The sequence below is a fragment of the Nocardia sp. CDC153 genome, assembly GCF_035818515.1.
Lineage (GTDB): Bacteria > Actinomycetota > Actinomycetes > Mycobacteriales > Mycobacteriaceae > Nocardia.
This window is the reverse complement of record NZ_JAYKYU010000010.1, coordinates 57,541-113,998: the sequence shown is the minus strand read 5'-3', so window position 1 is coordinate 113,998 and position 56,458 is coordinate 57,541. Positions and strand designations below refer to the sequence as shown.

52 protein-coding genes, 2 tRNA genes and 1 pseudogene (1 of these 55 cut by a window edge) are annotated in these 56,458 nt (G+C 66.8%); 32 read left to right on the top strand and 23 right to left on the bottom strand.

The window, feature by feature from the left end:
* Positions 1–62: 62 nt before the first annotated feature.
* From VMT65_RS37560 to VMT65_RS37550, 3 genes are all read right to left on the bottom strand, one after another.
* Entirely contained in the window at positions 63–752 is a 690-nt protein-coding gene (locus tag VMT65_RS37560) for an arsenate reductase/protein-tyrosine-phosphatase family protein (RefSeq protein WP_326313509.1), read from the bottom strand.
* Positions 753–895: 143 nt separating this feature from the next.
* Positions 896–1,468: a monooxygenase family protein gene (locus tag VMT65_RS37555; protein ID WP_326313508.1), complete on the bottom strand. Its 573-nt coding sequence runs from the start codon at positions 1,466–1,468 to the stop codon at positions 896–898.
* 146 nt (positions 1,469–1,614) lie between these two features.
* Entirely contained in the window at positions 1,615–1,932 is a 318-nt protein-coding gene (locus VMT65_RS37550; protein ID WP_326313507.1) for a hypothetical protein, read from the bottom strand.
* Positions 1,933–2,257: 325 nt separating this feature from the next.
* Between VMT65_RS37550 and VMT65_RS37545 the strand changes: the two genes are divergently transcribed.
* Positions 2,258–3,709 carry an MFS transporter gene (locus VMT65_RS37545; protein ID WP_326313506.1) on the top strand — a complete coding sequence of 484 codons (1,452 nt, stop codon included), beginning with the start codon at positions 2,258–2,260 and terminating at the stop codon, positions 3,707–3,709.
* A gap of 130 nt (positions 3,710–3,839) precedes the next feature.
* Positions 3,840–4,586, top strand: coding sequence for a ferritin-like domain-containing protein (locus tag VMT65_RS37540; RefSeq protein WP_326313505.1), 747 nt, complete (start codon positions 3,840–3,842; stop codon positions 4,584–4,586).
* Positions 4,587–4,637: 51 nt separating this feature from the next.
* Here VMT65_RS37540 and VMT65_RS37535 read toward each other — a convergent pair whose 3' ends face one another.
* Positions 4,638–5,567, bottom strand: coding sequence for a serine/threonine-protein kinase (locus tag VMT65_RS37535; RefSeq protein ID WP_326313504.1), 930 nt, complete (start codon positions 5,565–5,567; stop codon positions 4,638–4,640).
* A gap of 25 nt (positions 5,568–5,592) precedes the next feature.
* Positions 5,593–6,855, bottom strand: a complete 1,263-nt coding sequence (locus VMT65_RS37530; protein ID WP_326313503.1) for an MFS transporter — start codon at positions 6,853–6,855, stop codon at positions 5,593–5,595.
* A 166-nt stretch (positions 6,856–7,021) separates the two neighbouring features.
* On the opposite strand from VMT65_RS37530, the gene VMT65_RS37525 reads away from it, so the two are divergent.
* Positions 7,022–7,735: a GntR family transcriptional regulator gene (locus tag VMT65_RS37525; RefSeq protein WP_326313502.1), complete on the top strand. Its 714-nt coding sequence runs from the start codon at positions 7,022–7,024 to the stop codon at positions 7,733–7,735.
* A 139-nt stretch (positions 7,736–7,874) separates the two neighbouring features.
* Here the strand turns inward: VMT65_RS37525 and VMT65_RS37520 are convergent, their stop codons facing one another.
* Positions 7,875–8,477 (bottom strand): HAD family hydrolase, encoded by a 603-nt coding sequence (locus VMT65_RS37520; protein ID WP_326313501.1) that lies wholly within the window; start codon positions 8,475–8,477, stop codon positions 7,875–7,877.
* Positions 8,478–8,542: 65 nt separating this feature from the next.
* Positions 8,543–8,629: transfer RNA gene (locus VMT65_RS37515), tRNA-Leu, on the bottom strand.
* Positions 8,630–8,851: 222 nt separating this feature from the next.
* On the opposite strand from VMT65_RS37515, the gene VMT65_RS37510 reads away from it, so the two are divergent.
* From VMT65_RS37510 to VMT65_RS37485, 6 genes and pseudogenes are all read left to right on the top strand, one after another.
* On the top strand, positions 8,852–9,475 hold the full coding sequence (locus VMT65_RS37510) for an ANTAR domain-containing response regulator (RefSeq protein WP_326313500.1): 624 nt from the start codon (positions 8,852–8,854) through the stop codon (positions 9,473–9,475).
* 224 nt (positions 9,476–9,699) lie between these two features.
* Positions 9,700–10,932 (top strand): branched-chain amino acid ABC transporter substrate-binding protein, encoded by a 1,233-nt coding sequence (locus VMT65_RS37505; RefSeq protein WP_326313499.1) that lies wholly within the window; start codon positions 9,700–9,702, stop codon positions 10,930–10,932.
* Positions 10,933–11,010: 78 nt separating this feature from the next.
* Positions 11,011–12,051: a branched-chain amino acid ABC transporter permease gene (locus VMT65_RS37500; RefSeq protein ID WP_326313498.1), complete on the top strand. Its 1,041-nt coding sequence runs from the start codon at positions 11,011–11,013 to the stop codon at positions 12,049–12,051.
* A complete protein-coding gene (locus VMT65_RS37495) occupies positions 12,048–13,274 on the top strand; it encodes a branched-chain amino acid ABC transporter permease (RefSeq protein ID WP_326313497.1) in 1,227 nt (408 codons plus the stop codon). Before VMT65_RS37500 ends, VMT65_RS37495 begins: the two co-directional genes overlap by 4 nt.
* 35 nt (positions 13,275–13,309) lie before the next feature.
* Positions 13,310–14,212: pseudogene (locus tag VMT65_RS37490) on the top strand (ABC transporter ATP-binding protein); the annotation flags it as partial.
* 78 nt (positions 14,213–14,290) lie between these two features.
* Positions 14,291–15,046, top strand: coding sequence for an ABC transporter ATP-binding protein (locus VMT65_RS37485; RefSeq protein ID WP_326313570.1), 756 nt, complete (start codon positions 14,291–14,293; stop codon positions 15,044–15,046).
* A gap of 64 nt (positions 15,047–15,110) precedes the next feature.
* On the opposite strand, the gene VMT65_RS37480 is transcribed toward VMT65_RS37485, so the two are convergent.
* Positions 15,111–15,183, bottom strand: a tRNA-Trp gene (locus tag VMT65_RS37480).
* Between the two features lie 122 nt (positions 15,184–15,305).
* Between VMT65_RS37480 and polA the strand changes: the two genes are divergently transcribed.
* From polA to VMT65_RS37465, 3 genes are all read left to right on the top strand, one after another.
* A complete protein-coding gene (gene polA, locus VMT65_RS37475) occupies positions 15,306–18,041 on the top strand; it encodes a DNA polymerase I (protein ID WP_326313496.1) in 2,736 nt (911 codons plus the stop codon).
* 4 nt (positions 18,042–18,045) lie between these two features.
* Positions 18,046–18,594 carry a hypothetical protein gene (locus VMT65_RS37470; RefSeq protein ID WP_326313495.1) on the top strand — a complete coding sequence of 183 codons (549 nt, stop codon included), beginning with the start codon at positions 18,046–18,048 and terminating at the stop codon, positions 18,592–18,594.
* Between the two features lie 447 nt (positions 18,595–19,041).
* The gene (locus VMT65_RS37465) at positions 19,042–19,473 is read left to right on the top strand and encodes a 2-keto-3-deoxygluconate kinase (RefSeq protein WP_326313494.1); all 432 of its coding nucleotides are present in this window, start codon (positions 19,042–19,044) and stop codon (positions 19,471–19,473) included.
* Positions 19,474–19,543: 70 nt separating this feature from the next.
* Here the strand turns inward: VMT65_RS37465 and trxA are convergent, their stop codons facing one another.
* Complete coding sequence (gene trxA / locus VMT65_RS37460; RefSeq protein WP_326313493.1) at positions 19,544–19,909, bottom strand: thioredoxin; 366 nt, start codon at positions 19,907–19,909, stop codon at positions 19,544–19,546.
* Between the two features lie 78 nt (positions 19,910–19,987).
* Positions 19,988–20,494 carry a 2'-5' RNA ligase family protein gene (locus VMT65_RS37455; RefSeq protein WP_326313492.1) on the bottom strand — a complete coding sequence of 169 codons (507 nt, stop codon included), beginning with the start codon at positions 20,492–20,494 and terminating at the stop codon, positions 19,988–19,990.
* Between the two features lie 81 nt (positions 20,495–20,575).
* On the opposite strand from VMT65_RS37455, the gene VMT65_RS37450 reads away from it, so the two are divergent.
* The 4 genes from VMT65_RS37450 to VMT65_RS37435 all read left to right on the top strand — a co-directional run bounded on the left by VMT65_RS37450 (position 20,576) and on the right by VMT65_RS37435 (position 24,549).
* Entirely contained in the window at positions 20,576–21,670 is a 1,095-nt protein-coding gene (locus VMT65_RS37450; protein ID WP_442790391.1) for an isocitrate/isopropylmalate dehydrogenase family protein, read from the top strand.
* Between the two features lie 173 nt (positions 21,671–21,843).
* A complete protein-coding gene (locus VMT65_RS37445; protein ID WP_326313490.1) occupies positions 21,844–22,755 on the top strand; it encodes an ABC transporter substrate-binding protein in 912 nt (303 codons plus the stop codon).
* A 6-nt stretch (positions 22,756–22,761) separates the two neighbouring features.
* Entirely contained in the window at positions 22,762–23,703 is a 942-nt protein-coding gene (locus tag VMT65_RS37440) for an amino acid ABC transporter permease (protein ID WP_326313489.1), read from the top strand.
* A gap of 93 nt (positions 23,704–23,796) precedes the next feature.
* Positions 23,797–24,549, top strand: a complete 753-nt coding sequence (locus tag VMT65_RS37435) for an amino acid ABC transporter ATP-binding protein (RefSeq protein WP_326313569.1) — start codon at positions 23,797–23,799, stop codon at positions 24,547–24,549.
* Positions 24,550–24,622: 73 nt separating this feature from the next.
* On the opposite strand, the gene VMT65_RS37430 is transcribed toward VMT65_RS37435, so the two are convergent.
* Positions 24,623–25,465 (bottom strand): alpha/beta fold hydrolase, encoded by an 843-nt coding sequence (locus VMT65_RS37430; RefSeq protein ID WP_326313488.1) that lies wholly within the window; start codon positions 25,463–25,465, stop codon positions 24,623–24,625.
* Complete coding sequence (locus VMT65_RS37425; RefSeq protein ID WP_326313487.1) at positions 25,462–25,893, bottom strand: helix-turn-helix domain-containing protein; 432 nt, start codon at positions 25,891–25,893, stop codon at positions 25,462–25,464. Before VMT65_RS37425 ends, VMT65_RS37430 begins: the two co-directional genes overlap by 4 nt.
* Before the next feature lie 136 nt (positions 25,894–26,029).
* Between VMT65_RS37425 and VMT65_RS37420 the strand changes: the two genes are divergently transcribed.
* Positions 26,030–26,488, top strand: coding sequence for a DUF4383 domain-containing protein (locus VMT65_RS37420; protein WP_326313486.1), 459 nt, complete (start codon positions 26,030–26,032; stop codon positions 26,486–26,488).
* On the opposite strand, the gene VMT65_RS37415 is transcribed toward VMT65_RS37420, so the two are convergent.
* On the bottom strand, positions 26,443–27,396 hold the full coding sequence (locus VMT65_RS37415; protein ID WP_326313485.1) for a LysR family transcriptional regulator: 954 nt from the start codon (positions 27,394–27,396) through the stop codon (positions 26,443–26,445). The two genes, VMT65_RS37420 and VMT65_RS37415, sit on opposite strands and share 46 nt — an antisense overlap.
* Positions 27,397–27,467: 71 nt before the next feature.
* Here VMT65_RS37415 and VMT65_RS37410 point away from each other — a divergent pair, with 71 nt between their 5' ends.
* The 3 genes from VMT65_RS37410 to VMT65_RS37400 all read left to right on the top strand — a co-directional run bounded on the left by VMT65_RS37410 (position 27,468) and on the right by VMT65_RS37400 (position 29,946).
* Positions 27,468–28,826, top strand: a complete 1,359-nt coding sequence (locus VMT65_RS37410) for an FAD-binding oxidoreductase (RefSeq protein WP_326313484.1) — start codon at positions 27,468–27,470, stop codon at positions 28,824–28,826.
* Between the two features lie 80 nt (positions 28,827–28,906).
* Positions 28,907–29,788: an SPFH domain-containing protein gene (locus VMT65_RS37405; protein WP_326313483.1), complete on the top strand. Its 882-nt coding sequence runs from the start codon at positions 28,907–28,909 to the stop codon at positions 29,786–29,788.
* Entirely contained in the window at positions 29,788–29,946 is a 159-nt protein-coding gene (locus tag VMT65_RS37400) for a hypothetical protein (protein WP_326313480.1), read from the top strand. The genes VMT65_RS37405 and VMT65_RS37400 overlap by 1 nt, the downstream gene beginning before the upstream one ends.
* A 62-nt stretch (positions 29,947–30,008) precedes the next feature.
* Here the strand turns inward: VMT65_RS37400 and VMT65_RS37395 are convergent, their stop codons facing one another.
* Positions 30,009–30,881 (bottom strand): class I SAM-dependent methyltransferase, encoded by an 873-nt coding sequence (locus VMT65_RS37395; protein WP_326313479.1) that lies wholly within the window; start codon positions 30,879–30,881, stop codon positions 30,009–30,011.
* 302 nt (positions 30,882–31,183) lie between these two features.
* Here VMT65_RS37395 and rpsA point away from each other — a divergent pair, with 302 nt between their 5' ends.
* Both rpsA and VMT65_RS37385 read left to right on the top strand, forming a co-directional pair.
* A complete protein-coding gene (gene rpsA / locus VMT65_RS37390; RefSeq protein WP_326313568.1) occupies positions 31,184–32,647 on the top strand; it encodes a 30S ribosomal protein S1 in 1,464 nt (487 codons plus the stop codon).
* Between the two features lie 99 nt (positions 32,648–32,746).
* Complete coding sequence (locus VMT65_RS37385; protein ID WP_326313478.1) at positions 32,747–33,379, top strand: TetR/AcrR family transcriptional regulator; 633 nt, start codon at positions 32,747–32,749, stop codon at positions 33,377–33,379.
* On the opposite strand, the gene VMT65_RS37380 is transcribed toward VMT65_RS37385, so the two are convergent.
* Complete coding sequence (locus tag VMT65_RS37380) at positions 33,325–35,598, bottom strand: MMPL family transporter (protein WP_326313476.1); 2,274 nt, start codon at positions 35,596–35,598, stop codon at positions 33,325–33,327. The genes VMT65_RS37385 and VMT65_RS37380 overlap by 55 nt on opposite strands.
* 234 nt (positions 35,599–35,832) lie before the next feature.
* On the opposite strand from VMT65_RS37380, the gene VMT65_RS37375 reads away from it, so the two are divergent.
* Positions 35,833–37,362: a phospholipase C gene (locus VMT65_RS37375; RefSeq protein ID WP_326313475.1), complete on the top strand. Its 1,530-nt coding sequence runs from the start codon at positions 35,833–35,835 to the stop codon at positions 37,360–37,362.
* Positions 37,363–37,431: 69 nt separating this feature from the next.
* Here VMT65_RS37375 and VMT65_RS37370 read toward each other — a convergent pair whose 3' ends face one another.
* Complete coding sequence (locus tag VMT65_RS37370; protein WP_326313473.1) at positions 37,432–37,650, bottom strand: hypothetical protein; 219 nt, start codon at positions 37,648–37,650, stop codon at positions 37,432–37,434.
* Between the two features lie 289 nt (positions 37,651–37,939).
* Between VMT65_RS37370 and coaE the strand changes: the two genes are divergently transcribed.
* Positions 37,940–39,115 (top strand): dephospho-CoA kinase, encoded by a 1,176-nt coding sequence (gene coaE / locus VMT65_RS37365; protein ID WP_326313471.1) that lies wholly within the window; start codon positions 37,940–37,942, stop codon positions 39,113–39,115.
* Here the strand turns inward: coaE and VMT65_RS37360 are convergent.
* Positions 39,102–39,626: a DUF402 domain-containing protein gene (locus VMT65_RS37360; protein WP_326313469.1), complete on the bottom strand. Its 525-nt coding sequence runs from the start codon at positions 39,624–39,626 to the stop codon at positions 39,102–39,104. The two genes, coaE and VMT65_RS37360, sit on opposite strands and share 14 nt — an antisense overlap.
* A 207-nt stretch (positions 39,627–39,833) precedes the next feature.
* On the opposite strand from VMT65_RS37360, the gene VMT65_RS37355 reads away from it, so the two are divergent.
* On the top strand, positions 39,834–40,289 hold the full coding sequence (locus tag VMT65_RS37355; protein ID WP_326313467.1) for a hypothetical protein: 456 nt from the start codon (positions 39,834–39,836) through the stop codon (positions 40,287–40,289).
* A 63-nt stretch (positions 40,290–40,352) separates the two neighbouring features.
* Here VMT65_RS37355 and VMT65_RS37350 read toward each other — a convergent pair whose 3' ends face one another.
* Positions 40,353–40,778, bottom strand: coding sequence for a DUF402 domain-containing protein (locus tag VMT65_RS37350; RefSeq protein ID WP_326313465.1), 426 nt, complete (start codon positions 40,776–40,778; stop codon positions 40,353–40,355).
* A 532-nt stretch (positions 40,779–41,310) separates the two neighbouring features.
* Between VMT65_RS37350 and uvrB the strand changes: the two genes are divergently transcribed.
* Entirely contained in the window at positions 41,311–43,476 is a 2,166-nt protein-coding gene (gene uvrB / locus VMT65_RS37345) for an excinuclease ABC subunit UvrB (RefSeq protein ID WP_326313463.1), read from the top strand.
* 371 nt (positions 43,477–43,847) lie between these two features.
* Here uvrB and VMT65_RS37340 read toward each other — a convergent pair whose 3' ends face one another.
* Positions 43,848–44,318 carry a VOC family protein gene (locus tag VMT65_RS37340; protein ID WP_326313461.1) on the bottom strand — a complete coding sequence of 157 codons (471 nt, stop codon included), beginning with the start codon at positions 44,316–44,318 and terminating at the stop codon, positions 43,848–43,850.
* Between the two features lie 56 nt (positions 44,319–44,374).
* Here VMT65_RS37340 and VMT65_RS37335 point away from each other — a divergent pair, with 56 nt between their 5' ends.
* The 3 genes from VMT65_RS37335 to VMT65_RS37325 all read left to right on the top strand — a co-directional run bounded on the left by VMT65_RS37335 (position 44,375) and on the right by VMT65_RS37325 (position 46,685).
* A complete protein-coding gene (locus tag VMT65_RS37335) occupies positions 44,375–45,238 on the top strand; it encodes an AraC family transcriptional regulator (protein ID WP_326313459.1) in 864 nt (287 codons plus the stop codon).
* A gap of 103 nt (positions 45,239–45,341) precedes the next feature.
* Positions 45,342–45,758 carry a DoxX family protein gene (locus tag VMT65_RS37330; protein ID WP_326313457.1) on the top strand — a complete coding sequence of 139 codons (417 nt, stop codon included), beginning with the start codon at positions 45,342–45,344 and terminating at the stop codon, positions 45,756–45,758.
* A 474-nt stretch (positions 45,759–46,232) separates the two neighbouring features.
* On the top strand, positions 46,233–46,685 hold the full coding sequence (locus VMT65_RS37325) for a universal stress protein (RefSeq protein ID WP_326313455.1): 453 nt from the start codon (positions 46,233–46,235) through the stop codon (positions 46,683–46,685).
* 129 nt (positions 46,686–46,814) lie between these two features.
* On the opposite strand, the gene VMT65_RS37320 is transcribed toward VMT65_RS37325, so the two are convergent.
* A complete protein-coding gene (locus tag VMT65_RS37320; RefSeq protein WP_326313567.1) occupies positions 46,815–49,076 on the bottom strand; it encodes a HelD family protein in 2,262 nt (753 codons plus the stop codon).
* Between the two features lie 186 nt (positions 49,077–49,262).
* Positions 49,263–50,597, bottom strand: a complete 1,335-nt coding sequence (locus VMT65_RS37315) for a diguanylate cyclase domain-containing protein (protein WP_326313453.1) — start codon at positions 50,595–50,597, stop codon at positions 49,263–49,265.
* Between the two features lie 173 nt (positions 50,598–50,770).
* Between VMT65_RS37315 and VMT65_RS37310 the strand changes: the two genes are divergently transcribed.
* A complete protein-coding gene (locus VMT65_RS37310; protein WP_326313451.1) occupies positions 50,771–51,967 on the top strand; it encodes a beta-ketoacyl synthase N-terminal-like domain-containing protein in 1,197 nt (398 codons plus the stop codon).
* Here VMT65_RS37310 and VMT65_RS37305 read toward each other — a convergent pair.
* Both VMT65_RS37305 and VMT65_RS37300 read right to left on the bottom strand, forming a co-directional pair.
* Entirely contained in the window at positions 51,964–53,697 is a 1,734-nt protein-coding gene (locus VMT65_RS37305) for a GAF domain-containing sensor histidine kinase (protein ID WP_326313449.1), read from the bottom strand. The genes VMT65_RS37310 and VMT65_RS37305 overlap by 4 nt on opposite strands.
* Before the next feature lie 90 nt (positions 53,698–53,787).
* Positions 53,788–54,435: a response regulator transcription factor gene (locus VMT65_RS37300; RefSeq protein ID WP_326313447.1), complete on the bottom strand. Its 648-nt coding sequence runs from the start codon at positions 54,433–54,435 to the stop codon at positions 53,788–53,790.
* A 262-nt stretch (positions 54,436–54,697) separates the two neighbouring features.
* On the opposite strand from VMT65_RS37300, the gene VMT65_RS37295 reads away from it, so the two are divergent.
* On the top strand, positions 54,698–55,540 hold the full coding sequence (locus VMT65_RS37295; RefSeq protein ID WP_326313445.1) for a sigma 54 modulation/S30EA ribosomal C-terminal domain-containing protein: 843 nt from the start codon (positions 54,698–54,700) through the stop codon (positions 55,538–55,540).
* Between the two features lie 137 nt (positions 55,541–55,677).
* Positions 55,678–56,458, top strand: partial view of an excinuclease ABC subunit UvrA gene (gene uvrA, locus VMT65_RS37290; protein ID WP_326313444.1) — the start only. 2,222 nt of this gene lie beyond the right edge of the window; the window shows 781 of its 3,003 coding nt (coding positions 1–781); the start codon lies at positions 55,678–55,680; the stop codon falls past the right edge of the window.

Below are 56,458 nucleotides of genomic sequence, written 5' to 3'. Positions count from 1 at the left end.
CGGCAGCAAGGTGTATTGACACGCGGGAGTTCGGACCGATCGGGTGCTCCCGGGATCGCCTGCTATCCGGCGGATTCCGCCGGGCGGCGGGTCGGTTCGCCTGCCTGACGGTGTGATTCGACCGACTTGGGGTATTCGCCCCGTCGGCTCGGTTCGGCGCGACCGCCGTCGATCACCAGCAGCGGCTGCTGGCCGGTCGCGGCGTCGCGGGGGCGCAGGGTGGCCTGCGGATGCTGATGCGCGTGCAGCGCCAGCAGCAGGGGGACCAGTGCCTCGGCGATCCGGTCGCCGACATCGCAATACTGTTGCGGCGACAGACCGACCGGGTCGGCGATGTTCTCGCGGCCGACATAGGCGAGATCGTCGCGGGCGGCATGCAATCCGAGCACCGTGCGCGCGCCGCTGACCTTCGCGATGCGGTACGCCTCGAGCAGGGTGAAGGTGCGGGGGAGGGCCTCGGGCACGAGATCGCGCACCTGGTCGCGAATCTTGTCGGTCATGGTGAGCACCAGGTCGGCGCGGTGCACCATGTCCGCCTTGAGGCGGCGGGCCTTGAAGTTGTCGGCGTTTCCGCCGAGTCCCACAATCGTCTGTGCGGCAAGGGGTTCCACCGGGAATCCGACCAAGGCTCGAACACCGGCACTCTCGGCGGATAGCTCCTGTAGTCCGTGTTCAGCGGCCACCGCCAGGGTCAGGCGTTCGGCAATGACGGATCGGCAAACATTTCCGCTGCACACGAACAGCACATGCATGCGGATAACTTATGCTCGCCGTTGTCGCTTCGAAACACTTCCGTGACCGAATCACAGGTTTGGGAGGAAATGTTCATCGCCCGGCCGAATGTCGCTCACCTGTTGTTGGTTCGCGTTCACCGGAGCGTTCGATCCGCTACCCGTCAATGGGCCTGGAATGGAGCATGCCCGTCCGCTTCCGGGAAATCAATAGCCGAATCGGTATTCGTATCCGTCACCCCGTACAACGCGGATTCCGTTACCACGGGCGCGATTTCGGGATCGGCGGCGCGCACCCGCCCCCGGGTCGAGAACAACCGCCCCCGAGCTGGGACGGTGCGGGCGAACCGGGCCAGCCCGGTCGGCGCGGCCATATCGTCGTACACGGAATCGATTCCACCCCTGGCGAAATAGGCCTCGTGCCAGAAACCGGTGCCGCCGGAGTCCTTGAGAAACTGCTGCCACCAGATCCGGTGCGGCTCGGATCGAGTCCACCGTTCGAGGCTTTCGAGATCGCGCCAATACTGTCGCGCGCCCCAATGCGGCGGCCACAGCGACCACACCACATCCTCGTGCGACAAAAGCCCGTCCGGCCGATCTCGATGCGACCGGTACAGCTTGGGTCCGACCCCGAGCAGCCGCAGAATTCCCCGCGGCGTGCGCACCCGCATCCCGAGCAATATCACGACCAGATCCGGATACTCCGACAGATCGGCGGTAACTCTCCGCACCCGCATCCATGACCTCCGCACATCGCGCAATCTCGTGCGGACCTACGTCCCACCCCCGGATCCGGTTCGAAGGCCCACACCTCGGCCTTGTTCTCCAGCCTATGCCCGATGCTCGCTATCGTCCCGCGACCGGGTCTCGAATGTTCGATGGCTTACGTGCTCAAGCGGAGAACGGCCGAGCTGCCCTGGACCGCAACCACCTTCACCGACAGGCCGTTGAGCGAGATCGTTCCGCCGACGCCGGTGGTTCCGGAGACCGGGAAGCCGAACAGGCTCGAGGTGGCGGTGACCGAGCCGGGGGCGATCTGGCCGATCTTCACCGGGCCGCCGAGCCGGGAGTAGCCGGGGATCGGGATGGTGGTGGGGCCGTCGACGCGGATCTCGCAGTTGCCATTGGCGCAGGCGTCGAGATTGGTGCCGTCGGCCGCGGTGGGGAGGCCGGATTTCGTGTCCTTCGGGGCTGTCGTCATGGCCGTTGTCCGCTGTGCCGCCGTGGTTTCCGTGGGTGCGGCGGTGTCCGATGTCTGTGATCCGCATCCGGCGCACAGGGCCGCGATCGTCGCGGCGGCGCACAGCGCGGTCGGCGCGTTCCTCGCCCACGTGCTCATCGGGTTCCGCATGCGACCTCCACCGTGCTCTCGGACTGCGGCCCACCGATCATGCTCGACCGGCCGCCGCCCCGCATTGAAACGTCGATATTTACGACTGACCGTCGGGGGAGATGGGGCCTTGAGAAAAGTGTGCATACGACCGTATGCTTTCTCTGCAACCCCGACAAGTGAAGAGGTTCTCATCGTGGCAACCAGCCATCAGTCGGTCAGTCCTCGGGCGGCGGCGATCGCCGAACCCATTCCGTGGGTGACGATTTCGATCGTCCTGACCGCGCTTTTCATCGCGATTCTCGACTCGTTCATCGTCGTGGTCGCCGATCCGGCGATCGTGGCGGATCTGCACGCCTCCGACGGCGACGTCCAATGGGTGCTCGCCGGTTATCAATTGAGCTATGCGGTCTTCATCATCACCGCCACCCGGCTCGCGGACCTCTACGGCCGCAAACGGATCTTCCTGCTCGGGGTGGCCGTGTTCACGCTGTCCTCGATCGCGTGCGCGGTGTCGCCGAGCGCGGGAATTCTCATCGCCGCCCGCGTCATTCAGGGCTTCGGTGCCGCGCTGATGGTGCCGCAGGTCTTCGCCTACGTCACCGTGCTGGTTCCGGCGGCTCGGCGGCACAGCGTGTACGGCGTGCTCGGTGTCGTCATGGGTATGGCCACGATCGGCGGGCAGGTGATCGGCGGATTGCTGATCGGTGCCAACCTGTTCGACTCCGGTTGGCGTTTGGTGTTCTGGGTGAACGTCCCCATCGGTGTCGTGATGTTCGCGCTGGCGCTGCGGTACGTCCCGAAGACCGCGTCCGCCGCCACCCGCACACTCGACCTACCCGGCGTTCTGGTGTTGAGTGCCGCCCTGTTCTTCCTGGTGCTGCCCTTGATCCAAGGCCAGCAAGCGGGTTGGCCCACCTGGATCTGGCTCTGCTTCGCCGCCAGCGCAATAGCTTTCGGCGTGTTCGTGCTCATCGAACGAAATCTGGAACGCCGAGGCCGCGACCCTCTCCTACCCCTGACCCTCTTCCATCAACGTTCCTTCTCCCTCGGAATCGTTCTGGTGCTGGCCCTCTACGCCCTCATCTACTCCTACTACTTGGTCCTGTCGGTCACCATGCAGCAGGGCCTGGGCCTTTCCGCGCTGGGCGCGGGCCTGGTCTACACCCCCGCCGCCACCGCCTTCTTCATTTTCAGCCAGGTCGCCAGCCGAACCATCCCCCGCTACGGTCGCCGAGTCCTCGAAATCGGCGCGATCATCATGGCTCTCGGCTACCTCTCCACCGCGATCCTGCTGTTCTCCGGCCCCCGAATCACACCGCTGCTCGTGATCCCCACCCTCGTCCTGCAAAGCGTCGGCGGCGGTCTGGTCATCACCCCCGCGCTCAACACCGTCCTCAGCCGCGTCGCACCCGAATCGGCGGGCGTGGCCTCCGGTGCGCTCTCCACCGCTCAACAATGCGGAGGGGCCCTGGGCGTAGCCGTAATCGGCGCAATCTATTTCGCCACCTACCACCCCGACAGCACCGACCCAGCCCCCGCCTCCGCCCACGCCTTCGCGACCGCCTCTCTCGCCACCTTCGTCATCGCCGTCGTAGCCGGAGCCGTCGTCTTCCTACTCCCGAAACAGCCCGCAACCCAACCCTGACGAGGATTCGAGCCCACGCGTCCCCGGATGCGTGGGCTCCACACGATCTCCACATCGCGTCCGCCCGAATCGCACATCGCGTTCCTAGAGTCGAGTTCCGGAACCCATCCGCAACCAGATCGGAACCCTCGTGCGCGAAATCCACGAATTCACGCGGTGGACAACCGAATTCGAAGCCAAGGCCCAAGCCCGCACCCGTGCCGGCGACCCCGACTGGTCCCGCGGCGTCACCCTGCACCCCGCCATCCTCCGCAGCATCCAACGCTTCCAGGTGGGCGAATCCGGCGACGGCGCGAACCTGATGGCCAAGGCCGACCGCGCCGGCGACCCCACCTACGCCGCCGCCGTCCGCCTCTTCATCGCCGAGGAACAAAACCACGCCCGCCTGCTCCTGAACCTCCTCCACGCCGCGGGTCGACAACCCTTGTCCCGCCACTGGACCGACGCGGTCTTCGTCCACCTCCGCCGAGCCCTCGGCCTGCGTCTCGAACTCATGGTCCTCGCGGTAGCCGAGGTCATCGCCGTCCCCTACTACCGATCCCTCCGCGACGGCACCCCCGACGACCTGACCACCCGCACCGCAGCCCTCATCGTCGCCGACGAACAACGCCACATCCCCTTCCACACCGAGCGCCTCCGCCAGGCCTTCGCCCCAACCCCCACCCTGGTACGCCCGCTCGTCCGCGCGGCCTGGTGGACCATCCTCTGCGGCGCGATCACCGTAGTCCTCCTCGACCACGGCCCTGCCCTGCGTCAATTAGGTGTAACCCGAACCGATTTCGCCCGCTCCGCCATTTCTCTGTTTGTCCCGATCTGCGCCACGGTCCTCCCGTGGCGGGGCTGTTCCGGTACGCACCGGAGCAGCCCGGCTCACTAGTAGCAGATGGTGAAGCGGCGCTGGGCGAATCGGGGGAGTCGGCCTGGAAACCTAGCGCGGTCGGAGGGGAATCGTGGCGGCCGCGATCAGGTTGGCGCGCACCGCCGCCGCGGCGGGTACGCCAGCTGTCGCCAGGACGGGAGCGCCCGCCAGCGCATCGGCTGCGGCCCGGGCCAGTTCGCCGCAGGTGGCGAAGCGGTTTCGCGGATGCTTCGCCAGCGCTGTCCGGGTGACATCGTCGAAGGCCGGCGGGAGTTGGTGATTTCGGTCGGTGGGCTTGGGGATCGGGCTGCGCATGTGGGCGAGGACGAGGGCGGGGATGCCGTCGACCGGGTAGGGCAGCTCACCGGTGAGCATGCAGTACAGCATGCAACCGAGTGAGTAGACGTCGGCGCGCCGGCCGACGGTCTCGGGGGACAGGAACCGTTCGGGGGCGACGTATTCGAGCGTGGCCAGGACCTGTTCGGTGTCGGCCGAGGTCCTGATGCCCCACCGGGATTTCGCGATGCCGAAGTCGGTGAGCAGGGCGCGTTCGCGCGGTCGGGTCGCGAGAATCGTGTTCGCGGGCTTCACATCTCGGTGCAGGACCCCGGTGTCGTGGGCGAAGTCGAGGGCGTCGGCTATTTCCAGGGTGATGCGCACGGCGCGTTCGGGTTCGAGCGCGCCGCGGCGCAGCGTGGCGGACAGGTCGGTGCCCTCGATGTAGACCATGGCGATCCACATGCGCCCCGCGTCCTGTCCGCGGGCGTGAATGGGGACGATATTCGGGTGCACCAGCTGTGCGACGAGATTCGCCTCCCGCCAGAAGCGTTCGCGCAGACCCTTGTCCTTGCTGGCCCGGGCATTGAGCACCTTCAGCGCGACCTGCCGCGGCAGGTTGGGGTCCTTCGCCTGGTAGACCTCGCCCATGCCGCCGCGGCCCAGCAGTCTCACGATGCGGTAGCCGGCGAAGATCTCACCGGGCCGGAGCACGGTTCCCATGCCGGGTGTCCTTCGCGGGGTCGATTCAGCGCAGCGGCTTGCCGAGCGTTTCGGGCAGGCCGAACAGCGCCAGCACCGCGAGCGCGTAGCCGAGCGCGCCGAAGAGCATCGCGCCCGCCAGGCCGAGGGTCGTCGAGGCCAGATAGCCCACGGCCGTGGGGAATACGGCGCCCACGCCGCGGCCGAAGTTGTAGACGAATCCCTGGCCGGTGCCGCGCTGCGGGGTCGGGAACAGCTCGGCGAGATAGGAGCCGAAGCCGGAGAAAATGGCCGAGGTCGAGAATCCCAGCGGCACACCGAGCAACAGCACCAGTGTGTTCGCGCCGTGGGGGACCTGGATGTAGCCGACCATGAAGATCACCGACAGCAGGGCGAAGAGCTGGATATTGCGCTTGCGGCCGATGCGATCGGTGAGCACGCTGCCGGTGAGGTAGCCGAGGAAGGCGCCACCGATCAGCAGAAACAGATAGCCGCCGGTGCCCACCACGGTGAGATGACGGCTCTTCTTCAGATAGGTGGGCAGCCAGGTCGCCAGGGTGTAGTAGCCGCCCTGCACCCCGGTGGCCATGATCGCCGCGAAAACGGTTGTGCGCCAGAGTTCCCGGCCGAACAGCGATTGAATGCGGCCGCGCTCGCCGACGGTCCGTTGCACCGTGGCGATCTCGGCGTCGCCGACATTGCGGCGCACCCAGATGATCAGCAGTGCGGGCATGGCACCGGTGATGAACAGCGCCCGCCACGCGGTCGCCGGATCGAACACCTGGAACAGGACGGTGTACACGCACACCGCCAGTCCCCAACCGACCGCCCACGCGCTCTGCACGAAACCCACGGTCCGGCCGCGGTATTCGGGGCGGGAGTACTCCGCCACCAGGACCGCACCGGCCGCCCATTCACCGCCGAACCCGAGGCCCTGCAGCGCCCGGAAGACGAGCAATGACGGGTAATCCCAGGCGAATCCGCAGGCGACGGTGAACAACGCGTAGACCGCGATGGTGATTTGCAGGGTGCGGACCCGGCCGATGCGATCGGCGAGCACGCCCGCCGCCGCGCCCCCGACCGCCGACAGCACCAGCGTCACGGTGGTGAGCAGACCGGCCTGACCGGTGCTGATGGCGAAATAGGATGTGATCGCCGCCAGCGCCAGTGGCAGCACTTGAAAGTCGTAGGAATCCATGCCGTAGCCACCGAACGCGCCGAAGAAGGCACGCTTGCCGGTGGCGCTCAGAGAGCGGAACCATTCGAAAGGTCGCCCGGAAACCTCGGCGGCAGTTGATATTTCGGTCATGATGACCCCCCTCGGGTGCATCACAGGGCGGGTGTGATAGGCATCTCATTCTAGGAATCGTTGAACGATCCTGCAATACGGCGATCCAATCGTCGTCCGATCCGGCGCGAGGGGCGTAATCTTGACGGGTACCCAGGTGAGTCGTGGACTCGAGGAGGATGCGTCGATGACGTCGGCGAACGCCGCAACCGTCGAGCCGTACGCGGCACTGGCCGTCCACCGCGACACCCTCGATCGCGCCAGCCGCAGCGCCCAGGTGGCCACGATCATCCGCAACAACATCCTGGCCGGCCACTTCCGCCCCGGCGCGCGCCTGTCCGAACCGGATATCTGTGAGGCACTGAAGGTTTCACGCAACACCGTGCGCGAGGCCTTCCGAACCCTCATCGAGGAGCGCCTGGTCACCCACGAACTGAACCGCGGCGTCTTCGTCCGCGTCCCCGCCATCACCGACATCGCCGAGGTCTACAAATGCCGCCGCATCGTCGAATGCGCGGCGTTGCGCGATTACCCCCGAACCACCCCCGACCTCACCGAGGTCGCGGCGGCCCTCGAATGCGCCGACCGCTACGCCGCCGAAAACGACTGGGCAGGCGTAGGAACCGCCGATGTCGACTTCCACCGAGCCATCACCGCCCTCAACAACAGCAGTCTGCTCGACTCCCTCATGGCAGGCGTCTGGAACGAACTCCGCCTAATCTTCCACGTAGTAGAAGACGCCAACGCCTTCCACCTCCCCTACCTCCACCGCAACCACGAAATCCTCACCACCCTCACCCGCGGCGACTCCACCACCGCCGCCACCATGCTCGCCGACTACCTGGCCGACGCCGAATCCCAAATCCGCACCGCCTACACCCGCATCACCACCCCGCAATAACCGCCGGCACCCGTGTCTGCCGATGGGCCAATCCCTGCACAAATCGCTGTGGGAGGGCAGGTTTCTGCCAATTTTGGTGCCTTGGTGCAGGTTTAGGCCCATGATCAACTTCGGGCGACCGTAGTAGTGGTGATGTGCTCTAGGTCAACAGTGTGTCAAGCGTGGAGATGGTTCTTGTATTGCTCTCGTGAAGGATCGCGGTGATGCCCACCGACTTTGCTCCGGTCACTGCAATCTCGGAGTCGTCGACGAATACCGTCTCGTGGGGATCGATACCGAGTCGTCTACACGCGAGAAGGTAGATTTCTGGATCCGGCTTGGCGATCCCAACCTCGTGGGAGTACACGATGTCATCGACGAGATCCTCGAAACCATAAGCGGCACTTTCCCGTTGACGGGCCCCGACGAAGCTGTTGCTCAACAGGCCGGTTCGGAAACGAGGTCGCAACCGGGCCAGGTAGTCGATGAGTTCGGTGTTCGCGACTCCGAGGTACTGCCCCCACATATCCGCGATCACCGCATCCGCGATCTGCTGATCAACCGAAAGTCCGGTGCGGATCGCCTCCCGCACTTGGGATTCGGTGACGACGCCGAGCTCACCCAGTGGCCAGATCTCGACCAGTTCCGGTCCGACGTCGTCGAGCGTCAACCCCAGTCGCCCCAGCCAGTCCCCGAGAAACGTCATTTCCGAGGTCACCTCGAGAACTCCGCCAATGTCGAAAACGACCGCCCGCACCCCCATGTACGCCAGCCTACGGACGTACGAAAACGGGCGGTTCCGGCAATCACCGAAACCGCCCTCTCATCTGGTGCCGAGTGTGGGACTCGAACCCACACGTCCTTCCGGACAACGGTTTTTGAGACCGTCGCGTCTGCCAGTTCCGCCAACCCGGCGCACCGGGGAGAAATGATAGCGGGTGGGTGGGGGAAGTCCCTAATCGAGGGGGTGGGGGGATGACATGGTTGTGATACTGGTCGGTTTGCGCTGGGTACGTGGGTTGTGGGGGCGGGGCGACGGTACTCTTTGGGGTACTCGGTGCGTGCTGGGCCTGCGAGGGTGGCGCGGGACGAGGTGGCATCGGGTAATCGGTATTCGGAAGCGACAGGGGTTCATCTATGGGAACGACAGCAGGGGGCGGTTCGAAGAAGGATGCCGCGGCGAACGCCCCCAAGCGGGTGGTGGTTGCCGAGGACGAGGCGCTCATCCGGATGGACCTGGTGGAGATGCTCTCGGAGGAGGGCTATCACGTGGTGGGTGAGGCGGGCGACGGCCAGCAGGCCGTGGATCTCGCCGAGGAGTTGCGGCCCGACCTGGTGATCATGGACGTGAAGATGCCGCGCCGAGACGGTATCGACGCCGCGGCCGAGATCGCGTCGAAACGCGTTGCGCCGGTGGTCATCCTGACCGCCTTCAGCCAGCGCGACCTGGTCGAGCGGGCACGCGACGCGGGGGCGATGGCGTACCTGGTGAAGCCGTTCACCAAGTCGGATCTGGTGCCGGCCATCGAATTGGCCGCGTCCCGGTTCCACGAGATCGCGGCGCTCGAGAGCGAAGTCGCGAATCTGACCGACCGGCTCGAGACCCGCAAGTTGGTCGAACGCGCCAAGGGTGTGCTGATGCAGACCCAGGGTCTATCGGAGCCGCAGGCGTTCAAGTGGATTCAGCGCACGGCCATGGACCGTCGCACCACCATGAAGGCCGTCGCGGAAGTGGTGCTGGAGAACCTCGCGCCGAAGTAAGGCATTTGCCGCGTCTTAGCCCTGCCGTTGCCGAAAATCAACTGTAAAAGTTTACAGTGCGGTAACAGCAGGGCCTTTTCGTTTGTTGCGATGTCACATGGATGATTCGAATGTGATGCGGAGCTAACCTGGCAGGGCTATGTTCTGGTTCGGGCCGATCGATGGGGCGGCCCTCCTCGATCACTCGGGGAGCACAGAACATGAGGTGAATCGTGCTTGGTTCAATGACGCGCACGTCTTCGCTGCGACGCAGTCGCACAGCGCGAGCGGTGGTCATCGGCGCGGCGGCGGTACTGGCTTTGGCTTCTGCCGGATGTAGCAGCAAATCGACGGACAACTCCGGCGGGGGCGGGTCGAATCTGACCATCCAGCCGCTGGTTCAGGTGGATGCACAGGGCAAGGAGGTTCCGGCCAAGGACACCTCCGCGGCCGCGGACCCGGCCGGTGACGGCAAGGGCAAGTGCGCCCCGCAGACCATCGCGATGGCGGGCCCGCTGACCGGCGACAACGCCAACCTCGGCCTGAACATCATCCGCGGTGTGAAGCTGGCGCTGGACCAGCACAACAAGGCCAACCCGGGCTGCCAGGTCCAGGTCAAGGAATTCGACACCGAGGGCGACCCGCAGAAGGCCACCCAGGTCATTCCGACCATCGTCAGCGATCCGTCCATCGTCGCCCTGATCGGCCCCACCTTCTCCGGTGAGACCAAGGCGACCGGCGCGATCCTCAACCAGGCCAACCTGCTGTCGCTGACGCCGTCGGCCACCAACGTCACCCTGACCACCAATGGCTGGGGCAACTTCTTCCGCGGCCTGGGCAATGACGGCATCCAGGGCCCGGCCGTCGCCGGATACCTCAAGGGCACCGGCAAGTTCAAGAAGATCTGCGTCATCGCCGACGACTCCGATTACGGCACCGGCCTGGCCAAGACCGTGACCGAGGGCCTGGGCTCGATCGCCGACCCGAGCTGCGCGGCCAACGTCAAGGCGAAGGACAAGGACTTCTCCGCCACCGTCTCCAAGATGGCCTCGGCCAAGCCGGACGGCATCTTCTACGCGGGCTACTACGCCGAGGCCTCGCCGCTGGTCAGCCAGCTGCGCAATGGCGGCGTGACCGCGACCTTCATCTCCGATGACGGCACCAAGGACGTCGAGTTCGTCAAGCAGGCGGGCAACGCCTCCAAGGACGCGCTGCTGTCGTGCCCGTGTGGTCCGGCCTCGGACAAGTTCGCCGCCGCCTACAAGGCGTTCAACAACTACGACCCGGGCACCTACTCGACCGAGGGTTACGACCTGACCACGATCGTCCTCAAGGGCATCGAGTCCGGCAAGACCACCCGCCCCGACCTCGTCGACTTCGTGAAGAACTACGACGGCCAGGGTCTGGCGCGCGAGTACAAGTGGGGTCCCACCGGTGAATTGGCGAACGCGCTGATCTGGATGTACCAGGTCAAGTAGCGCACACGATATTCGGAACAGCGGGTGCCGAGCACGGTTTCGGCACCCGCTGTTTCCTTAGGACGGCGAAAGTAACGAATGTCTGCACCCGCTCTGGCCGATGTGACACTGTTGGCGAGCAGTTCCATCGATTTCAATGTCTCCGGTGTCGTCGACCAATTCTGGCGGCTCACCGTGGAGGGCCTGACCTACGGTTCGATCTACGCCCTGGTCGCGGTCGGCTACACACTGGTCTACGGTGTGTTGCGCCTGATCAATTTCGCCCACTCGGAAGTATTCATGCTGGGCATGTTCGGCCAGCTGGTCGGTCTGATGGTCTTCGGATTCGCGGCCAGCGGTGACGTGTACTCCCAGGGTGTCGGGCTCACCGTCATCTATCTGGCGGCGGCCATGGTCTTCGGCATGCTGGTCTCCGGCGCGGCGGCCGTCGGCCTGGAACGCGTCGCGTACCGCCCGCTGCGCAAACGCGGGGCGAAACCCCTGATCTTCCTGATCACCGCGATCGGAATGTCGTTCGTGCTGCAGGAATTCGTGCACTACCTGCTGCCGAAGCTGTCGGGCAACAAGCTCGGCGGCCTCAACGCGCAGCAGCCGATCGTGCTGGTGAAGCCGAGCGAGCAGTTCCAGATCTTCGGGGCCTCGGTCACCAATATCGCGCTGGTGATCATTCTCGCCGCCATCGCGTTGGCGCTCACCACCGAATTGCTCATCAACCGAACGAAATTCGGCCGCAGCATTCGCGCGGTGGCCCAGGACCCGGACACCGCGACGCTGATGGGCGTCTCGCGCGAGCGGGTCATCATGCTGACCTTCCTCATCGGCGGCGTGCTCGCCGGTGCGGCCGCGCTGCTCTACACGCTGAAGATCCCCAACGGCATCATCTACAACGGCGGATTCATCCTGGGTATCAAGGCCTTCAGCGCCGCGGTACTCGGCGGCATCGGCAACCTGCGCGGCGCGCTGCTGGGCGGGCTGCTGCTGGGGCTGGCCGAGGACTACGGGCAGATCCTGTTCGGCACGCAGTGGCGTGATGTTGTTGCCTTCGTGGTGCTGGTGGCCGTGCTGATGATTCGCCCGACCGGCATTCTGGGCGAGAGCCTGGGGAGGGCGCGGGCATGACGAACACGAAAACCGCTCCCGCGCCGGAGGATTCGGCCTCCGGACACGGTGTGGGTGATGCCATTCGCGGCTGGTGGGGTGGCCTGTCGCGACCGGCGCAGTGGGCGGTCGGGGTGCCGATCATCCTGGTGCTGGCCATCATTCCGCTCTACCCGCCGCCGCTGCTGAACACCCCCGGGACCAGTTTCGGCGGCGTGATGGCGCAGTTCGCCATGTACGCGCTCATTGCCATCGGCCTGAATGTCGTTGTGGGACAGGCGGGTCTGCTGGACCTCGGCTACGTCGGCTTCTACGCGGTCGGCGCGTACACGGTCGGCCTGCTGACCAGTCCGAACAGCCCGTGGAATCAGACCGGCGGCTGGCTCGGCACCAAATGGGCGTGGCTGCTGTGCGTGCCGATCGCCATTCTGGCGACCGCGATCTCCGGGCTCATCCTGGGCACGCCGACCCTGCGATTGCGCGGCGACTACCTGGCCATCGTGACGCTCGGCTTCGGTGAGATCGTGCGCCTGCTGGCCGACAACCTGCCCGACATCACCAATGGCAGCCTGGGTCTGTCCCGCATTCAGTATCCGCACCTCGGCGAGTCCGACAGCCATCCCGGCGGCTACTTCTCCTCCGGCAATCTGGGCGACAAGCACAGCTGGAATCCGTTGGACCACGCCAACTCCGGCACCTGGTGGTACTGGCTGGGCATCGTGCTGGTGGTCATCGTGCTCATCTTCGTCGGCAATCTCGAGCGCAGCCGGGTGGGCCGCGCCTGGGTCGCCATTCGCGAGGACGAGGACGCCGCCGAGATCATGGGTGTGCCCACCTTCAAGTTCAAGCTGTGGGCGTTCATGATCGGCGCGGGCATCGGCGGCCTGTCCGGCGCGCTGTACGCGGGCCAGGTGCAGTTCATCAACCCGACCGGGTTCAACGTCATCAACTCGATGCTGTTCCTGTGCGCGGTGGTGCTCGGCGGTCAGGGCAACAAGCTCGGCGTGATCGTCGGCGCGTTCCTGATCGTGTACCTGCCCAACCGGCTCATGTCGGTCAATGTGGGCGGACAGTCGCTGGGCGACTACAAGTATCTGTTCTTCGGACTCACGCTGGTGGTGCTGATGATCTTCCGGCCGCAGGGTCTGTTCCCGGCTCGGCAGAAGCTACTCGCCTACGGGCGGCAGGTGTATCGAGCGGTGCGGCGGCCGGTGGCCCCGCAGGCGACGGGAGAGGCGCAGTGACGGGGCCGGGCGACGCGCTCTTCGACAACGAGGACATGGCGGCGGGCTACACCGAGGCTCCCGAGGTCGAGCCCGCCGGTGTGCTGGACGTGACCGAAGTCCTTCCGGTGCTCGCCGATTCGGACGCGGTCGCGGAAATCGCCGCACCGCATCGGGAGATCCAGACCGCCGTCGGCGCGCCCCTGCTGCGCACCGACGGGCTCACGGTGAAGTTCGGCGGCCTCACCGCGCTGGACAATGTGAGCTTCGAGATCCGCCGCGGCGAGATCCTCGGACTCATCGGACCCAATGGCGCGGGCAAGACGACCTGCTTCAACGCCATCTCCGGCGTGTACCGGCCCTCGGGTGGCACGGTCTACTTCGACGGCAAGCCGTTGACCAAGACCAAGCGCAACGAGATCACCCGCCTCGGCATCGCGCGCACGTTCCAGAACATCCGGCTCTTCAGCGAGATGACGGCGCTGGAGAACGTGGTGGTCGGCGCGGACGCGCGGCACAAGACCTCGGTGCCGGGCGCGGTGTTCCGCACGCCGCGGCATCGCGGTGAGGAGCGCGAGGCGCTCGAAAGAGCCATGGCGCTGCTGGAATTCGTCGGCATCGCGCCGCACGCGGTGGAGAAGGCGCGCAATCTGTCCTATGGCGATCAGCGTCGGCTGGAGATCGCGCGCGCGTTGGCGACCGAGCCGAAACTGCTGTGCCTGGACGAGCCCGCCGCGGGTTTCAACCCGAGCGAGAAGTCCGCGCTCATGGATCTGATTCGCAAGATCCGCGACGACGGGTACACGGTGCTGCTCATCGAGCACGATATGCGGCTGGTCATGGGCGTGACCGACCGGATCGTGGTGCTGGAGTTCGGCCGCAAGATCGCCGACGGACTGCCCGAGCAGATCCGCCAGGATCCCTCGGTGATCAACGCCTACCTGGGTGTGCCCGACGAGGCCGACGCCGAGACGGCCGCCGATGCCGCCGAGGCGGAAAGCGTTGGCGGCGAACCCGTTCCGGATCTGGCCAAGCGCATGCCGGCATCGGAGAAGTCCGAGATCGCGGCCGGTGACACGCTGTTGAGCGTCGAGGACATGGTCGTCAACTACGGCAGAATCCAAGCCCTGCACGGCATTTCGCTCAATGTCGGCCAGGGGGAGCTGGTCACCCTGCTGGGCGCGAACGGCGCGGGCAAGACCACCACCATGCGCGCCCTGTCCGGCCTGCTGCCGCTCACCCGCGGCCGCATCATGTTCCAGGGCCAGGACATCACCCGCATGAAGGCGCACGAGCGGGTCGTGGCGGGCCTGATTCAGGCTCCGGAGGGTCGCGGTGTGTTCCCGGGCATGACGGTCCAGGAAAACCTCGATATGGGCTGCCACGCAAGGCCGTTCAAGTCCAAGGCCGAGTACGGGCAGACCTTGGACTGGGTCTTCGAACTGTTCCCCCGCCTGTTGGAGCGTCGTCGCCAGGTCGGCGGCACCCTCTCCGGCGGTGAGCAGCAGATGCTGGCCATCGGTCGCGCCCTGATGGCCCGTCCCCAGCTGCTGCTGCTGGACGAGCCGTCGATGGGTCTGGCCCCCATGGTGATTCAGCAGATCTTCCGAATCATCGCCGACATCAACGCCCAGGGCACCACGGTCCTGCTGGTCGAACAGAACGCCCAACAGGCGCTGACCCGCAGCCACCGCGCCTACATCCTGGAAACGGGCGATGTCACCAAGACCGGCGACGGTCGTGAACTCCTGCACGACCCCGCCGTGAAGTCCGCCTACTTGGGCGTCGGCTGAATCCGGCCCCCGAGAAAGCATTCGGGCCCGGTCACCTGATGGTGACCGGGCCCGAACGTTCACGCAGGGGCGACAGGAATCGAACCTGCAACCTGCCGCTTTGGAGACGGCTGCTCTGCCAATTGAGCTACACCCCTTTGACGGGTGATCACGCTACCAGGTAGCCGGTCCCGGATGAAATCGTTTATTCGACCTGGGGCGACGGGCCGAGTCCGCCCGATGCGCACGGATGTCGGTGGGGATACCTAGACTCTCTCGGGTGACCCCTGCCTCTACTGATCAGCGTCCTGCCGTCGTGTCCGCAGCCAGCTCCGGGGAGCAGCCGACGCTGCTGTTGCTGGATGGACATTCGCTGGCCTATCGCGCGTTCTTCGCGCTGCCCGCGGAGAACTTCAAGACGCAGAGCGGGCAGACCACGAACGCCGTGTACGGATTCACGGCGATGCTGATCAACCTGTTGCGCGACGAGAAGCCGACGCATGTGGCGGCGGCGTTCGATGTGAGCCGCAAGACGTTCCGGACCGAGGCGTATCCGGAGTACAAGGCGAATCGGTCGACCACGCCCGACGAGTTCAAGGGGCAGGTGGAGACCACCCAGGAAGTGCTGGGGGCGCTGGGGATTCCGGTCATGGCCATCGAGGGGTACGAGGCGGACGACATCATCGCCACCCTCACCACGCAGGCCGTGCCGCAGGGGTTCAAGGTCCTGATCGTGACGGGTGACCGGGACTCGCTGCAGCTGGTCAACGACGACGTCACCGTGCTCTACCCGAAGAAGGGCGTCTCCGAGCTGACCCGGTTCACCCCCGCGGCGGTGGAGGAGAAGTACGGGCTGACCCCGGCGCAGTATCCGGACTTCGCGGCCCTGCGCGGCGACCCGAGCGACAATCTGCCGGGCATTCCGGGCGTGGGGGAGAAGACCGCGGCCAAGTGGGTGCGCGAGTACGGGGATCTGAACACGCTGGTCGACCAGGTGGACAAGGTCAAGGGCAAGGTGGGAGACGCGTTGCGCGCCAACCTGTCCGCCGTGGTGCTCAACCGGCAGCTCACCGAGATGGTCAAGGATGTGGCGCTGCCGTACACGCCGGATCAGCTGGCCATGCAGCCGTGGGATCGGGACAAGATCCACCGGCTGTTCGACGAGCTGGAGTTCCGGGTGCTGCGCGACCGGCTCTTCGACACCCTCGCGCCCGTCGAGCCCGAGGCCGAGTCCGGCTTCGAGATCAGCGGTAGCGCCCTGGCCGCCGGAACCGTCGCCGACTGGCTGGCCCAGCACGCCAAAGCCGGTGCGCGGCACGGTGTTTCGGTGGTCGGCAATGGCTCGCCGGTGCATGGTGACACCCAGGCCATCGCCTTGGCCGCCGCCGATGGCGAGGGCGCGTACATCGACGTGCACACGCTGACCCCCGAGGACGAGAAGGCGCTGGGCGGCTGGCTCGCCGATTCGGAGACCCCGAAGGCGTTGCACGAGGCCAAGACCGCCATGCACGCGCTGCGCGGGCGCGGCTGGCAGCTGGGCGGGCTCAGCACCGACACCGCGCTGGCCGCCTATCTGATCCTGCCGGGCCAGCGCACCTTCAACCTCGAGGATCTGTCGCTGCGCTACCTGAGCCGGGAACTGCGCGTCGACAATGGCGGGGAGACCCAGCTGTCGCTGCTCGATGACGAGGAGCAGGTGGACGCCGAGGTCGCCAATGCCCAAATGCTGCGCGCCCGTGCGGTTTCCGACCTCGCCGACGCCTTCGACGCCGAGCTCGAGCGCATCGAGTCGACGGCGCTGCTCGGTGACATGGAATTGCCGTTGCTCGGTGTGCTGGCCGATCTGGAGGCCGCGGGCATCGCGGTGGATTCGTCGCAGCTCGAGGAGTTGCAGCGTGAATTCGCCGACCGTGTCGCCGAGGCTGCGAACGCCGCCTACGAGGTGATCGGCAAGCAGATCAACCTGGGTTCGCCCAAGCAGCTGCAGGTGGTGCTGTTCGACGAGCTCGACATGCCCAAGACCAAGCGCACCAAGACCGGCTACACCACCGATGCCGATGCGCTGGAAGGGCTTTACGAGAAGACCCAGCACCCGTTCCTGCAGCACCTGCTCGAGCACCGCGACGCGACCCGCCTGAAGGTGACCGTCGACGGTCTGCTCAAGTCGGTCGCCGACGACGGCCGCATCCACACCACCTTCAACCAGACGGTGGCGGCGACCGGACGCCTGTCCTCGACCGAGCCCAACCTGCAGAACATTCCGATCCGCACGGATATGGGCCGCCGCATTCGCGACACCTTCGTGGTGGGCCCCGGCTACGAGTCGCTCATGACCGCGGACTACAGCCAGATCGAAATGCGCATCATGGCCCACCTGTCCAAGGACGAGGGTCTGATCGAGGCCTTCAACTCCGGCGAGGACCTGCACAACTTCGTCGCCTCCAAGGCCTTCGACATCCCGATCTCCGAGGTGGATCCGGAGCTGCGCCGCCGCATCAAGGCCATGTCCTACGGCCTGGCCTACGGTCTGTCCGCCTACGGCCTGTCCCAGCAGCTGAAGATCAGCGCCGACGAGGCCAAGGTCCAGATGGACGTCTACTTCAACCGTTTCGGCGCGATCCGCGACTACCTGCGCGACGCGGTCGAGCAGGCCCGCAAGGTCGGCTACACCGAAACCCTCTTCGGCCGCCGCCGCTACCTGCCCGACCTGGACTCCTCCAACCGTCAGCGTCGCGAGGCCGCCGAGCGCATGGCACTCAACGCCCCCATCCAGGGCACCGCCGCCGACATCATCAAGGTCGCCATGATCGACACCCAGAAGGCGATCCGCGAGGCGGGCCTCAAATCCCGCATGCTCCTGCAGATCCACGACGAACTCGTCTTCGAGGTAGCCCCCGGCGAACGCGAGCAGCTGGAATCCCTTGCCCGCGAACACATGTCCAACGCCATCGACCTCTCCGTCCCCCTCGAGGTCTCCGTCGGCGTAGGCCGCTCCTGGGACGCCGCCGCCCACTGACCCGATGCCCGCGCCCGGCGGCGATCAGGCCGACTCCAGCACGCCACCCGAGTGGTGCCTGATCGCCACCATGCGCTCCTACCCATACAGTCCGACCGGACCGAAAGCGAAGTTCCGCGGTCACGGTCGTTTCCCGGCCGGTGCGAAGCTGTATGTCATCGGCGGATTCGCGGGTACGGGCTATGAGACCGTCACGGTCGTGGGCTACGGCCGCCACCGTCGGAGCCCGATCACCGTGCACCTGCCCGCGAAATACCTGCGCGACTGGCGGGTCGCCCTCGTCTATCGCCCGGCGGTGCTGCGGGCCATTCGTAACGCGGCGCCACGAGAACCGGCCAGTGTCGATCGCTGGAATCATGACGGCTGGGCGGTCGATTCGGACGAGTACCGCGACCATCTGACCGGCATAGCGGCCGGTTTCGAACGGTGGCTCAGCGGGTCGACGGAACCTTCGGTGAGCCCGGACGAGGCCGAAAGTGATCCGGCCGGGCTCGAATTCGAGGAACCCGTCGGATTTGTCCGCCGGTGGCTGCGGCGGTTGACTCGCCGCTAGTGGGCTATCCGTCCGACCGTGACAGCGAGGTCGGATGCCCTGTCCGATGGGTCGGAAATGGCAATTTCATGGAGCGGTCGATCGTTGGTCCGATGGTGTTTGCCCATTGCGGCATCGAGGGGTGGTAGGGCCCCGTCACATGTCGGGTGACCTGCGACAAAGTTACTCGTGGGTCGATTGCGAATATGGTTGCCATTGCGTGGGTCTGCCCTTATGCTCGACCCCGTGCCGAATCCCGCCTACAGCCGCAGCGCAGTGCTCGACGTCGCCGACCGCGACCGCGCCGCGCTCATTTCGCTTACCGCGAATGCCGCTGTCGCGCGCGTACTCGTAGTTCTCCGCCGTAGCGGGGTCTGATTCGGACCGGCCCCTCGCTGCGGCCGATGAACTTCTTTTGCTGGTCCCCTCTGTCACTTTCTTCGGAAGAAGTCGGGAAGACCTAGTTCAATGACTATCACCATCGACACGCCCATGTTCCTTGCCGCTGCCCCCGCGAGCCTGCGGGCCGAATGCACCGGCCTGACGCCCACCGAGTTCCACGACCGGTACTGCGAGCCGACCGGTCCGGTGAAGCTCAGCGATTGGACGCCCATCGGCCACCGCGCCGGGACGGCCACCCTCGAAATCGCCGATCACCTGCGCACCGTCGTGGCGACGGGCAGCCCGGTGGCGGCGCTGACCTCGGCCCTCTACGACGAGGGCTATCCGGTGGAGATCCTGCAGTTCCATCAGCGTCGGACCGCCGACGGGATGGCGACGTTCATCCAGTGCGAGTTCAATGGTCGTCGCGGCTGGGGCGCCGCCCTCGCCGACGATGCCGCCGAGTCGACGATTCGCGCCATGATCGCGGGCATCAACCGCCTCGGCTCGCACTTCTGATTCACCGCTGAAACGCCAAGCGCCGCATCTCTTTTCGGGGGAGATGCGGCGCTGAGGTGTGCGCGGGGTCCTACTTCGCCTGCTGCTCGGCGATCTGCTTGCGGACGTCTTCCATATCGAGCGCCTTCACCTGGGTGACGAGGTCTTCGAGGGCGGCCGGGGGCAGCGCGCCGGGCTGGGCGAAGACGAGGATGCCCTCGCGGAAGGCCATGAGCGTCGGGATGGAGCGAATGTTCGCGGCCGCGGCCAGGCCCTGCTGATCCTCGGTGTCGACCTTGCCGTACACCACGTCGGTGTGCTGCTCGGACGAGGCCTCGAAGGTCGGGGCGAAGCTGCGGCACGGGCCGCACCACGATGCCCAGAAATCGACGAGAACAATGTCGTTTCCGGTGACTACCTCGTCAAAGTTCTGCTCGGTCAGGGTCTGGGTGGCCATGGCTTCCTCTCGTGTGGATGTCCCCGGTAGCAACACCGGGCACTGCGGTTATCTTCCCCCGTGCGGCCGGGCGTGGTGTCAACCCGCTGCCACGGGCCATTCGACGCGCCGATCACCGTCCCACCGCCGAATACCCACCACGGTAGCCCGGAAATCCTTGTCCCAGGCCACGGCATCGAGCGCGGCCTGAAGTTGGCCGGGTCGCAGCCGCCGGGCCAGGGTGACATGTGGGGTCCAGGCGTCGGGCCGCAGATTCGCGGGTATGCCGGGGCAGTCCTCGACTATCCGAAAAATCCTGTGCTGCAAGGCGATCAGCTCGGCGGAGGGCACCACGGCCCGCACCAGAATGGGCGAGCGCGACCCGAACACCAGCAGCCCGCCCAGTCGGACGGTGAAGGGCCGGAAGTCCTGCCGCCCCAACGTCTTGTCCAGTCGCGGCCAGATCTCCGCGGCCACCGCCACCGTGATGTGCGGTCGATGCTCGGCCCCCGGCGCATGCAATCCCAGCTCCCGCAGCACTGCCCACTGCTCCCGCACCGCCGCCTCGGACGTCGAGTCCAGCACCAGCTCCACCGATTGCACCATGGTGTCCCGAACTTACGCCGAGGTCTCGAAACATGCTCGGACGATGCGCCGGGGAGGCGCGATGGGCGAGGTTGCGCGAGGATGACTGCCATGAGCGAGATCGACACGCCACTACGCCTGGGCCTATTGGAAGGCGACGGCATCGGCCCGGAAATCGTGCGCGCTACCCGGGAAGTGGTCGACGACGCGGTCGAGGCGACCGGTCTGTCGCCGGTGCAGTGGGTGCGTTTGCCGCTCGGTCACGAGGCCATCGTGGAGTACGGCAATCCGGTGCCCGAGCAGACCCTGGCGGGACTCGCCGAACTCGACGCCTGGATCATGGGCCCGCACGACAGCGCCTCCTACGCACCGCAACACCGCGTCGGCCTGCCGCCCGCGGGCGCGGTCCGCAAACGCTTCGGCCTCTACGCCAATATCCGTCCGGCCCGCACCATCGAGGGCGTGCGCTCGGTCGCCCCCGCGATGGATCTGCTGATCCTGCGCGAGAACACCGAGGGCCTCTACGCCGACCGCAATATGGCCGCCGGTTCGGGCGAGTTCCAGCCGTCGCGGGACGTGGCCCTGTCCGTCGGCGTGTTCACCCGCGCCGCCATCGAGCGCATCGCGCACCTGGGTTTCGAGATCGCCGCCGAGCGCGGCAAGAAGGTGACGATCGTGCACAAGGCCAATGTGCTGCCGATGACCATGGGCATGTTCCGGGACGTCTGCTACGAGGTCGCTGCGGAGTATCCGGATATCGAGGTTCGCGATGAGCACGTGGACGCCGCGGCCGCGCATCTGGTCCGCGCGCCCGGCGATTACGACGTGATCGTCACCGAGAATCTCTTCGGCGACATCCTCTCGGATCTGGCCGGGGAGCTGAGCGGTTCGCTCGGCATGGCGGCCTCGGTGAACTGTTCGGACACACAGATCATGGCGCAGGCCGTGCACGGCGCGGCCCCGACGCTGGCCGGTCACAACCGCGCGAATCCGGTGGCGCTGTTCAACTCCGCGGCCGGGATGCTGCGCTGGATGGGCCGCACCCAGCGCTACAGCGCCTTGCGCCGAGTCGGCGAGCGCATTGAACACGCAGTTGCGGATACGTTGCGGGCCGGTGTCGCCACGTCCGATTTGGGTGGGCTAGCATCTACCTCCGAATTCACCGAGCAGGTGCGCGCCCGGCTGCACCGCTGGTGAGCGCGCACTTCCGGGACCGGGCGTGTTCGGCCACGCAACGGCGTGTCGCCGATTAATGTTCGGTTACCGACCGACGTGGACGGTGTCACTCGCCTACATTTCACAGTGCCTAGGTGAAAGCAAGGGGCGTGTGTCGTCCGGATGTCGCGCACCCGAACTCGTGGAGGACTGCTGTGTCTGTTCGTAACTCTCTCCGTGGGCGTGCCCTGCGGGCCGCCTGCGTGCTAGCCGGCGGCGCCCTGGTACTGACCGCCGCCTGTAGCAACAACTCGGAGTCGAGCAATCCGACTGTCGCGAAGGTCGACGTCACCAAGGTCGACACCATTGCCGCCAAGGTCCCCGCGGACATCAAGTCCTCCGGCAAGCTCACCGTCGGCGTGAACGTGCCCTACCAGCCGAACGAGTACCGCGACCCGAGCAGCGGCAAGATCGTCGGCTTCGACGTCGACCTGATGGACGCGGTCGCCAAGGTGATGGGCCTGACCGCCGACTACAAGGAAGCCGACTTCGAGAAGATCATCCCGTCCATCGAGGCCGGCACCTTCAATGTCGGCATGTCCTCGTTCACCGACAACAAGGAGCGCGAGGCCACCGCCGACTTCGTCGACTACTTCTCCGCGGGCAGCCAGTGGGCCCAGCAGAAGGGCAAGCCGGTCGACCCGGACAATGCCTGCGGCAAGCGAGTCGCGGTGCAGCGCACCACCGTTCAGGACACCGACGAGATCCCGGCCAAGTCCGCCAAGTGCGTGGCCGCGGGCAAGCCGGAGATCCAGAAGGTCGCCTACGACGAGCAGTCCGCCGCCGCCAACGCGCTGGTGCAGGGTCAGGTCGACGCCATGTCCGCCGACTCCCCGGTGACCGCGTACGCCATCAAGCAGGCCAGCGACAAGATCGAGGCCGCGGGCAAGATCTTCGACTCCGCGCCCTACGGCTGGCCGGTCAAGAAGAGCTCGCCGCTGGCGCCGGTGCTGCAGGAAGCCGTGCAGTACCTGATGGACAATGGCCAGTACAAGAAGATCGCCGAGAACTGGGGTGTCCAGGAGGGCGCGATCACCAAGTCGGTCATCAACGGAGCATCGAGCTAAAACCTTATGTCGCAGGACAACTCCGCAGCTTCGACTGCGACAGTAGCGAACACCGAGCCCGAGCCGATCAAGGCGATTCCGCTGCGTCGACCGGGCCGGTGGATCGCCGCCGCGATCATTCTCATCGCCCTGGGCCTGTTCCTGTGGGGTGCGAAGACGAATGACGCGTACCACTGGGACACCTACTTCAAGTACCTGGGCGACAAGCGAATCGCCAAGGGCGCGTTGGTGACCCTGGAACTGACCGTGCTGGCCATGCTGATCGGCGTGGTGCTGGGCGTGGTGCTGGCCGTCATGCGGCTCTCGCCGAATCCGGTGCTGCGCTCGGTGGCCTGGGTGTACCTGTGGATCTTCCGCGGGACGCCGGTCTATGTGCAGCTGGTGTTCTGGGGCCTGTTCCCGTCGCTGTACAAGACCATCACCGTCGGTGTGCCGTTCGGGCCGTCGTTCACGCACTTCGATGTGCAGCACTGGTCCGCGCCGTTCTTCTTCGCCATGATCGGCCTGGGTCTCAACGAGGCCGCCTACATGGCCGAAATCGTCCGCGCCGGAATCAATTCCGTGGGCGAGGGGCAGCGCGAGGCGTCGGTGGCGCTGGGCATGTCGTGGTCGCAGACCATGACCCGCACGGTGCTGCCGCAGGCCATGCGGGTGATCATCCCGCCGACCGGCAACGAGCTCATCTCCATGCTGAAGACCACCTCGCTGGTGACGGCCATTCCGCTCACCACCGACCTCTACGGCCGGGCCCGCGACATCTACAGCATCAACTTCCAACCGATCCCGCTGCTGCTGGTGGCGGCCACCTGGTACCTGCTCATCACCAGCGTGCTCATGATCGGCCAGTACTACCTCGAGCGGTACTACGCGCGCGGTTCGTCGCGGCAGCTGACGGCAAAGCAGTTGCGCGCCTTGGCCGCAGCGCAGGTCGCCGGCGGAACGGGATAGGTGAACGCAGATATGTCCGAGGACTCGATGTCGTTCTCGAAGGATCCGGTGCCGCTGGTCAAGGACGCGCCGGCGTCGTCGTCGGGCGTGCCGATGGTGCGCGCCGATCGGGTGTGCAAGAGCTTCGGCGCGCTGCAGGTGCTCAAGGGCATCACCCTCGAGGTGAAGCGTGGCGAGGTGCTGTGCCTGATCGGGCCCTCCGGCTCCGGCAAGTCCACCTTCCTGCGCTGCATCAACCACCTGGAGCAGATCAATGCCGGTCGGCTCTACGTCGACGGCGATCTCATGGGATACCGCGAGAAGGGCGACAAGCTCTACGAGATGAGCCCGCGCGACGCCGCCAAGCAGCGTCGCGATATCGGCATGGTGTTCCAGCACTTCAACCTGTTCCCGCACCGCACGGCGCTGGAGAACATCATCGAAGCGCCGACCCAGGTCAAGAAGCTCAAGCGGGCCGACGCGGTGGCTCGCGCGCGCGAGCTGCTGGACCGAGTCGGCTTGTCGGACAAGGCCGATGCCTATCCCGCCCAGCTCTCGGGCGGCCAGCAGCAGCGCGTGGCGATCGCCCGCGCGCTGGCCATGGACCCCAAGCTCATGCTGTTCGACGAGCCGACCTCGGCGCTGGACCCCGAACTGGTCGGCGAAGTGCTCGGCGTCATGCGCGAACTCGCGGCCTCGGGCATGACCATGGTGGTGGTGACCCACGAGATGGGCTTCGCCCGCGAGGTCGCCGACCAGCTGGTGTTCATGGACGGTGGCGTGGTCGTCGAGGCGGGCGACCCCCGCGAGGTCCTCGCCAACCCCCAGCACGACCGGACCAAAGCCTTCCTGTCGCGCATCCTCTAGTCGCACACCACGATCAGGGAGCTCTCCCGGAGGAATTCGTCCGAATTTCCTCGCCGAGAGCTCCCTGATCTTGTTATTTCTGGAGGAAGTGCAGGACCGCGTCGGTCTGGTCGAAGATGGCGTGGCCCACGCCGGGCAGGACGCGGGTCGTGGCGTCGGGGATGGAACGTTCTGCGCGAGCGGCGGTTTCGGCGGACTTGAACATGCGGTCGTCCGCGCCGACGATCACCAGCACCGGCATCTTCAGGGCGCTCAGCTCGGCGTCGGTGAAGATCGGGAGCTTGCCCATGCGCGGGTTGAAGTGGGTGAAGGTCAGCGCCACGTCGTCGAGCACCTCCGTGTGGTCGGTGGCGCTCAGACCGGTGACGATGGCGGCGGTGCGGCGCAGATCGTGATTGCTGAACAGGTGGTCGACCATGTTCCTGAAGATCCAGCCGAACTTCTGCTTGCCGATGCCCGCGGGGCAGTAGAGGACGAGTTTGCCGACCCGATCCGGGCGTCGGATGGCGTAGTCCAGTGCGATCCACCCGCCGAGCGACATGCCGATGAAGGCGGCCGAGCCCGAGATGCCGAGGCCCGCAAGGACATCGTCGAGCCAGTGGGCGAGGGCGTCGGAGCCGAGTTCGGGTCGGGATTCGGCACTGCCGCCGGGTTCGCCGACGATATCGACCGCGTAGACGCGGAAATCCTGTGCCCAGGAGGTGATATCGGCTCGCCAGGTCGCGGAGTTGCCGCCCGAGCCGTGCAGGGCGATCACCGGCGGGGCGTCGGCGGGGCCGGAGGCCACCACGAAGGTGTCGCCCTCGCGGGTCGGGATGTGCAGCTGCTCGGCGGGAACCGGCCACTGCCGCAGCAGTTCTCGGTAGCGGGCTCCGATGGCCTCGCGACCGGCCTCGGACTTGTAGATCGCGTTCACGACGCGAGCACTCCTTCCATGTATTCGAGCAGCCGGGCGGTATCGGCCAGGCCGCCGACGAGAACGACCTTCAGGCGGGCGCGTTCGCGGTCGTAGAAGGTCTGGACCCGCAGGGGTTGGTCATTGGCGAACCGGTTGCCCGCCGTGCCGGTGAGCAGGGTGCTGACGCGGTCGGCGGTGGTCTGGTCCACGGCGTCCACCTCGACGATGCTCGAGACTTCCGAATGCCGTTGCCGGGCAGTCGATTCGCGCAGGCTGTCGGGGGTGGGTCGGCCGGTGAACGCCTCCAGGTCGGTCTGGTTGATGCGGTACTGCTTGCCGATGCGGGTGGCGGGCAGCTTCCCGTCGCGCACATAGCCGCGGACGGTACGCACGTGCAGGCCGAGGCGGTCCGCGACTTCATCGACGGAGTAGAGACGATCGGTCACGAAAACTACCCTAACCTTCCCTATTGGATGACGCAATAGGGAAGGTTAGGGAATATTGCGATAGCACTTACGCTGATCGCCTTTGTCAACTACAGTTTGTAGTAGATATCCGGTCGCACCGTTGGGAGGCGGCGACATGGGAATGACCGCGGTAGCCGAGCATCCGGTCTCATCGACACGATGGAGTTTTCTGCAGTGGGCGGTCCTCGTGGTCGGGGTCGTGCACATCGTCTGGGCCATCGTGGGCTGGGTGGCCGAACCCAGCTTCGCCATGGGTGAACACGCCCCGGCCACACCGGTTCTCGGCATGGACTACAACGGCTGGCACGGGCTCGCGGGCCTGCTGCTCTTCGCACCCGCGCTCATCGCCGCGCTGCGCAAGCGGTGGGCTGCCTGGTACTGCGTGATCGCCGGTGTGGGGGGCGGATTCATCGTCGGCGTGTGGGCGCTGTTCGCGCATCACGTGATCGTGTTCAGCTTCCCGCACCACCTCGGCGACGCCATCGAGCACCTGGTGACGGGTGTGCTGTTGCTGGCGCTGATCGGGATTCAGGCGGTGCGCGACGGCGGCCTGCGGGCCGTGTTCGCGGCCTGAGCGTCGCGGGTCGCGTTCTTCCAGCGCGAGAGCGCGATTCGCAGCTGCCCGAGCAGGACCTTCGCCGCCGGGCTCAACGGCCGCTCGGTGTTCCAGGCCAGCACCAGGCGGCCGCGCATGGCCGGATCGATCTCGAGGGTGCGCACACCCAGCTCCGCGGCCTCCTCGGCCGGGATGCGGGGAATGACGGCCACGCCCAGCTCGTGCGCGGCCAGCCGGATGAGCAGCGGGGGAGTAGCCGCCTCGAATGCCACGTCCGGCACGAGACCGGCGGCGGCGCAGGCATTTTCGAGCAATCCGCGCAGCCCGGTGCCGCTCGGCAGGCAGATGAGAGGATGGTCGCACAACTCCGCCAGCGTGATTCGCTCGCCGAAGCCCTCCGCGGTGAGCGGCACGGCCGCGACAATGGCGCTGTCGTAGACGGTTTCGGTGCCGATGGCGGGATCCAGGTCGCCGGAAATGCTCAGCACGCCGATATCCAGATCGCCGCGGCGCACGGCCGCGTGCATGGCGTCGGAGGTGTCCTCGGTCAGCGAGATGCCGATCTGCGGGTGATCGCGGTGGAAATCGGCCAGTACCTGCGCCATATCGATCTCCTCGAGCGCGCCACCGGCGATCATGCCGACCCGGACGTGCCCGCGCAGCAGGCCGGTGAACTCGTCGACGGTGTGGGTGATGCGCTCGACCTGCTCCAGCGCCGCGCGGGCCAGGGGCAGCACCGCCTCGCCCACCGGGGTGAGGGTGACCGAGCGGCTGGTGCGGTCCAGAAGCGGTTGTCCCAGTTCGCGTTCCAGCTGTCTGATCTGCGCGCTCAGCCCCGGCTGCGCCAAATGCAGGCGGGCGGCCGCGCGGGTGAAATTGGCCTCCTCGGCGACCGTGACGAAGTACCGCAGCTGACGCAGTTCCATAACTGTCGATTCTAGCTACAAGAAAAACTATCTGTTGGAGTTATTGATCAGATCCGGGCAGAGTCGAAGACATGACGAAGACAGCGAAGATCGACATCACCACCACCGGCCCCGTCTTCCAGCCGGGCGACACCGGCTACGACGCCGAGATCGCCGGATTCCAGACCGCCTACACCCACCGGCCGTCCGTGATCGTCGGCGCGGTCCATACCGAGGACGTGCGTGCCGCCGTGGAATACGCGGCACGCCAAGGACTTTCGGTCGCCGTGCAGGCGACCGGGCACGGCCTTTCCGTCGCCACCGACGGCGGGGTGCTCATCACCACCCGCCGCATGACCGATATCCGCATCGACGCCGAGCGCCGGATCGCCCGCGTCGGCGCGGGTGTCCAGGCCGGAGCGCTGATCGACGCGGCGACCGCCCACGGGCTCGCGCCGCTGAACGGCTCCTCGCTGTCGGTCGGCGTGGTCGGCTACCACCTGGGCGGCGGCATCGGCATCCTGGCCCGCGCATTCGGGTACGCCGCGGAGTATGTGCGCGGCATCGAGATCGTCACCGCGGACGGGCGGGTGCGCAGCCTGAAGCCGGGCGACGAGCTGTTCGGCGCGGTGCTGGGCACCGGCGGCAACTTCGGCGTGGTCACCGCGCTGGAACTCGAATTGCTGCCGGTCACCGAGGTTTACGGCGGCCAGCTGCAATTCGACACGCCCCTGGTGGCACCCGCGCTGGAGGCGTGGCGGTTGTGGACGCAGGATCTGCCCGAGCAGATGACCTCGGCCATCACGATGCTGACCATTCCGAACATCCCGCAGGTGCCCGAACACCTGCGCGGCCGCTACACCGCGACCATCAATATCGCCTTCACCGGCTCCGCCGAGGAGGGCGAGCGACTGGTCGCGCCGCTGCGGGCCATCGGCGAGCGCATGGCCGACGACCTGCGGGTCATGCCGTACACCGAAACCCACGGCATCTACCGCGATCCGGATCAGCCGCACCCCTACACCGCGACCAACGCGTTGCTGGCCGAGCTGCCCGCCGACGCCACGGACGCCTTCCTGGAGGCGACCGGCCCGGGGTCGCCGCTGCCGGTCGTCGCCGGATTCCGGCACCTCGGCGGTGCGCTGGGTCGTCCGGGGCCGAACGGGATCTCGATGGATCACCGTGAGGCCGAGTACGTCGCCCGTGTGATCGCCATGCCCGGCCCGGATGCCGACGCCATTCGCACCGGTCTGGTGGGCATTCGAAAGGCGTTGCAGCCCTGGGATATCGGCCACAACCTGAACTTCCTGTACGGCGGTGGCGACATGGCCGATGAGGAGCAGACCCGTCAGGGCTACAGCCCGGCGACCTACGAGCGGCTGGCCGGACTGAAGACCAAGTACGACCCGGCCAACCTGTTCCGCAACAACCGCAATATCCGGCCCCGCTGACAAGACACCCGAGAAAGCACTGTTCAACCGCGACGGCCTGCGCTATCGTCGTGATATCACTTCGATACTAGGAGGATGTCATGGAGTTGCGTCGGGCCTTCCGGCTGAACGGCTTCGTCATGCTGGGGGTGCTGGTACTGCTGGCCATCGCGATCGCCGCGGAGGCCCATGGATTGCACAGCCGGGCCACCGATCATTCCGGCTCGTCGACCGCTCTCGGCGTCCTGCTCGCCGTGACGATCCTGGCCACCGTGCTGGTGCTGAGCGGATTCATTACCGTGAACCCCAATCAGGCCAAGGTGATTCAGTTCTTCGGCCGCTACATCGGCTCGGTCAGCGAGGCCGGATTCCACTGGATCACTCCGCTGTCGACCCGCCGCGGCATCTCGCTGCGCGTCCGCAACTTCGAGACCCAGAAGCTGAAGGTCAATGACCTGGACGGCAATCCGGTCGAGATCGCCTCGGTCGTGGTCTACCAGGTGGTCGACAGCTACAAGGCCGCCTTCGCGGTCGACGACTACGAGGATTTCGTGACCACCCAGTCCGAGACCGCGGTCCGGCACCTGGCCACCACCCACCCCTACCAGTCCGATGACACCGACACCCCGAGCCTGCGCGACGGGGCCGAGGTGGCCAGCGAGCTCACCGCCGAACTGCGCGACCGCACCCAGCTGGCGGGCATCGAGATCATCGAGGCCCGCATCACCCACCTCGCCTACGCGCCGGAAATCGCCCAGGCCATGCTGGTTCGCCAGCAGGCCGCCCAGGTGGTGGCGGCCCGGTCCCGCATTGTCGAGGGCGCGGTAGGTATGGTCGGCATGGCCCTGGACCGCCTCTCCGAACAGGGCGTGGTCGAACTCGATGAGGAGCGCAAAGCGGCAATGGTCTCGAACTTGCTGGTGGTCCTGTGCGGCGACCGCGCCGCCTCCCCCATCGTCAACGCCGGATCCCTCTACGCGTAATGGTCAAACGCGAGCCGAAAAAGGTGCTGCTCCGGCTCGACCCGTCCGTCCACGACGCCATCGCCAAATGGGCCGCCGACGACCTCCGCAGCATCAACGCCCAAATCGAATACGCCCTGAGAATGGCCTTGAAACAGGTAGGCCGCGAACCCAAATGACCTCCGCCCCACCGACCCCGGTGGGGCGGAAGTCGTTCCGGCTCAGCCGCGCTGTCCAGGTTTCAGGCGCGCTTCTCGGTGACGAAAATGGCTGTGCCGGGGAAGATTTCGCCGCGGAGGGGGCTCCATTGGCCCCATTCGCGGTCGAGCCATTCGGGCCAGTCGGGTTCGATGATGTCGATGAGGGTGAGGTTGGCGGCGACGATTTCGCGGACTCGGTCGCCGATGGTGCGGTGGTGTTCGACGTAGGTGGGCTCGCCGTCGGAGTCGAGTTCGACGTAGGGGGTGCGGTCGAAGTAGGGGATGGTGGCGCGCAGGCCGTCGGGGCCGGGGTCGTCGGGGAAGATCCAGCGCATGGGGTGGTTGACCGAGAAGACCCAGCGGCCGCCGGGCTTCAGGACGCGGTGGACTTCGCGCATGACCCGGCCGGAGTCGGCGACGAAGGGGACCGCGCCGAAGGCCGAGCAGGCCAGGTCGAAGGATTCGTCGGCGAAGGGCAACTCCTCGGCACCCGCCTGAATCAAAGGAACGCGGGGGCCGCCCGCGGCCATGGCGGCCAGGCCGCGGTCCAGCATCGCGCGCGAGATGTCGAGCCCGACCGGGTGCGCGCCGTGCGCGGCCAGCCAGCGCGAGCAGGGGGCCGAGCCGCACCCGATCTCGAGGATTCGCTTTCCTTCTATATCCCCGAGCAGATGCCAGTCACCCTCGTGCAACCCCTCCGGGCACCACACGAACTCGCCCGCGGGGGAGTCCACGCCCAGGAAGTCGGCGTGCGTCTCGTGGTAGGCGGCGGCGTCCGCGTCCCACCATTTGCGGCTGGCCCGTTGCGAGGACTGCGAATCGACCTTGGCGCGAGTCACTCCCACCGTTCCGAGCAGGGCATTGGCTTCGGCGTGCCGGGTGTCGCCGGGGGCGGCGGAGTGATCTTCGGACATGGGCATACCCTAGCGAGGGTGACGGTGGGACCCATGTTTGCTTGGTACAACACACGTCGCGTACGCTGTTTTCCGCGAGTGTCTTCTGTACCCGGTTTCTCGAGACCGAGTAGAGCAGACAATCGTGCTGTGAGTCCGCATGCCAGCACTTGAAAGAGTGCAGCAGGGCAGCGTTGTGCAGCGTCGCAGCGGTGTGCTGTGCATGTCCCGCCAACGTTAGTTCCAACAGCTGTGTGTTCGCAGCAATACCGAAAGTCCACATGTCCACTACCGACCACAATCCGTCCGGAGCCTCCCAACACATGCCCACCACCGTCACCTCGCCGCAGGTAGCCGTCAACGACATCGGCTCTGCCGAGGACTTCCTCGCCGCCATCGACAAGACCATCAAGTACTTCAACGACGGCGACATCGTCGAAGGAACCATTGTCAAGGTCGATCGTGACGAGGTCCTTCTCGACATCGGTTACAAGACCGAAGGCGTGATCCCGTCTCGCGAACTGTCCATCAAGCACGATGTCGACCCGGCCGAGGTCGTTTCCGTGGGCGATGAGGTCGAGGCCCTCGTTCTCACCAAGGAGGACAAGGAAGGCCGCCTGATCCTGTCGAAGAAGCGCGCTCAGTACGAGCGGGCCTGGGGCACGATCGAGGAGCTCAAGGAGCGTGACGAGGCCGTCAAGGGCACCGTCATCGAGGTCGTCAAGGGCGGCCTGATCCTGGACATCGGTCTGCGCGGCTTCCTCCCGGCTTCGCTGGTCGAGATGCGCCGCGTGCGCGACCTCCAGCCGTACGTCGGCAAGGAGATCGAGGCCAAGATCATCGAGCTCGACAAGAACCGCAACAACGTGGTGCTGTCCCGTCGCGCCTGGCTGGAGCAGACCCAGTCCGAGGTGCGCAGCGAGTTCCTGCACCAGCTGCAGAAGGGCCAGGTCCGCAAGGGCGTCGTGTCCTCCATCGTCAACTTCGGTGCCTTCGTGGACCTGGGTGGCGTCGACGGTCTGGTGCACGTCTCCGAGCTGTCCTGGAAGCACATCGACCACCCGTCCGAGGTTGTCGAGGTCGGCAACGAGGTCACCGTCGAGGTTCTCGACGTCGATCTCGACCGCGAGCGTGTCTCCCTGTCGCTCAAGGCGACCCAGGAAGACCCGTGGCGTCAGTTCGCCCGCACCCACGCGATCGGTCAGATCGTGCCGGGCAAGGTCACCAAGCTGGTTCCGTTCGGTGCGTTCGTGCGCGTCGAAGAGGGCATCGAGGGCCTGGTGCACATCTCCGAGCTGGCCGAGCGCCACGTCGAGGTCCCGGACCAGGTTGTCGCCGTCGGCGACGACGCCATGGTCAAGGTCATCGACATCGACCTCGAGCGTCGCCGGATCTCGCTGTCGCTGAAGCAGGCCAACGAGGACTACACCGCCGAGTTCGACCCGTCGAAGTACGGCATGGCCGACAGCTACGACGACCAGGGCAACTACATCTTCCCCGAGGGCTTCGACTCCGAGACCAACGAATGGCTCGAGGGCTTCGAGAAGCAGCGTGAGGAGTGGGAGACCCGGTACGCCGAGGCCGAGCGTCGCCACAAGATGCACACCGCTCAGATGGAGAAGATGGCCGCCGACGCCGCCGCCGAGGCCGCCAACGGTGGTCCGTCGAACTACTCCTCGGAGTCGGGTGCGCAGGCTGCCGCCGCGTCCGAGGCTCCGGCCGGTGGCTCGCTGGCGTCCGACGCCCAGCTGGCTGCCCTGCGCGAGAAGCTGTCGGGCAACGCCTGATTCGCTTCCCGTCACGGGATAGGCTGAAACACAGCATCTGCTGAAAGAGCCCCCGGGTCCGTAAAGGACCCGGGGGTTTTGGCTATTCTCGGGATTGAGATGTCCAAGTCCACCATTGCCCCCAGGCCCTCGCTGTGGGAGCTGCGCAAGGTCGAGGCGATGAGCCGCATTCAGCGGGTCGCGCTGGATCTGTTCGACGAGCACGGGTATCGGGAGGTCACCGTCGAGCGGGTGGCGAGTGCGGCGGGTGTGTCGCCGAGTTCGATCTACCGGTACTTCGGGACCAAGGAGATGCTGGTCCTCTACGACGAGACCGATCCGCAGACCCTCGAGGTCCTTCGAAACGTCGGTGCGGGACAGACCTGCGACTTCCCCGGACTGCTGGCGATCGCGCGCCCGATGGTGTCGGGGGTGCTCGATGAGATCGTGACCGACGAGGTGGAGTACCGCACCCGGGTGCGCATGCGATACGCCCGATCGATTCCCGAGGTGCGCACCCGCCAGACCGAGCAGTGGCGGGCCCTCGAGGACGAGTTCCGCCTCGCGTTCGCCGAATTGACCGGACGCGACGCCAACGATCTGAAGTTGCGGATGGCCGCGGCGATCTCCATCTGGACCTGTATGGCCGGGTTGGACCATTGGGAGGGAACGGGTTTCGCCGCCCGGCTGCGGGAGGTCTACGCCGAAGTGGTGGAGGCGGTGCTGACCGCGCTCGAGGCCGTCTTCCGCTGACGGTCGAGCTCGGGTAGCCGACGGCCGAAGCCGGGCAGCCACCAGTTCCAGCGGCCGAACAGCCGCATGAACGCCGGGACCAGGATCAGCCGCACGATCACCGCGTCGATGGCGATCGCGATGGCCAAGGCGAAGCCGATCTCCTTCAGCTCCAAGACATCCGCGCTCACGAAGCTGGCGAACACCGCCACCATGATGGCCGCCGCGGCGGTAATGGGTCGGGCCGTGCGCTGCAGGCCCTCGGCGACGGCGGCCGCGTTGTCGTGGGTGTGATCCCACGCCTCCCGCATCCGGCGGATGAGGAAAACCTCGTAGTCCATGGACAATCCGAACAGCACCGCGAACACCAGCATGGGCAGGAACACCTGCAGGAATCCGGAGCTGTGGAAGCCCAGCGCGCCCGCGCCCACACCGTGCTGGAAGACCAGCACCGTAATCCCCAGGGCCGCACCGGTGGCCAGGAGGTTCAGCGCAATCGCCTTGAGCGCCAAGACAATCGAGCGGAACGCCACGATCAGGAACAGCAGTGAGGCGGACAGCACCAGCGCGATGACCCACGGGAAGCCGCGGGTGATCACCCCCGACACATCGTCGAAGGTGGCGGGTATCCCGCCGACCAGCACCTCGGCCGAGTCGATCGCGCTTGCGCGGGAACGGATGTCGGCGCTCAGATCGCCGGCCGAGGTCGAATCGAAGGCGTCCTTGGGGACGACGGTGAGCAGCGAGCGGCCGTCGGCCTGCTGGGGCAGCACGGCGGCCACCCGCGGGTCGCGGGCGAGATCCGTCGTCAGGCGCAGCACGTCGGTGCGGCCGTCGGCGGTCAGCGCGGTGTCGCCGGGCCCGGAGGCCACCACCTGAATCGGGGACAGCAGCCCGGGCCCGAAGTTGTCGCGCACCAACCGCGTCGCGTGCCCGGTCGGCCGATCGCCCAGCGCATCCAGGCCCATGTCGATCCCGTAGCGAATACCGGTGATCGGCAGCGCCGCCAGCACCAGCACCGCGATGCCGAGCGCGCCGAACACCCCGGGCCGACCCATCACCAGATGCGCCCAGCGCGCCCACGCGGTCGAGGCCGTGGTCGAGCGGGTTTCGGCCGGGCGCAGTCGCGCGGGCAGCGCGCCCCGGTTGACGGCCGGGCCGAGCGCGGCCAGTAGCGCGGGCAGGAGGGTGAAGGCGGCGGTCAGGGTGGCGATCACCGCGGTCACCACGCCCAGCGCCACACCATTGAGCAAGGGCAGCCCGACCACGATCAGCGAGCACAGCGAGATCATGACGATCAGCCCAGAGGCCAGGACGGTCCGTCCGGCGGTGTCCAGCGCCACCCCGACGGCCTCCTGAATCTGTCTGCGGTCCTTGCGATCCCGGACCCCGCGGCGGGTCAGCTCCTCGTTGAAGCGGCTCACGATGAACATGGCGTAGTCGATGGCGGTGCCGGTGCCGATCATGGTCGCCACCGAGAGGACCAGCGAGTCGAAGGTCAGGAAGCTCGCCAACCCGAACAGCGCGCCGATCGCCAATGCGATGCCGGCCGCGGTCACCGAGATCGGCAGGGTGGCCGCGACCACCGCGCCCAGCGCGAGGACCAGCACTCCGGCGGCGATCGGCAGGCCGATGGCCTCGCCGCGGGTCAGATCCGCGGACTCCATGCGCAGGATCTCGCCTTCGACCGGCGAGTAGCCGGCCAGATCGGCCCGGACGTCGGCATCGGAGGCGGCGGTCAGGGCGGTCTGGAGCCGGGCAGCCACGTCGACGCGCTCGGACATGGTGCCATTGAGGCCCACGATGGCGAGCGCGGTGTGCCGGTCGGCGGAGATCTGATGCTTGGGATCGCCCTCGAAGGGTCCGACCGCGCCCGCGACACCCGACACCGCGCGGGCCGCGCCGAGCACTCGGTCCAGGGCGGCCCGGAATCGCGCATCGTCGGCGACGAAGCCGTCCGCGTGCAGCACGATCAGATCCTGCTCCGCACCCAGCTGCGAGAAGTGTTGGGCGACACGGTGATCGGCCTCGGCGGAGCTGGTTCCGGGCGCGTTGTAGTCGGGCGCGCCGAGCTTCGCGTGCAGTGCCGGATAGGCCGCGCCGCACACCACGACCAGCACCAGCCAGACGCCGATGACCAGGCGGCGGTGCCGGGCCATGCGTTGACCCCAGCGTCCGGCGAGGCCGGGTGGGGACGCGGCGGGAAGTCGGGGCGGGTCGGCGACGGCCGGACTGGACATGCTGTCTCCCACGATCAATACCTGAAAGTCACTCTCAGATATGGCTGCCAGCGTAGGCCGACCGGCCGATGAGGTGCAAGTCACTGTCAGAAATCCACGACTGGACCCACTACGGTTACGAATGGTTCGCTAGGCCGTCATCATTCGAAGGTTGGATGCGAACTGGACACGCGACCGGATAGGTTCGTCGCGTTCAATGTCGTTTCACTCCTAACGGGAAGGCCTCACCGGAGCATGGGCGTGTTCGCCGGAATCAATAGACGAGATTTTCTGGCGAAGGCCATGGCCGCGGGCGGTGCGGCGTCGCTCGCCTCGCTGGCGAACCCGATCATCGAGCGGGCCTACGCCGCGGATCCGGCGGGCATGGGCGGACTCGGCGATATCGAGCACTTCGTACTGCTCATGCAGGAGAACAGGTCCTTCGACCACTACTTCGGAACCATGTCCGGCGTGCGCGGATTCGACGATCCGTCCCCGGCCTGGAACCAGTACGGCTACGCGCCCGGCGTCGGGCCCACCCCGGACGGCTTCATCAACCCCTTCCGCCTCGACACCACGCGCGGCGCGACCCTCGACGGCGAGTGCATCAACGACCCGGACCACGGCTGGGTCGGCATGCACAAGGCGTGGAACGGCGGCAAGAACGACGGCTGGATGCCGATGTCGATTGCCGCGGTCGGGGCCGGAAACGGTCCCGCCGCAATGGGTTACTACACCAAGGACGACATCCCGGTGCACTGGGATCTCGCCAATGCCTTCACCCTGTGCGACAACTACCACTGCTCGGTGCTCGGCCCGACCGACCCCAACCGGCTGTACTGGATGTCGGCGACCATCGATCCGGACGGACTCAATGGCGGCCCGCTGCTCGAGACGCCGACGCTGATTCCGCAGAACGCCTACAGCTGGCGGACCATGCCGGAGAACCTCTCCGACGCGGGCGTCAGCTGGAAGATCTACAACAACCGCGATGTCGGCCCGCTGTCCTCGGTGATCCTGGACGGCATGCTGGGCTGCTTCAAGCAGGCCGCCGACCCGAATTCCGAACTGGCCCGGCGCGGTAAGGCCCCGGCGTACCCGTCGGACTTCGCCGCCGATGTGGCCGCGAACCAGCTGCCCGCGGTGTCCTGGGTCATCCCCTCGCTGCTGAACTGCGAACATCCGGCGCTGCCACCGGCTTTCGGCGCGGTAGGCATCATGCAGGTGCTCGACATCCTCACCTCGAATCCGGCGGTGTGGGAGAAGACCGCGCTGATCATCAGCTACGACGAGAACGGCGGCTTCTTCGACCACGTCACCCCGCCGACCGCGCCCGCGGGCACGCCGGGGGAGTACATCACGGTGCCGACGGCCGCCAAGTTCGAGGGCATCACCGGCCCGATCGGACTGGGCTATCGCGTTCCGTGCCTGGTGATCTCGCCCTACAGCCGGGGCGGCCTGGTCGCGTCGGAGACCTTCGACCACACCTCGCAGCTGCGGTTGCTGGAGACGCGCTTCGGCGTGGACGTGCCGAATCTGACGGCGTGGCGGCGCGGCGTGACCGGCGATATGACCTCGGCCTTCGACTTCGCGTCGAGTCCGGACGCGTCCAAGCCCGCGTTCGCCCCGGCGGATCGGAAGGTCAATGACGCACTGGCGCAGTGTGGCCCGAATGTCGCCCTCGGTACCGCGAACGTCGGCACGCCGTATCCGGTGCCGCCGAACTCCATGCCGCGGCAGGATCCGGGGACGCGGCGGCGGCCCAGCGGCCTGGTGCGGTCGTAGCGCATTAGGCGTGCACGGTCGGTGGCTCGGTCCGAAAGGGCCGGGCCACCGTGCGTTTCGGGGAGGAAGTCAGCCGACGGTGGCTGGAATCCAGCGTCGCACCACGACGGGTTCGGAGGAGCGCTTGCGCATGGCCGCGAAGCTGTGTCGGGCCGGACTGAGTAGCGCGGTGAGCCAGGATCGCCGGTATTCCGCGAGAGCGGCTGCGACGGCGGGGATCTCGAGGCAGTGCACGGTGCCCGCCAGGCCCAGACGGTGGCGACCCGTCTGGAGTTTGTTGGTGCCCACAGATATTCCTTCTCTTGCGTGTTACCGGCCCACTATCGCCTGGGGCGAACCTTAGCCGAACAAAAGTGGGGCTTACCGAATTTTGCGCGACATTCACCCCGGCGTGTCGGAATCTTGCCGACAAACGGTCCGTATTCGCCGAAAAAGTTGCGAAACGGTCTCGTCGGTATCACGGAATGGGCAAGGACTGTCCTTGCAGGTGAAACCGCACCTGCGAGTGGGTAGTCAGAAATGATGCCCTGACCGGCCTGAGTGTCGTCGCGATCGGACCGGGTGCGAGACTGGGCGAATGTTGCGTATCGGTCTCACCGGAGGCATGGGCGCGGGCAAGTCCACCGTGGCCCGCATTCTCACCGACCTCGGTGCCGTCCTCGTCGACAGCGATGCCATCGCGCGCGAGGTCGTCGCGCCCGGGACCGAGGGGCTCGCGGCCCTCGTCGCGGCCTTCGGCGACGACATCCTCGCCGCCGACGGCAGCCTGGACCGACCGGCCCTGGCGGCCAAGGCCTTCGCCACCGACGAGGCCCGCGCCACCCTCAACGCCATCACCCACCCCCTGGTCGGCAAGCGCACCGCCGAACTCATCGCCAACGCGCCCGCCGACGGCATTGTGGTGCAGGACATCCCGCTGCTCGTGGAGAACGGGCTGGGGCCGTTCATGAACCTCGTCGTGGTGGTCATGGCCGACACCGAGACCCGGGTGCACCGGCTCGAGACCTTCCGTGGAATCTCTCGCGAGGACGCCCTGGCTCGGATTCAGGCGCAGGCCACCGATGAGCAGCGGCGGGCCGCGGGAGATGTGCTGTTGGACAACAGCGGCGCGCCCGAGGAGCTGGAGCCGCAGGTGCGCGCGCTGTGGGAACAGCGGCTGGTGCCCTTCGAACACAATCTGCGGGCCGCGACCCGCGCGCCCCGCGGCGCGGTGCGACTGGTCGAGTCCGATCCCACCTGGGGCGTGCAGGCGCAGCGCATCATCGCCCGGCTCGCGGTGGCCTGCGGTGAGCGCGCCCGGCGCATCGACCACATCGGCTCGACCGCGGTCGAGGGGCTCCCGGCCAAGGATGTGATCGACATCCAGATCACCGTCGCCGATCTCGGTGTCGCCGACGAGCTGCGAGATGCCCTGCAGGCCATCGGTTTTCCACGGCTCGAGCACATCACCACCGACGACGGCAAGCCCGGCACCGATCCGGCGCTGTGGGCCAAGCGCATCCACGTCAATGCCGATCCGGGGCGCGCGGTCAATGTGCATGTGCGCGTGGACGGTTGGCCCGGGCAGCGATTCGCGCTGGAGTTCCGCGACTGGCTGCGCTCGGATGCCGCGGCGCGGGCGGAGTACGTCGAGCTCAAGCGCAAGGCCGAGGCCAATGCCGCGGGACTGACCGGTCCCGAGGCCATCGACGCCTACCTCGCGGTCAAGACGCCGTGGTTCGAGCAGGTCTACCCGCGGATCACATCCAGGTGAGGGTGATGCCCTGGGCGGCCAGCCAGTCCTCGAAACTGTGGCCGTGGGCGGCGATTCCGTCGATGGTGGAGGTCGCGGACTCGATGGCCTGCTGGGCCTCGGTGAGGGTCAGGTAACCGGCGGCGTGGGCGGCGAGTAGCTCGTCCACGTCGAGTAATTCGACCTCGCGGCCCTGGCGCACGACCAGGTCCAGGTAGTGGTCGACCGACTTCCACTGCTTGGGGCCGATCTGCTCGAATTCGCCGATGTCGATGTAATAGTCCTGATCGCGCAGGTGCGCGGGGGTGAAGTGGAAGACGGTGGCGCGCAGCGAGACCGTCGGCAGCAGCCAGGATTCGATGTAGTGGAACTCGGGGTGATCGGAGGTGCGGGCCATGTACAGCCCCCACGGCTCGACCTGGTACCGCTCCACCTGACGCACGAAACCCTTGGGGTCGATATTGGTGAGCTCGTCGATATTGAAGTACTCCACCTTGGGTCGGTGCAGGTCCACCGCGGGTGCCCGAGTCATGCCATTCAGCATCGCGTGTCGGGCGGCGGTCGTCCAGGGGAGCGGATGTTGCGTCGCCCATAGTTTGCTGAATCCGGTCCCGACCGGGGGAAATTTTCCCGAAACCGGATCTGAAGCGGCATTGTTTCGCTAATGTTCGGCTGCGCTGTTGTTTCGCGCACGACCCGTCACGCCTGGGCGGGCGTCTCGATCTAGGGAAGTAACTGCATGAGCGAACGCAATGCCCGCGCCCGCAGGGTGGGCCTGGGAGTCACCTCCTTCGGCGCGCTGGCCGGGACCCTCATCCTCGCCGCGCCGCAGGCCGCCGCCTGGCCGACCGATCTGACGGTCTCCGGCGGCAACAGCCACAATGTCGGCTGCTCCTACACGCTGACCGCGTCTCTGTCGGTCGACGTGCTGCTCCCGGTGAGCTTCTACGACAACGGCACCGAGATCACCGGCAGCCCGGTGTCGCACCTGCTGAAGAGCTCGGCCAGCCTCAACTGGACGCCCAGCACCACGGGCAGTCACACGCTGACCGCCACCCAGGACCTGATCTCCAAGTCGATTACCGTGCAGGTGGATCCGGCCAGCAGCTTCGGCAGCTTCGGCTGCGGTCCGAGCGGAATCCTGAACGGCGGATCCGGCATTCTCAACAATCTGCTGCCGAGCATTTCCGGCTAGTCGGAGGACGGAAAAACTCGGTCGAACCCGTCCGGTCCACTCGCGGACCGGACGGGTTCGTCGCTACAGCCAGGTGAGCGTGATGCCCTGGCGGGCCAGCCAGCGATCGACATCGTGATCGCAGCCGGCGATGCCGTCGACCACGGCGGCGGCCCGCTCGATGGCCTTGTGGGTCTGCGCGGTGTCGAAATAGCCTGCGGCATGGGCGGTCAGCAGATTGTCGATGCCGACCAGTTCGGGCACCCGGCCGGGGCGGGCCACCACGTGCAGGTAGTGGCCCTCGGCGCGCCACTTCTTGGCCTCGCAGGGGCCGTACTCGCCGATGTCGAGGTAGTAGGTCTGGCCGCGGTCGTGGCCGGGGCGCAGGTGGTAGACCGTGGCGCGCAGGGTGAGTTCGGGCAGCAGCCAGGACTCGATGTAGTGGTAGCGCGGATTGTCCACCGTCCGTTCGACATACAGACCGAACGGTTCGGCGTGGATTCGCTCCACCGGATGCAGAAACCCGCGATAATCGGTCCACGAGAGATCCGCGAGATTGAAAAATTCTAGTCTTGGGCGATGCGGGGACACCGGTGCAGTGTTGCCGATCGTGCCGTTGGGGCGTGTGCCATTGGTGGAATTCCGCTGTGGCATATGCAGACCGGTCATCGCCCTGCCTCTTCTCGAATCGTGCGACCAGCGAGCCCAGAGTACACCCGGACGCGGGTATTCAAACCGTCGTGAACGGACTGAGATCTACGCGACACCGTGTCGGTGGGCGATGGTGAAAACCGTTGGGGTGTGGGCCAATTCGGACATTACCGAAGGTTTACGAAACGCGGTGCAACGCATGGGGAGCCTGCCCAACGTGACAACTGATTTGGTGACGCGAGGGTAACTCGTCGGGTACGCCCAAAATCGGTTCGGCACCCAGCCGCAGGCACGGGTTGCCAACGCCGACGGCTCTCTGCCGCCCGCTGAAGGCTCGGGGAGGCGGGACAGCCGGGCAGAACTTGTCGGTGGGGCGTCCTAGGCTTGGAGCATGGCTTTCGCAACCGAAATCCCGGACGACCTGCCCCTGGCGCACTCCGAACACCGGCCCATCGGTGAGATCGAGCGTGTCGAGGGTCGGTTCCAGGTGGTCAGCGAGCATCAACCGGCCGGTGACCAGCCCGCGGCCATCGAGGAGCTGGAGCGGCGGATCCGGGCGGGGGAGAAGGACGTGGTGCTGCTGGGCGCCACGGGTACCGGTAAGTCGGCGACCACGGCGTGGTTGATCGAGCGATTGCAGCGGCCGACCTTGGTCATGGCCCCCAACAAGACGCTGGCCGCGCAGCTGGCCAACGAGTTGCGCGAGATGCTGCCCAACAATGCCGTCGAGTACTTCGTCTCGTACTACGACTACTACCAACCCGAGGCGTACATCGCCCAGACCGACACCTACATCGAGAAGGACAGCTCGATCAACGACGATGTGGAGCGGCTGCGGCACTCCGCGACCTCGAGCCTGCTCTCGCGGCGGGACGTGGTGGTGGTCGCGTCCGTCTCGTGCATCTACGGCCTCGGCACGCCGCAGTCGTATCTGGATCGGTCGGTGTCGCTTCAGGTCGGCGAGGAGATCGACCGGGATCGGCTGCTGCGGTTGCTGGTCGATGTGCAGTACACGCGCAATGACATGTCGTTCACCCGCGGGTCCTTCCGGGTGCGCGGCGACACCGTCGAAATCATTCCCTCCTATGAGGAATTGGCGGTGCGCATCGAATTCTTCGGCGACGAGATCGAGGCGCTCTACTATCTGCACCCGCTGACCGGTGATGTGGTGCGGCAGGTGGATATGGTCCGCATTTTCCCGGCGACGCATTATGTGGCGGGTCCCGAGCGTATGGAGCGGGCCGTTCGCGATATCGAGGTGGAACTCGACGAGCGCCTCGCGGAATTGGAGAAGCAGGGCAAACTGCTGGAGGCGCAACGGCTTCGGATGCGCACGAATTACGACCTGGAGATGATCAAGCAGGTCGGATTCTGCTCCGGCATCGAGAATTACTCGCGGCATATCGACGGGCGGCCCGCCGGGTCCGCGCCCGCGACGCTGCTGGATTACTTCCCCGAGGATTTCCTGCTCGTCATCGACGAATCGCATGTGACCGTGCCGCAGATCGGCGGCATGTACGAGGGCGATATGTCGCGGAAGCGGAATCTGGTGGAATACGGGTTCCGGCTGCCGTCGGCGGTGGACAACCGGCCGCTCACCTGGGAGGAGTTCGCCGATCGGATCGGGCAGGCGGTGTACCTGTCGGCCACGCCCGGCCCGTACGAATTGGGCCAGACCGGAGGCGAATTCGTCGAGCAGGTCATTCGGCCCACCGGCCTGGTGGATCCGCATGTGGTGGTCAAGCCGACCAAGGGGCAGATCGACGATCTGGTGCACGAGATCAATGTGCGCACCGAGCGCGACGAGCGGGTGCTGGTCACCACGCTGACCAAGAAGATGGCCGAGGATCTCACCGACTATCTGCTGGGTCTCGGTGTGCGCGTGCGGTATCTGCACTCGGAGATCGACACGCTGCGGCGCGTGGAGTTGCTGCGGCAGCTGCGGCTCGGTGAGTACGACGTGCTGGTCGGCATCAACCTGCTGCGCGAGGGCCTGGACCTGCCGGAGGTGTCGCTGGTCGCGATCCTGGACGCCGACAAGGAGGGCTTCCTGCGCTCGGCCACCAGTCTCATCCAGACCATCGGCCGCGCGGCGCGCAATGTCTCCGGTGAGGTCCACATGTACGCGGACAAGATCACCGACTCCATGCGCCAGGCCATCGACGAGACCGAGCGCCGCCGCGCCAAACAGGTCGCCTACAACGAAGAGCGCGGCATCGACCCGCAACCATTGCGTAAGAAGATCAATGACATCCTCGACCAGGTCTACCGCGAGGCCGAGGAGACCGAGGTCGAGGTCGGCGGCTCCGGCCGCAATGCCAGCCGCGGCCGCCGCGCCCAGGGCGAACCCGGCCGCGCGGTGAGCGCGGGCGTCTACGAGGGCCGCGACATCAAGAACATGCCCCGCGCCGAACTCGCCGACCTCATCAAGGACATGACCGACCAAATGATGAACGCCGCCCGCGAACTCCAATTCGAACTAGCAGGCCGCCTCCGCGACGAAATCGCCGACCTCAAAAAGGAACTACGCGGCATGGACGCCGCCGGGCTCGCTTGACCGCCTCCCCGAGCCTTCAGCGGGCGGCTGAGAGCCGCTCGCCGTTGGCAACCCGTGCCGGCGGCTGGGAGCCGAACCGATTATGGACGTACCCGGTGAGTTACCCGCATCTCGCGAAATCAGTTGTCGCCTCGGCATCGATGACGAGGTGCGCCGACTTGGAAGGCGAGGTACGAAGCAGTGGGAGGAATCCCCATCAGCGGGCAATCCTCGCTCTGCGAACCGGTCGCCGGGCGGGTTCCCCCGCTGTCCCGGCATGGTTTCGGCCGGGAGCCACAGCGGGCCTGGGGAATTCCGGTCGGGAGTGCGCCGCAGGGAAAGGGCGGAGTCCCCGCGCGGCGGGCGAGTCGCCCGGCGGGGAATGTCGGTGGTCAGGCCTGCTGGGCCATCCACTCGTTGACTCGGCGTTCGGCCTCCTCGCGGGAGACGTCTTCGACGCGGGTCATGACGATCCAGCGGTGGCCGAAGGGGTCCATGACTCGGCCGTAGCGGTCGCCGGTGACGAAGGTGGCGGGGTCGGCTACGTAGCGGGCGTTGTGCTCCTTGGCGAGTTTCGAGACGGCGTCCACGTCGGGGCAGTAGTGGACGATGCTGGTGTGGACCCAGTCGTCGGCGGGGGCGCGCAGGCCCTCGTCGGGGATGGGCATGCCGACCTGGATGGTGGAGTCGCCGATGAGGAGTTCGGCGTGGGCGGCCTGGCCGTCGGGAAGATCGTTGCGGCTCAGGAGTTTCGCGCCGAAGACGGCGGTGTAGAAGTCGATGGCCGCGTTGGCGTCGGGGACGGCGAGAAAGCAGGTGATGGAGTGGTAGCCCTCGGGGATCGGATTCACGGTGTCGCTCATGGCACCTACTCTCGTCGCCGCGGCCGCGATGGTCTTGTAAGAAAGCGACAGGGGCAATGACCAGCGGCGACAACGAGAATGGACGGTTCGCGCCGCGTCCGGTGCCACCGCCGGAGACCGCGAAGGGGATCCTGCGGCCGCGGCAGCAGAATGCCGCGAACAATCACGCCCGGCTGGCCGCGGGGGAGCGGGTGTCCCGCTATGTCGAGTGGTACTGGGCGGTGCGCTGGGATCGGCGCGGCCAGCCGCCCTTCCACGCCGAGGTGCTGCCGTACCCCTGCGTGAACCTCACCTTCGAGCGCACCCACGAACGCACCGGCGCCTTCGTGACCGGCGTGTGGACCACCAAGTACGTGCGCGAATTGGCCGGGGAGGGTGAGACTTTCGGCGTCAAATTCCGCGCGGGCGGCTTCGGCGCGTTCACCGGTCTGGACGTCGGGGCGTTCAGCGACACCTCGGTCCCGGCAACCGATGTCTTCCCGGCCGCCGATGCGCTCGGCGCGGCCGTGCTCGCCACCACCGACCACGAACGCCGCCGCGATTTGATCGAGGACTTCCTGGTCGACCTCCAGCGCGAGGCGGGCGACGACACCGCCTACCGCCAGGTCCTCGAGATCGTCGACGCCATGGAACACGATCCGGACCTGACCCGAGTCGACCAGGTCACCGAGCGTTTCGACATCCCGATCCGCACCCTGCAACGCCTGTTCCGCCGCTATGTCGGCGGCAGTCCCAAGTGGGTGCTGCGCCGCTACCGCCTGCAGGACGGCGCGCATCTGCTGGCCGAGGGCCGCACCTCCGATCTCGCCGCCCTGGCCCTCGAACTCGGCTACTTCGATCAGGCGCACTTCTCCAACGAATTCGCCAAGGAGGTCGGAATGCCTCCCCTGGAGTACGCCCGCCTCTCGCTACCATCCTGACGGGTATTCCAAAGAAGCCGCAGGTCCGGGAATTTTCTGCCACCCTGATGAGGTTGGTTGCCGTATCACCCAATGGCAGATCGATCATCGATAGGAGCGGGCCATGGACGTGCTGGTTTTGATCGGACGGATCCTGTTCGCGCTACTGTTCCTCGGCTCGGGCTTCGGGCACCTGGCTCAACGCAAGCCCATGGCCGAATACGCCAAGTTCAAGGGCGTGCCCCTGCCCGAGATCGCGGTTCCCGCCTCGGGCGTCCTACTGCTGGCCGGAGCGCTGAGCGTGCTGCTGGGCGTCTGGGCCGACCTGGGCATGCTGCTGCTCATCGTGTTCCTGGTGCCGACCGCCTTCCTCATGCACCCCTTCTGGAAGGAGACCGACCCGCAGGCCAAGCAGGGCGAGATGGCGCACTTCAACAAGGACATCGGCCTGGCGGGCGCGGCGCTCATGTTGTTCGCGTTCTTCGCCTACGTCGGCACCGATCTCGGATTGACGCTCACCGGACCGCTTTTCAGCCTCTGATCCGATCTCGGCGCGTTAGTATTGCGCGTCATTGATCGGCCGGAGGGAAGAGGATCGCGTGCGTTTGGTGGACACTGCCATCCTCGGTGCGATTCTCGGCTGGTTGTGGGCCGAATTTCGCGACCTGTGAAGTAGTAAGAAGTCACTGTTTCGCGGGCCGTTCGTTGTGCGATGTCACGACGAACGGCCCGCGGGCGTCCAGCGATTTCGAAGTTTGTGACGAATCTCCCACGGCCACAACGGTCTTGGCCTTTTGTGGGCCGTGTCGCGAGGGCTCGGGAAATTCGCTGGTAGTCAAGGCCGTGTTCGGGCGGTATGCCGAATGTGCCGCACATCTGGCGCGCCACGTCGGTGTGATGTGTTGCGATATCGAATATTTCCGCCGGTTATGCCGCTATTGTCAGGCGGAGTTGCCGCGGCGGTAACCCCACCGGTGTGGACGCCGCGGCCCCGACCCTTGTACTTGGAGGAGAAATGACCGCCTACCGGACGATCGTCGTCGGTACCGATGGCTCGGACTCGTCGTACGTCGCCGTCGAGCGGGCCGCGGCTCTCGCGGGCGACGAGGGCGCCACGCTGTACATCGCCTGCGCGTATTTCCCGACCGACGACCGCGATGTGGCCGCCGCCGCGGACGTGCTGAAGGACGAGGCCTACCAGGTGCGCGGCTCCGCGCCCACCAGTGAGATCCTGCGCGTGGCGCGGGACAAGGCCGTGGCCGTCGGCGCGGTGAACGTGGTGGAGAAGGCCGTGGTCGGCGAGCCCGTCGAATCGCTGCTGAATCTGCTCAAGGAGGTGGAGGCCGATCTGCTCGTGGTGGGTAACCGCGGCCTCAACACCCTCGCCGGACGCCTGCTCGGCTCGGTGCCGTCGGATGTGGCGCGCAAGTCCCGCACCGACGTGCTCATCGTGCACACCGTGCGCTGAGTGGGGCTTCGCCCCACACCCGAGAGGGAAGCGGGGGCCTAGCCCCGAACCCCCCATACAGAAGAAGTGGCCGAGCCCAACCGGGCTCGGCCACTTCGTCGTTCGCGGGCCAGCGACGATGCTCGCGGGCTATCGATTCAGCCGGTGCAGGACTTCCGGGAGATCCTCGGAGTGCACGACCGCCAAGCGCTGGGTGGCGCGGGTCAGCGCGACGTACAGGTCGTTCAGGCCGCGTGGCGATTCGGTGAGAATGCGGTGCGGCTCGGCCAGAACGACCGCGTCGAACTCGAGGCCCTTCACGTCGTGGACGGTCAGCACGCGCACCGAATCATCGCTCAGGTACGCCAATTCCGGGGCCAGGTCGTGCGGGACGATGACCGCGGTGGTGCCGGGATGGTCGGCCTCGGCGGCGATGAGCCGCTTGATCTCGTCGGCCAGCTCGGTCACCGCCACCCGCCGCGCGGTGGGCTCGAAGCCGGAGTCGCGGACCGAGCGCGGCGCGGGCGCGTCCGGGTCGATGGCGGCCAGCACGTCCCCGGCCACCGCCATGATCTCCGAGGGCGTGCGGTAGTTGACCGTCAGCTCGGTGAGCTTCCAGCGTTTGGCCACATACGGTTCCAGCACCTGCTGCCACGACGAGGCGCCGGCCGGATCGCCGGTCTGGGCCACATCGCCGACGGCGGTGATCCAGCGATTCGGGATGCGGCGCATGACCATTCGCCACGCCATCTGCGAAAGTTCCTGCGCCTCATCCACGATCACGTGCCCGTAGGTCCAGGTGCGGTCCCCGGCGGCGCGTTCGGCGGTGGTCTGGCGGGTGCGCACCTGCTGGCGTTCGGCCAGCTGCGAGGCGTCGATCAGGTCGTAGGCCATGAGCAGCTCCGGATCCAGGTCGTCCTCGAGATCCTGTGGCGCGGAACCGGTCAGGATGTCCAGGGCGTCCTGGGCCTCGGCCAGCTGGGCGCGCCAGCGGCGGCGGGCGCGCTCGCGCTCCTCGCTGTCGTCGATGCCCAGCAGTTCGGCGAGTTCGTCGAGCAGCGGCGCGTCGGCATCGCTGAATTCGCCGCTGTCGCTGCGGTAGAGCTCGGCGCGATCGGCCTCGCTGAGCTGGCCGCCCGCGCTGGCCAGGCGCTTGGGGTCGGCCCACAGTCCGCCCAGCACCTCCTGCGGGGTCAGGATGGGCCACAGTCCCGCGATGGCGCGCTGGATCTCGGCATCGGCGCGCATCTCGTCGCGGATCTCGGTGAGATCGGTCTGGCTCAACAGGTTTCGCCCGCCCAGCGGGTTCGCGCCGATGGCGGCGGCCAGCTGATCGGTGAGGGCGTCCACCACGGCGGCGGCGAAGATGGGCCGGGCCAGATTGTGCGCGCGCCGCGAGGACCGGGCCCGGCCGCGGGCCTTGGTGACGATCTTGCGATCCAATTCCAGCTGATGCCCGTCGAAGTGGAGCCGGATCGGTTCGCGCGGCACCTCCTGCCAGTCCCGCACCGCCTTCTTGAGCACCTCGATCATGTCGAGCGAGCCCTTGAGCTCCCCGGCGCGCAGCGAATCCTCCAGTGTCGCTTGCACTCCCGGGTACAGGTTGCCGACCGTGGACAGCAGCACACCGGTCTCACCGAGCGAGGGCAGCACCTGGCCGATGTAGTCGAGGAAGGTCGAGTTCGGCCCGATGATGAGCACGCCCGCCTTGTCCAGCTGCTGGCGGTAGGTGTAGAGCAGGTAGGCCGCGCGGTGCAGGGCGACCGCGGTCTTGCCGGTGCCGGGCCCGCCCTGCACCACGAGCACGCTCTTGTGCTCGGAGCGAATGATGGCGTCCTGCTCGTGCTGAATGGTCTCGACGATGTCGTTCATGTGCCCGGTGCGGGCGGCATTGAGCGCGGCCAACAGCGCGCTCTCGCTGCCGACGCCGCCGTCGCTGCCCACCACGCCGTCGCGTCGGGCCGCGTCCAGATCCAGGTACTCGTCATTGACCGCGGTGACCTTGCGGTTGCGCGAGCGAATGTGGCGGCGGCGCGTTACGCCGTCGGGCGCGGCGGTGGTGGCCAGATAGAACGGGCGGGCCAGGGGTGCGCGCCAATCCAACAGCAGCGTCTCGTAATCCGCGGACTCGTCGAGGATGCCGATGCGGCCGATGTAGCGGGTCTCGCCGTCGGCGGCCTCGCTGTTCTCGCCGTCGGCGAGGTCGATGCGGCCGAAACATAGGCCATGTTCGGCCGCATCGTATTTGGCCAGGTCCTCGGAGTAGAGCTGGGTGAACGACTCGCGTTCACTGCGCGCCTGCGGGGTGCCGCCGGTCTCGAGGAGCACGGTGCGCAGCCGCCGCTGGGCGTAGGCGCGCATACCGTCGAGCTGTTCGTAAAGCTTCGTGAGGTACTGCTGCTCGCGTTCCATGTCGGGGGACACCGCGGGTGCGGGTTCGGACACGGAACGCTCCTCGGTGAGGTCGGGCAAAACGGAACTCCTTGTTCACCACATCGCCGTGTTGGGAACGGCACGCGAAGCATCGAGAACAGAGTTATCTACTCTAGTGCGCGTTTCCACTCGGCGCCGTATCGCCCGGTCAAGGTGACAAGGAGCTCAGGAGGCGTGGGTGCTGTCGCTGCGACGGCTCAAGGTATTGCTCTGGTGGTTCGGCGGCTTGGCGCGGTACATGGCGAGGTCGGCGTCGTGCAGGACGGCCTCCGGGGTGCGGGTGTCGCCCGGGTGCAGGTGGGTGACGCCGATCGAGGCGTCGACGTGAATGCGGTGCCCGCGCGCGATGATCGGTTCGGCCATGGTCTGGCGCAGGCGGGTGATCAGGGCCTCGAGATCGTCGCCGAGGGTGCGGCCGGACAGCAGGACCAGGAATTCGTCGCCGCCGATGCGGCCCACGATGTCGTCGGAGCGCAGCCCGCGTTGCAGTCGCTGGGCCACGATCTGCAGCACGGTGTCGCCGATCGCGTGACCGAGGGTGTCGTTGATGGCCTTGAAGCCGTCCAGGTCGATGAACAGCACGCTGGACACCGGCAGTGATTCGGTGGTGCCCAACGCCGCCGCCAGCCGCGACAGCACCAGCGCCCGATTGGCCAGTCCGGTGAGCGGGTCGTGGGTGGCCTGGTACTCCAATTGCCTTCGGCTGGCGCGGAATTCGGTGATGTCGTTGAACGAGGACACCGCCGCCGATTCCGGGTCGTCCGGATTGAGCAGGCGGCTGTTGGCCGAGAGCCAGCGCCGCTGCCCGTCGGGGCGGTCCACGCCGAACACGAAGCGCGTCACCGTCTCCCCGGTGGCCAGGGTGCGGATGACCGGATACCAGGACGTGGGCATGGGCTGGGCATTGGCGTCCAACAGCGACAGCGGGATGTCGTCGATATGGGTGCCGATGAGGTCGTCGGCGTCGTAGCCGAAGATGCGGCGCGCGGCCGGGTTCGCGGATTCGATGCGCCCGTGCCGGTCGATCACCACCACGCCCTCCTCGAGCTGCGAGACCACCGTGGCGAAGAACTGCTCGGCCCGGTGCTGGGCGGCCTCGGCGGTGCGCTGCGGGGTGAGGTCGTGCACCACGACCTGGTAGGCGAGGTGGTCGTGCCAGGCGGTGAGCACCGAGACGGTCTCGACGTCGACGGTGCCGCCGTCGCAGCGGCGCAGGGTCATCTCGGTGGGGTCGGAGGCGGTGCCCGCGATGGTGAGGCGGCGAATCCGGTCGAGCATGGGCGCGATGGAGGACGGTTCCACGAAGTCGGTCACCGACCGACCGATGACGTCCTCGGGACTACCGGCCGCCAGCAGCCGCAGCATGGCCGGATTGGCATAGACCACGATGCCGCGCTCGTGGACCACGACCCCGTCGGGACTGTAGTCCACCAGGGACCGGTACCGCTGGGCCAGCTGTTCGGCATCGGTCGGGTCATTCGCCCGATCGTTACCCACCACCTCTTGCACCCCCTGATCGTCGTTGCAACACGTCGCTGGAGCACGGCACCATTCTGTTATCTGAAAAGTTGCTAGTGCAGCTTGCCGACCGTATTGAATGAATCACAGTCCCGCACAGCATCGGCCCGCGCGTGGTGATCATTACGGGCAACAGTCCGAGAGGAGCGATGCAAATGGCTGGCACCATCCCCGAACCCGAGACCTCAGGTCAGCACCAAGATCATATGACCATCGCCGGTATCGGTGCTGTGACCGGGTACGGCTGGGGCCGCGAAACTTTGTGGGAGGGTTTGCTGAGCGGCAAACCCGCCGCCCGGCTCTTTCCAGGGTACGGGCCGGAACGCGATCGGAACGGATGGGTTGCCCGCGTGCCGGAGGGCGGCGATCCGGAATTGCCGGACAGCCGCTACATTCGGGCGGTGCTGGGCGCGGCGCGCGAGGCGGTGGCCGATGCCATCGAGCGTGGTTGGCGGCGCGGACGCACGGTCGGCCTGCTGCACGCCATCGTGCTCGGCAATACCTACGAGTGGCGCGACTTCTACACCGTCGACGGTGGCAAGCGGCGCAGTCGCGACTATCTGCGATTACTCCCCTCGACGCCGGTGGCGATGGTGATGAGCGAGTTCGGGTTTCACGGCCCGGCCATGAATGTGACCGCCGCCTGCTCCTCGTCGAATGTGGCCATGATGACCGCGCAGATGTGGCTGCGCCAGGGCATCGCCGATGACGTGCTGGTGATAGCGACCGACCTGTCCGCGATCCCGGAAATGGTGCAGCCGTTCGTGGCCGTGGGCGCGGCGGTCGACGACACCGATCCGCTCGACGCCTGCCGACCGTTCCAAGAGGGCAGTCGCGGTTTCGGTTTCGGCGAGGCCTCGGTGGCGTTCGTGATGAGCCGCGAGGTGGACCGCCCGTACGCGGCGGTGCTGGGCGGGGGCATGTCCAATGACGGCTACCACGTGATCTCGGTGGACCCCACGCACGAGCAGATCTTCGACTGTGTGAGACGCGCCCTGGCCAGCGCGGATGTGCGGCCCGAGGAGGTCGCCTACCTGAACACCCACGGCTCCGGCACCGCCCAGTGCGATGCCGCCGAAACCGCGCTGCTGGCCCGGCTTTTCGGCGATCGCCCGCAGGTGGTGGCCATCAAGCCGCTGGCCGGGCACTGCCAGGCCGCCTCGGCCGGTGTCGAATTGATCGCCGCCGCACTGGGTTACGAGCGCGATCTGCTGGTCTCCGCGCCCATCGTCGCCCCCGCGCATCCGCGCCTGCTCGACGGTGTGCGGCGCGGCGTGGACGGCATCACGGTGAAGACCGCCCTCGGCATGGGCGGTCACAATTCCGCGCTGGTGCTCGGTCCGGTCGGCTAGTGCAGCGGGACCGACCAGTGCAGTTTGGTGCCGGTCCCGGTGGCGTCGCCGTCGGTGCGACGGCGCGGATAGACCGCGAGGCTGCCGCCGGACTGTTCGGCGCGGCGGGCCAGATTGGTGAGTCCGCTGGGGGTGATGCCGTCGGGGATGCCGCAGCCGTTGTCGGCGACCACGATGGTGAGATCGTCCGCGACGCCGATGTCGATGGTGATGGTGTCCGCGCCGGAGTGGCGCACCGCATTCGAAACCGCCTCGCGCACCACGGCTTCCGCGTGATCGGCCAGGGTGGGCTCGACCACCGACAGCGGACCGGTGATGTGCATGAGCGCGCGAATGTCGGTGGCGGTGGTCTGCTGTTTGACCGCGCGCTCGATGCGCTGGCGCAGTCGGGTGCTGTGCCCGTCGCCGCCGTGCAGGTCGAAGATGGAGGTCCGGATCTCCTCCACCACGTCCTGCAGATCGTTGATGGCGTCGGCGAGCCGTCGCTGCACTTCGGGAACGCGGGCGCGCGGGACCGTGCCCTGCAGGGACAGGCCGATGGCGAACAGCCGCTGGATCACGTGGTCGTGCAGGTCCCGGGCGATGCGATCGCGATCGGTGAGAATGTCCAACTCGCGCATGCGTCGTTGCGCCACCGCCAATTGCATGGCCAGTGCGGCCTGGTCGGTGAAGGCGGCGATCAGTTCGATCAATTCGTCGGTGTAGGGCGCGGATTCGGCCGCGCGCAGCAGGATCAGCACGCCCAGGGTGGTGTCGGGGGTGTGCAGCGGCAGCACCAGCGCGGGCCCGATTCCGGCGAGGGGAGTGCCGAGATCCACGTGTCGGGCGTCGTCGAAGCGCAGGGGAGTGCGGGTGGTCAGGGCCTGCCCGACCGCGGTGCCCGACGCGCGCACCGCGTGCCCGGCGGGCGGCTCACCCGGCCCGGACCATTGCGCCACAACGAGTTCGGTGACGTGTTCGGGTAGTTCGTCGGGGTCCACGACGGCCAGGACGGCGCGCTGCGAGGCGGTCAGCTCCCGGGCGTGCTCGACGACGTGGGCCAGCACCTTGGCCGGTTCGGTGTCGGCCAGGAATTCGGTGGCGATATCGCGGGTGGCCTCGATCCAGGCCTGCCGGGTGCGGGCCTGCTCGTAGAGCCGGGCATTGTCGACGGCGATACCGGCCGCGGCCGCGAGCGCCTGCAGCAGCACCTCGTCGTCCTCGGTGAAGGGGTGCCCGCCGGATTTCTCGGACAGGTACAGGTTTCCGAAGACCTCGCCGCGAATCCGCACCGGCATGCCGAGCAGCGTGCGCATGACCGGGTGGTGCTCGGGGAAGCCGACCGCGGCCGGATGACGCAACACATTGTCCAGCCGCAGCGGCACCGGCTTGTCGAGCAGCAGCCCCAGCACGCCGTGGCCCTCCGGCATATCGCCGATCAACACCCGGGTCTGCTCGTCGATGCCGTGGAAGATGAACTGGCTCAGCTGTTTTTCGTGTCCGCGCACCGCCAGCGCCCCGTACTTGGCGTCGACCAGGATGGTGGCGGCGCGCACGATGGTGCGCAGCGTCTGATCCAGATCCAGGCCCGAGGTGACCGCGAGCATGGCCTCGACCAGCCCGTCGATCCGGTCGCGGGCGTCGATGATCTGTTCGACCCGATCCTTGACCTCGGTGAGCAATTCGCGTAATCGCAGCTGCGACAGCGTTTCACGCACCGAGTACGGGCCGGTGCGGGGTGTGTCGTGCATGGTTGTCCTGCGGTCCGGAGGAGGCGACACGGCATCGGAATTCTATTCGGGGCAAGGTTGGCGAAAGGTTGTCTCGCGGTACACGACCGCTCACGCGGAACGCGACTGCCCCGTCCGTAGTTTCGACGCCAGCACGGCGGCCTGGGTGCGCCGCTCCATGCCGAGCTTGGCCAGCAGCCGGGACACGTAGTTCTTGACGGTCTTCTCGGCCAGGAACATGCGCTCGGCGATCTGGCGGTTGGTCAGGCCGTCGCCGAGCAGGTCGAGGAGTTTGCGTTCCTGTTCGGTCAAACCGGCCAGCGGGCCGTCGAATTCGGTGCTGCGGCGCAGTCGGGCCATGAGGGCGGCCGCGGCGCGATTGTCCAGCAGCGAGCGGCCGGAGCCGACTTCCTTGATGGCCTTGGCCAACTCCATGCCCTTGATGTCCTTGACCACGTAGCCGCTGGCCCCGGCCAGAATGGCGTCCATCATGGCCTGTTCGTCGGTGTAGGAGGTGAGGATCAGGCAGCGCAGATCGTCGATGTCGGCCAACAGGTCTCGGCACAGTTCGATGCCGTTGCCGTCGGGCAGACGCACGTCCAGCACCGCCACGTCGGGGCGCAGGGCCGGAATCCTGGACAGTGCCTGGGCGACATCGCCCGCCTCCCCGACCACGGTGAGTTCGGGATCCTCCTCCAGCAGATCGGTGAGACCGCGGCGGACGATCTCGTGATCGTCGACCAGGAAGACTTTGATCACGACGGCCTCCAAGCTCATTCGGTACCGCGGGCGCGCGTGCGGGAGGGTACGCGCGGTAAAGGCCCAACGTAACTCGCGGCGGGGCAACGAGATACCGCCGAAGGTCCCTAATTTCGCGGTGTGGGGAACGTCCGATGATTTTTTATCGGAGAATTTTCCCCGAAAGTGGTCTGCTTTGGGACCTTCGGCACTGTCGAGGGTGTCGGAGGTGTGTTGCCATGGAGTCGGGTTGCCGGGTCGGAACGGAGAGAGGGGTCTACCGATGGGCGCGTTCGATGTGTGGTCGAGTGGAATCGATCCGGATTTCGTGGTGGCCACACACGGGCCCGTCCCTTCGGGCGAGGTGACTCGGGTGGTGCGCGGACTGGGCAGAATTCTGCGCCGCCACGGGGTCGACGGGCCGGTGCGGGTACGCCTGCACTGGCCCGAATCCGAGGACGAGACCACGCTGGTGCAGGCGAGCGTCCGAACGCTGGGGAAGGCGTTCCGGGTGCAGGTCGCCGGGCCGGGGCGGTTCGCGTCCACGTTCGCGCTGGAGCGCTTGGATCTGCGGCTGGGCTGCCCGCCGGACGAATTGTCGCGGCCCTGGCCGGATCCCGCGCGGCCCTCGCTGTCCGCGGTGACCGGTCCGCGACCGATCGTGCGGCGCAAGGACTGTCGACTACAGGTGGCCACGCCCGCGGCGGCGGCGCGGGTGCTGGACGCCATGGATTACGACGCCCATCTGTTCATCGACGCGGACACCGGATCCGAGGCGGTGGTCTGCTGGACCGGTCCGCTCGGGGTGCGCACCCAGGGGCGTGCGCGGGACGCGGTGCCGTCGATGTACGAGGAGGACGCCGTCACCCGGCTGTGCACGGGTGGGCTGCCCTATCTGTTCTATACCGACGCCGAAACCCGGCGCGGGCGGTTGCTGTACCGGCGCTTCGACGGGGATCTGGCGCTGGTCTCCGCGGCGGGGTCGGAGCGCGGCGCGTTCGAGGACCGTGCGCGCGAACGGGATCGGGGACTGCAACCGCGCGCGATTCCCGGTTGCGGGCGGCGGGCGCTGCCGGGTGTGATGGCGGCCACGGCCTTCGGCGGTGCGGTCGAGAAGTTGGCCTGAGCCGTACTCTGGCGGCGAACAGCGCAATAAACACGGAGTGACCAGCGTTTCAGCGGTCGTAACCAAACTTGTCGGTGGGTGCCCCTAGCATGGCGTCGGGGGTAAGTCTGGATGCTGAAACGTTGGAAGGATGGCCAGTGGCGGATCGCCTGACGGTGCGCGGAGCGCGGGAGCACAACCTCAAAGGGGTCGATCTGGACCTACCCCGCGACAGCCTCATCGTTTTCACTGGCCTGTCCGGTTCCGGTAAGTCCTCGTTGGCGTTCGACACCATCTTCGCCGAGGGGCAGCGGCGGTATGTCGAATCACTGTCGGCGTACGCGCGGCAGTTCCTCGGCCAGATGGACAAACCGGATGTGGATTTCATCGAGGGTCTCTCGCCCGCGGTGTCCATCGACCAGAAGTCGACCAACCGCAATCCGCGGTCCACGGTCGGCACCATCACCGAGGTCTACGACTACCTGCGTCTGCTCTTCGCGCGCGCGGGCACCCCGCACTGCCCGGTCTGCGGGCATCTGATCGCCAAGCAGACCCCGCAGCAGATCGTGGATCAGGTGCTGGCCATGGCGGAGGGGACCAAGTTCCAGGTGCTCGCGCCCGTGGTCCGCACCCGCAAGGGCGAATTCGTGGACCTGTTCGAGTCGCTGAACTCGCAGGGCTATTCGCGTGTCCGGGTCGACGGCGTGGTGCATTCGCTGACCGATCCGCCCAAGCTCAAGAAGCAGGAGAAGCACGATGTCGAGGTGGTCATCGACCGCCTCGCCGTGAAGCCGAGTTCCAAACAGCGCCTGACGGATTCGATCGAGACCGCGCTGCGGCTGGCCGACGGCATCGTGGTGCTGGACTTCGTGGACCGCGATGAGCACGCCCACGATCGGGAGCGGCGCTTCTCCGAGCGGCTGGCCTGCCCGAACGGGC

Bases quoted from the DNA above. Each gene is read 5' to 3' on its own strand.
- VMT65_RS37520 (WP_326313501.1), bottom strand. From the start codon at position 8,477: ATGGGGGTGCGGGCGGTCGTTTTCGACATTGGCGGAGTTCTCGAGGTG.
- VMT65_RS37305 (WP_326313449.1), bottom strand. From the start codon at position 53,697: ATGCACGACACACCCCGCACCGGCCCGTACTCGGTGCGTGAAACGCTG.
- VMT65_RS37335 (WP_326313459.1), top strand. From the start codon at position 44,375: ATGACCAGCGGCGACAACGAGAATGGACGGTTCGCGCCGCGTCCGGTG.
- VMT65_RS37400 (WP_326313480.1), top strand. From the start codon at position 29,788: ATGGTCAAACGCGAGCCGAAAAAGGTGCTGCTCCGGCTCGACCCGTCC.
- VMT65_RS37530 (WP_326313503.1), bottom strand. From the start codon at position 6,855: ATGACCGAAATATCAACTGCCGCCGAGGTTTCCGGGCGACCTTTCGAA.
- VMT65_RS37355 (WP_326313467.1), top strand. From the start codon at position 39,834: ATGAGCGAACGCAATGCCCGCGCCCGCAGGGTGGGCCTGGGAGTCACC.
- VMT65_RS37505 (WP_326313499.1), top strand. From the start codon at position 9,700: ATGACGCGCACGTCTTCGCTGCGACGCAGTCGCACAGCGCGAGCGGTG.
- VMT65_RS37340 (WP_326313461.1), bottom strand. From the start codon at position 44,318: ATGAGCGACACCGTGAATCCGATCCCCGAGGGCTACCACTCCATCACC.
- VMT65_RS37320 (WP_326313567.1), bottom strand. From the start codon at position 49,076: ATGGAACGCGAGCAGCAGTACCTCACGAAGCTTTACGAACAGCTCGAC.
- VMT65_RS37440 (WP_326313489.1), top strand. From the start codon at position 22,762: ATGTCGCAGGACAACTCCGCAGCTTCGACTGCGACAGTAGCGAACACC.
- VMT65_RS37395 (WP_326313479.1), bottom strand. From the start codon at position 30,881: ATGTCCGAAGATCACTCCGCCGCCCCCGGCGACACCCGGCACGCCGAA.
- VMT65_RS37525 (WP_326313502.1), top strand. From the start codon at position 7,022: ATGACGTCGGCGAACGCCGCAACCGTCGAGCCGTACGCGGCACTGGCC.
- VMT65_RS37310 (WP_326313451.1), top strand. From the start codon at position 50,771: ATGGCTGGCACCATCCCCGAACCCGAGACCTCAGGTCAGCACCAAGAT.
- VMT65_RS37375 (WP_326313475.1), top strand. From the start codon at position 35,833: ATGGGCGTGTTCGCCGGAATCAATAGACGAGATTTTCTGGCGAAGGCC.
- VMT65_RS37405 (WP_326313483.1), top strand. From the start codon at position 28,907: ATGGAGTTGCGTCGGGCCTTCCGGCTGAACGGCTTCGTCATGCTGGGG.
- trxA (WP_326313493.1), bottom strand. From the start codon at position 19,909: ATGGCCACCCAGACCCTGACCGAGCAGAACTTTGACGAGGTAGTCACC.
- VMT65_RS37555 (WP_326313508.1), bottom strand. From the start codon at position 1,468: ATGCGGGTGCGGAGAGTTACCGCCGATCTGTCGGAGTATCCGGATCTG.
- VMT65_RS37560 (WP_326313509.1), bottom strand. From the start codon at position 752: ATGCATGTGCTGTTCGTGTGCAGCGGAAATGTTTGCCGATCCGTCATT.
- VMT65_RS37455 (WP_326313492.1), bottom strand. From the start codon at position 20,494: ATGGTGCAATCGGTGGAGCTGGTGCTGGACTCGACGTCCGAGGCGGCG.
- VMT65_RS37485 (WP_326313570.1), top strand. From the start codon at position 14,291: ATGCCGGCATCGGAGAAGTCCGAGATCGCGGCCGGTGACACGCTGTTG.
- VMT65_RS37470 (WP_326313495.1), top strand. From the start codon at position 18,046: ATGCCCGCGCCCGGCGGCGATCAGGCCGACTCCAGCACGCCACCCGAG.
- VMT65_RS37500 (WP_326313498.1), top strand. From the start codon at position 11,011: ATGTCTGCACCCGCTCTGGCCGATGTGACACTGTTGGCGAGCAGTTCC.
- VMT65_RS37385 (WP_326313478.1), top strand. From the start codon at position 32,747: ATGTCCAAGTCCACCATTGCCCCCAGGCCCTCGCTGTGGGAGCTGCGC.
- VMT65_RS37495 (WP_326313497.1), top strand. From the start codon at position 12,048: ATGACGAACACGAAAACCGCTCCCGCGCCGGAGGATTCGGCCTCCGGA.
- VMT65_RS37550 (WP_326313507.1), bottom strand. From the start codon at position 1,932: ATGACGACAGCCCCGAAGGACACGAAATCCGGCCTCCCCACCGCGGCC.
- VMT65_RS37415 (WP_326313485.1), bottom strand. From the start codon at position 27,396: ATGGAACTGCGTCAGCTGCGGTACTTCGTCACGGTCGCCGAGGAGGCC.
- VMT65_RS37450 (WP_442790391.1), top strand. From the start codon at position 20,576: ATGACTGCCATGAGCGAGATCGACACGCCACTACGCCTGGGCCTATTG.
- VMT65_RS37410 (WP_326313484.1), top strand. From the start codon at position 27,468: ATGACGAAGACAGCGAAGATCGACATCACCACCACCGGCCCCGTCTTC.
- uvrB (WP_326313463.1), top strand. From the start codon at position 41,311: ATGGCTTTCGCAACCGAAATCCCGGACGACCTGCCCCTGGCGCACTCC.
- VMT65_RS37325 (WP_326313455.1), top strand. From the start codon at position 46,233: ATGACCGCCTACCGGACGATCGTCGTCGGTACCGATGGCTCGGACTCG.
- VMT65_RS37510 (WP_326313500.1), top strand. From the start codon at position 8,852: ATGGGAACGACAGCAGGGGGCGGTTCGAAGAAGGATGCCGCGGCGAAC.
- coaE (WP_326313471.1), top strand. From the start codon at position 37,940: ATGTTGCGTATCGGTCTCACCGGAGGCATGGGCGCGGGCAAGTCCACC.
- VMT65_RS37360 (WP_326313469.1), bottom strand. From the start codon at position 39,626: ATGACTCGGGCACCCGCGGTGGACCTGCACCGACCCAAGGTGGAGTAC.
- VMT65_RS37295 (WP_326313445.1), top strand. From the start codon at position 54,698: ATGGGCGCGTTCGATGTGTGGTCGAGTGGAATCGATCCGGATTTCGTG.
- rpsA (WP_326313568.1), top strand. From the start codon at position 31,184: ATGCCCACCACCGTCACCTCGCCGCAGGTAGCCGTCAACGACATCGGC.
- VMT65_RS37465 (WP_326313494.1), top strand. From the start codon at position 19,042: ATGACTATCACCATCGACACGCCCATGTTCCTTGCCGCTGCCCCCGCG.
- VMT65_RS37330 (WP_326313457.1), top strand. From the start codon at position 45,342: ATGGACGTGCTGGTTTTGATCGGACGGATCCTGTTCGCGCTACTGTTC.
- VMT65_RS37435 (WP_326313569.1), top strand. From the start codon at position 23,797: ATGGTGCGCGCCGATCGGGTGTGCAAGAGCTTCGGCGCGCTGCAGGTG.
- VMT65_RS37420 (WP_326313486.1), top strand. From the start codon at position 26,030: ATGGGAATGACCGCGGTAGCCGAGCATCCGGTCTCATCGACACGATGG.
- VMT65_RS37380 (WP_326313476.1), bottom strand. From the start codon at position 35,598: ATGTCCAGTCCGGCCGTCGCCGACCCGCCCCGACTTCCCGCCGCGTCC.
- VMT65_RS37535 (WP_326313504.1), bottom strand. From the start codon at position 5,567: ATGGGAACCGTGCTCCGGCCCGGTGAGATCTTCGCCGGCTACCGCATC.